The 57,184-nt window shown below is 65.9% G+C and carries 49 protein-coding genes (2 of these 49 only partly in view); 21 read left to right on the plus strand and 28 right to left on the minus strand.

The genetic code is table 11. The features are described 5' to 3' along the window. On the plus strand, positions 1-417 hold the end of the coding sequence (locus tag WAB17_RS07165; protein ID WP_435416674.1) for an alkaline phosphatase. 1,014 nt of this gene lie to the left of the window's left edge; only the last 417 of its 1,431 coding nucleotides appear in the window; its start codon lies beyond the left edge, outside the window; it ends in the stop codon at positions 415-417. A 319-nt stretch (positions 418-736) separates the two neighbouring features. Here WAB17_RS07165 and WAB17_RS07170 read toward each other — a convergent pair whose 3' ends face one another. From WAB17_RS07170 to pabB, 5 genes are all read right to left on the minus strand, one after another. Further along, the gene (locus WAB17_RS07170; protein ID WP_435419355.1) at positions 737-1,408 is read right to left on the minus strand and encodes a LolA family protein; all 672 of its coding nucleotides are present in this window, start codon (positions 1,406-1,408) and stop codon (positions 737-739) included. A 77-nt stretch (positions 1,409-1,485) separates the two neighbouring features. Next, entirely contained in the window at positions 1,486-1,653 is a 168-nt protein-coding gene (rpmG, locus tag WAB17_RS07175) for a 50S ribosomal protein L33 (RefSeq protein ID WP_010233410.1), read from the minus strand. Positions 1,654-1,789: 136 nt separating this feature from the next. Next, on the minus strand, positions 1,790-2,206 hold the full coding sequence (gene arfB / locus WAB17_RS07180) for an alternative ribosome rescue aminoacyl-tRNA hydrolase ArfB (RefSeq protein WP_435416675.1): 417 nt from the start codon (positions 2,204-2,206) through the stop codon (positions 1,790-1,792). Then, positions 2,199-2,861, minus strand: coding sequence for an RluA family pseudouridine synthase (locus WAB17_RS07185; protein ID WP_435416676.1), 663 nt, complete (start codon positions 2,859-2,861; stop codon positions 2,199-2,201). The genes arfB and WAB17_RS07185 overlap by 8 nt, the downstream gene beginning before the upstream one ends. After that, positions 2,858-4,693, minus strand: coding sequence for an aminodeoxychorismate synthase component I (gene pabB, locus WAB17_RS07190; RefSeq protein WP_435416677.1), 1,836 nt, complete (start codon positions 4,691-4,693; stop codon positions 2,858-2,860). The genes WAB17_RS07185 and pabB overlap by 4 nt, the downstream gene beginning before the upstream one ends. 108 nt (positions 4,694-4,801) lie before the next feature. Between pabB and WAB17_RS07195 the strand changes: the two genes are divergently transcribed. Next, the gene (locus WAB17_RS07195; RefSeq protein WP_435416678.1) at positions 4,802-6,328 is read left to right on the plus strand and encodes a helicase HerA-like domain-containing protein; all 1,527 of its coding nucleotides are present in this window, start codon (positions 4,802-4,804) and stop codon (positions 6,326-6,328) included. Here the strand turns inward: WAB17_RS07195 and WAB17_RS07200 are convergent, their stop codons facing one another. From WAB17_RS07200 to WAB17_RS07225, 6 genes are all read right to left on the minus strand, one after another. Beyond that, the gene (locus WAB17_RS07200) at positions 6,329-7,729 is read right to left on the minus strand and encodes a HAMP domain-containing sensor histidine kinase (RefSeq protein WP_435416679.1); all 1,401 of its coding nucleotides are present in this window, start codon (positions 7,727-7,729) and stop codon (positions 6,329-6,331) included. 4 nt (positions 7,730-7,733) lie between these two features. Then, the gene (locus WAB17_RS07205; RefSeq protein ID WP_435416680.1) at positions 7,734-8,489 is read right to left on the minus strand and encodes a response regulator; all 756 of its coding nucleotides are present in this window, start codon (positions 8,487-8,489) and stop codon (positions 7,734-7,736) included. Positions 8,490-8,504: 15 nt separating this feature from the next. After that, a complete protein-coding gene (locus tag WAB17_RS07210; protein ID WP_435416681.1) occupies positions 8,505-9,047 on the minus strand; it encodes an EF-hand domain-containing protein in 543 nt (180 codons plus the stop codon). Positions 9,048-9,214: 167 nt separating this feature from the next. Further along, positions 9,215-9,631 carry a cupin domain-containing protein gene (locus tag WAB17_RS07215; RefSeq protein ID WP_435416682.1) on the minus strand — a complete coding sequence of 139 codons (417 nt, stop codon included), beginning with the start codon at positions 9,629-9,631 and terminating at the stop codon, positions 9,215-9,217. A gap of 3 nt (positions 9,632-9,634) precedes the next feature. Beyond that, the gene (locus WAB17_RS07220) at positions 9,635-10,015 is read right to left on the minus strand and encodes a VOC family protein (RefSeq protein ID WP_435416683.1); all 381 of its coding nucleotides are present in this window, start codon (positions 10,013-10,015) and stop codon (positions 9,635-9,637) included. An 85-nt stretch (positions 10,016-10,100) separates the two neighbouring features. After that, positions 10,101-11,909 (minus strand): aminopeptidase P family protein, encoded by a 1,809-nt coding sequence (locus WAB17_RS07225; protein WP_435416684.1) that lies wholly within the window; start codon positions 11,907-11,909, stop codon positions 10,101-10,103. Positions 11,910-12,022: 113 nt separating this feature from the next. On the opposite strand from WAB17_RS07225, the gene WAB17_RS07230 reads away from it, so the two are divergent. Together WAB17_RS07230 and WAB17_RS07235 are read left to right on the plus strand one after the other, a co-directional pair. Then, positions 12,023-14,176 carry a S9 family peptidase gene (locus tag WAB17_RS07230; RefSeq protein WP_435416685.1) on the plus strand — a complete coding sequence of 718 codons (2,154 nt, stop codon included), beginning with the start codon at positions 12,023-12,025 and terminating at the stop codon, positions 14,174-14,176. Next, entirely contained in the window at positions 14,173-14,574 is a 402-nt protein-coding gene (locus tag WAB17_RS07235; protein ID WP_435416686.1) for an acyl-CoA thioesterase, read from the plus strand. Before WAB17_RS07230 ends, WAB17_RS07235 begins: the two co-directional genes overlap by 4 nt. Positions 14,575-14,577: 3 nt before the next feature. Here WAB17_RS07235 and WAB17_RS07240 read toward each other — a convergent pair whose 3' ends face one another. Continuing rightward, positions 14,578-16,284: a diguanylate cyclase domain-containing protein gene (locus WAB17_RS07240; protein WP_435416687.1), complete on the minus strand. Its 1,707-nt coding sequence runs from the start codon at positions 16,282-16,284 to the stop codon at positions 14,578-14,580. A gap of 100 nt (positions 16,285-16,384) precedes the next feature. Next, positions 16,385-17,500: an alanine dehydrogenase gene (gene ald, locus WAB17_RS07245; RefSeq protein WP_435416688.1), complete on the minus strand. Its 1,116-nt coding sequence runs from the start codon at positions 17,498-17,500 to the stop codon at positions 16,385-16,387. Between the two features lie 216 nt (positions 17,501-17,716). On the opposite strand from ald, the gene WAB17_RS07250 reads away from it, so the two are divergent. Beyond that, positions 17,717-19,057 carry a porin gene (locus tag WAB17_RS07250; protein ID WP_435416689.1) on the plus strand — a complete coding sequence of 447 codons (1,341 nt, stop codon included), beginning with the start codon at positions 17,717-17,719 and terminating at the stop codon, positions 19,055-19,057. An 82-nt stretch (positions 19,058-19,139) separates the two neighbouring features. Then, positions 19,140-20,195, plus strand: coding sequence for a substrate-binding domain-containing protein (locus WAB17_RS07255; RefSeq protein WP_435416690.1), 1,056 nt, complete (start codon positions 19,140-19,142; stop codon positions 20,193-20,195). Between the two features lie 76 nt (positions 20,196-20,271). Here the strand turns inward: WAB17_RS07255 and WAB17_RS07260 are convergent, their stop codons facing one another. Both WAB17_RS07260 and WAB17_RS07265 read right to left on the minus strand, forming a co-directional pair. Continuing rightward, the gene (locus WAB17_RS07260) at positions 20,272-21,816 is read right to left on the minus strand and encodes a DUF389 domain-containing protein (RefSeq protein WP_435416691.1); all 1,545 of its coding nucleotides are present in this window, start codon (positions 21,814-21,816) and stop codon (positions 20,272-20,274) included. Positions 21,817-21,936: 120 nt separating this feature from the next. Next, a complete protein-coding gene (locus tag WAB17_RS07265; protein ID WP_435416692.1) occupies positions 21,937-24,564 on the minus strand; it encodes a TonB-dependent receptor plug domain-containing protein in 2,628 nt (875 codons plus the stop codon). Positions 24,565-24,756: 192 nt separating this feature from the next. On the opposite strand from WAB17_RS07265, the gene WAB17_RS07270 reads away from it, so the two are divergent. Together WAB17_RS07270 and WAB17_RS07275 are read left to right on the plus strand one after the other, a co-directional pair. After that, entirely contained in the window at positions 24,757-25,911 is a 1,155-nt protein-coding gene (locus WAB17_RS07270; protein WP_435416693.1) for a DUF2157 domain-containing protein, read from the plus strand. Beyond that, positions 25,908-26,468: a GDYXXLXY domain-containing protein gene (locus WAB17_RS07275; RefSeq protein ID WP_435416694.1), complete on the plus strand. Its 561-nt coding sequence runs from the start codon at positions 25,908-25,910 to the stop codon at positions 26,466-26,468. Before WAB17_RS07270 ends, WAB17_RS07275 begins: the two co-directional genes overlap by 4 nt. On the opposite strand, the gene WAB17_RS07280 is transcribed toward WAB17_RS07275, so the two are convergent. Next, positions 26,465-28,807, minus strand: coding sequence for a DNA translocase FtsK 4TM domain-containing protein (locus tag WAB17_RS07280; protein ID WP_435416695.1), 2,343 nt, complete (start codon positions 28,805-28,807; stop codon positions 26,465-26,467). The genes WAB17_RS07275 and WAB17_RS07280 overlap by 4 nt on opposite strands. A 223-nt stretch (positions 28,808-29,030) precedes the next feature. Continuing rightward, the gene (locus WAB17_RS07285) at positions 29,031-29,591 is read right to left on the minus strand and encodes a thiamine phosphate synthase (RefSeq protein ID WP_435419356.1); all 561 of its coding nucleotides are present in this window, start codon (positions 29,589-29,591) and stop codon (positions 29,031-29,033) included. On the opposite strand from WAB17_RS07285, the gene WAB17_RS07290 reads away from it, so the two are divergent. The 3 genes from WAB17_RS07290 (at position 29,590) to WAB17_RS07300 (ending at position 31,339) form a co-directional block, all read left to right on the plus strand. Then, on the plus strand, positions 29,590-30,252 hold the full coding sequence (locus WAB17_RS07290) for a YggS family pyridoxal phosphate-dependent enzyme (protein ID WP_435416696.1): 663 nt from the start codon (positions 29,590-29,592) through the stop codon (positions 30,250-30,252). The genes WAB17_RS07285 and WAB17_RS07290 overlap by 2 nt on opposite strands. A 3-nt stretch (positions 30,253-30,255) precedes the next feature. Further along, positions 30,256-30,618 (plus strand): DUF7668 domain-containing protein, encoded by a 363-nt coding sequence (locus WAB17_RS07295; protein ID WP_435416697.1) that lies wholly within the window; start codon positions 30,256-30,258, stop codon positions 30,616-30,618. A 304-nt stretch (positions 30,619-30,922) separates the two neighbouring features. Then, positions 30,923-31,339: a hypothetical protein gene (locus tag WAB17_RS07300; RefSeq protein WP_435416698.1), complete on the plus strand. Its 417-nt coding sequence runs from the start codon at positions 30,923-30,925 to the stop codon at positions 31,337-31,339. Positions 31,340-31,414: 75 nt separating this feature from the next. Here the strand turns inward: WAB17_RS07300 and WAB17_RS07305 are convergent, their stop codons facing one another. Both WAB17_RS07305 and WAB17_RS07310 read right to left on the minus strand, forming a co-directional pair. Beyond that, positions 31,415-34,174 (minus strand): [protein-PII] uridylyltransferase, encoded by a 2,760-nt coding sequence (locus tag WAB17_RS07305; RefSeq protein WP_435416699.1) that lies wholly within the window; start codon positions 34,172-34,174, stop codon positions 31,415-31,417. A 25-nt stretch (positions 34,175-34,199) separates the two neighbouring features. Next, positions 34,200-35,903 (minus strand): class I adenylate-forming enzyme family protein, encoded by a 1,704-nt coding sequence (locus WAB17_RS07310; RefSeq protein ID WP_435416700.1) that lies wholly within the window; start codon positions 35,901-35,903, stop codon positions 34,200-34,202. A gap of 143 nt (positions 35,904-36,046) precedes the next feature. On the opposite strand from WAB17_RS07310, the gene lgt reads away from it, so the two are divergent. From lgt to WAB17_RS07325, 3 genes are read left to right on the plus strand one after another with little or no spacing between them, the layout of a single operon-like run. Continuing rightward, entirely contained in the window at positions 36,047-36,934 is an 888-nt protein-coding gene (lgt, locus tag WAB17_RS07315; RefSeq protein WP_435416701.1) for a prolipoprotein diacylglyceryl transferase, read from the plus strand. Between the two features lie 6 nt (positions 36,935-36,940). Then, positions 36,941-38,005 carry a class I SAM-dependent methyltransferase gene (locus tag WAB17_RS07320; protein WP_435416702.1) on the plus strand — a complete coding sequence of 355 codons (1,065 nt, stop codon included), beginning with the start codon at positions 36,941-36,943 and terminating at the stop codon, positions 38,003-38,005. Between the two features lie 54 nt (positions 38,006-38,059). Next, positions 38,060-38,497, plus strand: a complete 438-nt coding sequence (locus WAB17_RS07325) for a DUF2147 domain-containing protein (protein WP_435416703.1) — start codon at positions 38,060-38,062, stop codon at positions 38,495-38,497. Between the two features lies 1 nt (position 38,498). Here WAB17_RS07325 and WAB17_RS07330 read toward each other — a convergent pair whose 3' ends face one another. The 3 genes from WAB17_RS07330 to WAB17_RS07340 are packed head-to-tail and all read right to left on the minus strand — an operon-like array spanning position 38,499 to position 42,402. Then, positions 38,499-40,052 carry an ABC transporter permease/substrate-binding protein gene (locus WAB17_RS07330; protein ID WP_435416704.1) on the minus strand — a complete coding sequence of 518 codons (1,554 nt, stop codon included), beginning with the start codon at positions 40,050-40,052 and terminating at the stop codon, positions 38,499-38,501. Next, a complete protein-coding gene (locus WAB17_RS07335; RefSeq protein ID WP_435416705.1) occupies positions 40,049-40,831 on the minus strand; it encodes an ATP-binding cassette domain-containing protein in 783 nt (260 codons plus the stop codon). Before WAB17_RS07335 ends, WAB17_RS07330 begins: the two co-directional genes overlap by 4 nt. Before the next feature lie 59 nt (positions 40,832-40,890). Continuing rightward, positions 40,891-42,402, minus strand: coding sequence for a PAS domain-containing protein (locus tag WAB17_RS07340; protein ID WP_435416706.1), 1,512 nt, complete (start codon positions 42,400-42,402; stop codon positions 40,891-40,893). Between the two features lie 152 nt (positions 42,403-42,554). Here WAB17_RS07340 and WAB17_RS07345 point away from each other — a divergent pair, with 152 nt between their 5' ends. The 6 genes from WAB17_RS07345 to WAB17_RS07370 all read left to right on the plus strand — a co-directional run bounded on the left by WAB17_RS07345 (position 42,555) and on the right by WAB17_RS07370 (position 49,218). Then, a complete protein-coding gene (locus WAB17_RS07345; protein ID WP_435416707.1) occupies positions 42,555-43,721 on the plus strand; it encodes an isovaleryl-CoA dehydrogenase in 1,167 nt (388 codons plus the stop codon). Then, a complete protein-coding gene (locus WAB17_RS07350; RefSeq protein ID WP_435416708.1) occupies positions 43,718-45,364 on the plus strand; it encodes an AbgT family transporter in 1,647 nt (548 codons plus the stop codon). The genes WAB17_RS07345 and WAB17_RS07350 overlap by 4 nt, the downstream gene beginning before the upstream one ends. After that, on the plus strand, positions 45,361-46,968 hold the full coding sequence (locus WAB17_RS07355; RefSeq protein ID WP_435416709.1) for a carboxyl transferase domain-containing protein: 1,608 nt from the start codon (positions 45,361-45,363) through the stop codon (positions 46,966-46,968). Before WAB17_RS07350 ends, WAB17_RS07355 begins: the two co-directional genes overlap by 4 nt. 74 nt (positions 46,969-47,042) lie before the next feature. Beyond that, positions 47,043-47,693, plus strand: coding sequence for a 1-acyl-sn-glycerol-3-phosphate acyltransferase (locus tag WAB17_RS07360; RefSeq protein WP_435416710.1), 651 nt, complete (start codon positions 47,043-47,045; stop codon positions 47,691-47,693). Beyond that, positions 47,690-48,505: a DUF1295 domain-containing protein gene (locus WAB17_RS07365; protein ID WP_435416711.1), complete on the plus strand. Its 816-nt coding sequence runs from the start codon at positions 47,690-47,692 to the stop codon at positions 48,503-48,505. The genes WAB17_RS07360 and WAB17_RS07365 overlap by 4 nt, the downstream gene beginning before the upstream one ends. Before the next feature lie 83 nt (positions 48,506-48,588). Then, positions 48,589-49,218 (plus strand): hypothetical protein, encoded by a 630-nt coding sequence (locus WAB17_RS07370; RefSeq protein ID WP_435416712.1) that lies wholly within the window; start codon positions 48,589-48,591, stop codon positions 49,216-49,218. Here WAB17_RS07370 and WAB17_RS07375 read toward each other — a convergent pair. The 6 genes from WAB17_RS07375 to WAB17_RS07400 all read right to left on the minus strand — a co-directional run bounded on the left by WAB17_RS07375 (position 49,215) and on the right by WAB17_RS07400 (position 56,104). Further along, positions 49,215-50,393: an NAD(P)/FAD-dependent oxidoreductase gene (locus WAB17_RS07375; protein ID WP_435416713.1), complete on the minus strand. Its 1,179-nt coding sequence runs from the start codon at positions 50,391-50,393 to the stop codon at positions 49,215-49,217. The genes WAB17_RS07370 and WAB17_RS07375 overlap by 4 nt on opposite strands. Then, positions 50,390-51,478 carry an AI-2E family transporter gene (locus tag WAB17_RS07380; RefSeq protein ID WP_435416714.1) on the minus strand — a complete coding sequence of 363 codons (1,089 nt, stop codon included), beginning with the start codon at positions 51,476-51,478 and terminating at the stop codon, positions 50,390-50,392. Before WAB17_RS07380 ends, WAB17_RS07375 begins: the two co-directional genes overlap by 4 nt. 11 nt (positions 51,479-51,489) lie before the next feature. Beyond that, entirely contained in the window at positions 51,490-52,227 is a 738-nt protein-coding gene (locus WAB17_RS07385) for a M50 family metallopeptidase (protein WP_435416715.1), read from the minus strand. 24 nt (positions 52,228-52,251) lie between these two features. Beyond that, a complete protein-coding gene (locus WAB17_RS07390) occupies positions 52,252-52,638 on the minus strand; it encodes a hypothetical protein (RefSeq protein ID WP_435416716.1) in 387 nt (128 codons plus the stop codon). A gap of 58 nt (positions 52,639-52,696) precedes the next feature. Continuing rightward, entirely contained in the window at positions 52,697-55,249 is a 2,553-nt protein-coding gene (gene gyrB / locus WAB17_RS07395) for a DNA topoisomerase (ATP-hydrolyzing) subunit B (protein ID WP_435416717.1), read from the minus strand. A gap of 84 nt (positions 55,250-55,333) precedes the next feature. Then, complete coding sequence (locus WAB17_RS07400; protein ID WP_435416718.1) at positions 55,334-56,104, minus strand: PIG-L deacetylase family protein; 771 nt, start codon at positions 56,102-56,104, stop codon at positions 55,334-55,336. Between the two features lie 82 nt (positions 56,105-56,186). Between WAB17_RS07400 and WAB17_RS07405 the strand changes: the two genes are divergently transcribed. Then, positions 56,187-57,184: the 5' portion of an L-serine ammonia-lyase gene (locus tag WAB17_RS07405; protein ID WP_435416719.1), read on the plus strand. It continues 388 nt past the right edge of the window; only the first 998 of its 1,386 coding nucleotides appear in the window; the start codon lies at positions 56,187-56,189; its stop codon lies off the right edge, out of view.

Below are 57,184 nucleotides of genomic sequence, written 5' to 3' on the forward strand. Positions count from 1 at the left end.
AATACCGACCCGTCGGAAACGCTGATCCTCGTGACGGCCGACCACAGCCATGTGTTCTCGATCGCCGGCTATCCGCGTCGGGGCAACGACATCCTCGGCCTCGTCGTACCTCCCGACGGGGGCGGCGAAGACGGCGGCGACACTGCCGGCGGGCCGACCCTTGCCGCAGACGGCAAGCCCTATACGACCCTGTCCTATGCCAACGGGCCGGGCGCAGTGGCAACGGCGCCAGGACGGCCCACGCCGGAAACGGGGGTCAAGGCGCGGCAGCAGTCGCTCGTTCCGCTGGAAAGCGAGACGCACGGGGGCGAGGATGTCGCCCTCTATGCGACGGGGCCCGGCGCGGAGCGTGTCCGCGGCGTGATCGAGCAGAACCTGATCTATCGCATCATCGTAAAGGCACTGGGCTGGGAATGATTGGCCCATGCAGTGCGCACCGGGCGCCTGCCGGCACAAGGGTGCGCCAGCAGTCTGCCAGTCGCCGCGCGCTGACGGCTGGGTCCGACTTTATTGCATGGACAAAAAAACCCTCGTGCCGGGGGCAATTGGCACGAGGGTTCATATAAGCGTTCGTCACGCTGTTAACAAAGCGGGCTTCGCGGAAGATCGAGGCAACAGGGGGGAAACCCGTCTTCCATCCGCCTTGTGAAACAACATTACCGACCGGTGGCTTTCGCCGCAATGAACGGCCTGTCACGCTTTGTCGCAGCGGCCGCTCGTTGGGACGATGAAGCGTTCACCCCGGACGACGAGTCGTCCTGCGGGGGTCCTTGTAGGTGAACGTCGAGTCAGCGACCGCGAGTCCGTAGCGATGATTCGACAGGCGCACCGTGGTCCGGTTGTTCTGCGCATCCACGGCCACCCAGTTAGTCAACTGCCAGCCGCCCGGGGCATTGCCGTTGCGGGTGAAGATGAGCGTGATCACGCCGAATTCCGGCTTCTTGGGGTCGCGCACCTCGACGCTGAGCACGCCGTTGTTGCTCGACTTGAGCTTGCCGTATCGCTTCACGTCGCGATTGGGATCGAGCAGGGCACCCAGCGGCGAGTTGCCGATCGGCCAGCGCTGGACCTGGTTGACCTCGTAATCGATCAGCGTGAACGACTTGCCGTTGGACACCAGCAGCAGGGGCACGCCCTTCTGGTATTCGAAGCGGATCTTGCCCGGACGCTTCAGCGTCATGGTGCCGCCGACGGTCTGCCCCTTGCGGTCGGTCTGACTGAAGCTGGCTTTCATCGTGCTGATGCCGCGCAGGGCGGCGACGGCATCGTCGAGCGTGCCCGCCGACTGGGCAAGCGCGGGGGCGGGCAGCGCCACCATCGATGCGGGCAGGGCAGCCACGGCAAGCGTTGCAGCGAGCGCCGAGCCGGCCACCAGGCCGGTCGAGGCATTGCGAAGTTTTCTGATCATGGTGTTCATGCCTTCGTTCCTATTCACGAAGCGCTGAACTGTCACTGACGGATGGCGGTTCCAGCCGTTCAGGAAACTTACTTGATCTTGGCTTCCTTGAACTCGACGTGCTTGCGCACGACCGGGTCGTATTTGCGGAAGGTCATCTTCTCGGTGATGTTCCGCGGGTTCTTCTTGGTGACGTAGTAGAAGCCCGTGTCTGCGGTCGAGACGAGCTTGATCTTGACGGTTGCGGGCTTCGCCATGGTGCTTTCCTAAGAATCGTAAGGGGCCTTGTCGGCCAAAAAATACAGGCGGCGCGAGCCCGCACCGCCACATCGGGCGCGCAATTGGGCGATTCCCCTGTCAAAGTCAAGCCGGAAGCGCGGCTACCAGTACCGCCTACCAATCGCCGGGGCCAACCTTGCCGCGACCGGCCTTGACCGCGCCGCGCGCCTTCTTGGTCTTGAGCCGCTCGACCTTGCCGACGCGGTTGACCCGGCTCTTGGCGCGCGCCTTGGGCTGGCGATGGGCATCCTCGAGCAGCTTTTCCAGCTTCTCGCGCGCCAGTTGCCGGTTGGCATCCTGCGTCCGGTGTTCGCGCGCAGTGATAAGGAGATCGCCGGCAGCCGTCAGCTTGCTCCCTGCCAGCGTCCGCAGGCGGGCGAACACCGGCGGCGGCAGGCGCAGGCGGTAGATATTGACCCGAAGCTGGACTTCGGTCGCGACCTTGTTGGCGTTCTGCCCGCCCGGGCCGGACCCGGCGAGGAAGCTTTCCTCGGCCAGCGCATGGGCGCGGGCGATCAGGTCGCTATCCATTAACCGGCCCATCCCGCGCCCCGAGGGCCACGAAGTCGGCGGGCAGGGGAGCGATAGCGACAATCGGCGGCTTGCCCTCGCGCTCGACCGTCAGGCCGGCAGCGTGGAGCATGGTGCGCGGGCCGCTCTTGGGGTCGCCATAGACAGGGTCGCCCAGCAGCGGCAGGCCGAGGCCCGAAGCTGCATGGACGCGGATCTGGTGGGTGCGGCCCGTCTCGGGCAGGAATTCGATCAGCGTCCCGCGTTCGAGCCGCTGCAAGATCCGCCAGCGGGTCAGCGAAGGCTTACCCTTCTTCGCCGGGATCATCCGCCAGCCCTTCTCGGCGCTGCTGATCTTGCTCAGCGACAGGGCGATCTCGCCTTCCTCGGCCTCGGGCACGCCCGTAACGATGCCGAGATAGCGCTTGCCGACCTTGCGGTCCTCGAAGGCACGGCCGAGACGCGACAGGGCCTTGGGATTGCGCGCCAGCAGCAGGCAGCCACTGGTGTCGGTATCGATCCGATGGACCGGCACCGGCGGTCGCTGGAAACCGAGCTTGAGCGCATCGAGGTGGTTGGCGAGCGAGGGCCCACCCTTCCGCGGTGGCTCGATCGGCAGGCCGGCGGGCTTGTCGATCACCAGCGCTTCGCCATCCTCGAACAGGATTTCGATCATTTCAGAAGCTCCGCCTTCACCAGCCCGCGCACGGCATTGCCGAGGAAGAAGCCGTGTTCGAGATCCTCGATCCGCACTTCACCTTCCGTCGCCGCGCCCTCTGCCAGCAGCGAGGCCCGCAACACGCCCGGCAGCAAGCCGAGCGCGGCGGGCGGGGTCACCAGCACCCCGTCCTTCTCGACGAAGAGGTTGGTGATGCAGCCTTCGGTCAACAGCCCGTCGTCGCGCAGCAGCAGGCATTCACTCGCCCCCGCATCACGCGCCACCGCCAGCGCATCCTCGTAGAAACCCCGATCGCTGGTCTTGTGCCGCAGCCGCCAGTCGCCGCTATCGACCGGCAGCGGCAGGATCGCGCATTGCACGGGTTCCGCCCAGGGATCGCCCAGCGGCGCAGCCTCCAGCGTCGTCGCCCCGCTGCGGGCGCAGGTCAGTCGCAGACGCGCGGGCGCATCGAGGTCGAAGCACAGCGCCTGGATCGCATTGCGCGCGGCATGACGGTCGAAGGCAAAGCCCAACGCGCCCGCGCTCGCCTTCATCCGTTCCAGGTGCGCTTCGAGCAAGGCGATGCCCGCTTCAGGATCGAACTTCATGGTCTCGATCAGGTGGAACCCCGGCGCAGTGAGGCCGGGACCGCTCGAACGCGCAAAGCCTCCCTTGAGGATCGTCTCGCGCCACTCGGCCCCGGCATCGCTATCCGCGACGATGGCCGAGCCGACACCCAGCACGGCCTTGCCGCGATCATTCTCGATCGGGGTCAGCCGCAGTGTGCGGATAGCCACGTTGAACGCCGCATCGCCGCTCGCATCTATGCGCCCGATCGCGCCGCAATAGGGCCCGCGTGCATCGCGCTCCACCTGGTTGATCAGTTCCATCGCCCGGATCTTGGGCGCGCCGGTGATGGAACCGCAGGGGAACAGGGCGCGAATGATGTCGAGCGCGCCCTTGCCCGGCTGCAAGCGGGCGTGGACCGTGGTCACCATCTGGTGGACGGTGGGATAGGTTTCGACCGCGAAGGGCCTCTCGACCGCCACGCTCCCCGCCTCGGCCACCCGGCTGAGGTCGTTGCGCATCAGGTCGACGATCATCAGGTTCTCGGCCTTGTCTTTCGTGCTCTGCTGCAAGTCCTCGCGCAGGGCGGCGTCGGCGGCGGCATCGGCGGCGCGCGGGCGGGTGCCCTTCATCGGCTTGGTCCGCGCTTCGTCGCCCTTCATCGAAACGAACAGTTCGGGGCTGAGGCTGAGCAACCAGTGCGACCCGTCGAAGATCATTCCGCCGTATCCGGCCTGCGCCGCCGGGCGGAGCGCCGCGTAGAGCGCAACCGGATCGCCCGAGTAGGCTCCCGCGAGCGGCAGGGTCAGGTTGGCCTGGTAGATATCGCCGGCGCGGATGGCCTCCTGCAAGGTGGCGAAGGCCGCATCGTAGGCACCCTGCGACAGCTGCGGTTCGAGCGGGCCGAGCGATGCGCTGCCCCGGCTTCGCGCGGCAAGCCAGCCGGTAACCTCGCCCGGCTCCAGGACGGTTTCGTCCGCGAACAGGGCGAGCCAGACCAGCGGTCCGGCGGCACCGGTGCGCGCTGCGGCAAGCGGGGCGAGCTTCGGCTCGATGGCGAGGCCGGCCTCGTAGGCGATGTATCCTGCCAGCGTGCCGCCCCGTTCGGCCTGTGCCGCGCGCGCCGCCTCCAGCACCGGCTCGACCTGCTCGGCGCGGTGGGCAACGAACGTCGCGACGGCATCTTCGTACAGATGCGCCGGAGCCGCGCCTTCGGCGCGCGCATCATCGAGCAGCACGAAGGGAGCCAGGGTTTGCCCAATCTCTGCTAGTGCGTCGGCCATTTCACCCGCCATAGCCGAGGACGCGCGAAATGGAACCGTGCTTGACCATACCGCCCTCGACCCGCCACACAGCACGAAACGCATGAATCGCGGGGGTCTTACGTCAGAATGAGCCAGATTTTCCTCGGCCTCGCCGCCAATGGCGAGAAGCAGTATCTCGATCTCGGGCGCGCCAACCGCCATGGCCTGATTGCCGGGGCAACCGGGACCGGAAAGACCGTGACCTTGCAGGGTCTGGCGGAAAGCTTCTCGGCCGAAGGCGTGCCGGTGTTCCTTGCGGACGTGAAGGGCGACCTGTCGGGCATCTGCATGGCTGGATCGCCCCAGTTCAAGCACGCCGACAAGCTGGAAAGCCGGGCCAGGGAACTGGGCATTGACGACTATGCCTATTCGGACAATCCGGCCGTGTTCTGGGACCTCTATGGCGAGCAGGGCCATCCGATCCGCACCACAGTGTCGGAAATGGGGCCCCTGCTGCTCAGCCGTCTGCTCGACCTAAACGAGACGCAGGAAGGCGTGCTGCAGATCGTCTTCCGCCATGCCGACGAGAACGGGCTGCTGCTGCTCGACTTCGGCGATCTCCAGTCGGTCCTGGCTTGGGCGGCGGAGAACTCCAAGGAACTGTCTGGCAAATACGGCAATGTCACCAAGCCGACGGTGGGCACCATCCAGCGCCAGCTCCTGAGCTTCGAGGCGCAGGGGGCGGACAAGTTCTTCGGCGAACCGGCGCTCGAGATCGCCGATTTCCTGAAAGTCGATGACCAGGGCCGGGGGATGATCAACATCCTCGCCGCAGACCAGCTGATGCGCAGTCCCAAGCTTTACGCCACCTTCCTGCTGTGGCTGCTGGCGGAACTGTTCGAAAGCCTGCCCGAGGTGGGCGACCCGGAGAAGCCCAAGCTGGTGTTCTTCTTCGACGAGGCGCACCTGCTCTTCGACGATGCGCCTAAGGCGTTGCAGGACAAGATCGAGCAGGTCGTGCGCCTTATCCGCTCCAAGGGTGTGGGCGTCTATTTCGTGACCCAGAACCCGATAGACATCCCGGAGGAGGTCGCCGGGCAACTCGGCAACCGCGTGCAGCATGCCCTGCGGGCCTTCACCCCGCGCGACCAGCGGGCGATCAAGGCGGCGGCGGAAACCTTTCGCATCAACCCCGACCTCGACGTCGAGAGCGTCATCACCGAACTGAAAACCGGCGAGGCGCTGGTTTCGACGCTCGATGCCGAGGGTGCGCCGACGGTGGTGCAACGCACCCTGATCAAGCCGCCGCGCAGCCGCCTCGGGCCCGTTACGCCGAAGGAGCGGGCCATCGTCCAGTCGATCAGCCCGGTCGACGGCAAATACGATACCGCGGTGGACCGCGAGAGCGCCGAGGAAGTGCTCGCCGCCAAGGCCGCCGATGCAGCCGCGACCGCGCAGGAAGTGGCGGAAAAGGGCGTCGAAGAGGTGGCGAAGCGCGAACGCAAGACACCCTCGATGTGGTCAAAGGCCGGCAAGGCCGCGGCGACCGCTGCCGCAGGCTCGCTGACATCGATCGCGGTGGCGACCGTGCTGGGGAAGAAATCCAGCGCCAACCCGGTGCAGACCGGCATGTCCGCCTTCGTCCGCAACATCATCGGCGGGCTGATGCGCTGATCAGGTGGCGGGAAGCCTGATTTCCGCCCGCAGGCCGCCTTCGGAGCGGTTTTCCAGCACCAGTTCGCCGCCGTGCTGTTCGGCGATGGCGCGGGCGAGGGTGAGGCCCAGTCCGGCACCGCCCGTGGCACGGTTGCGGCTGGCCTCCCCGCGCTGGAAGGGTTCGAGCATGGTGGCGACCTGGTCGGGCGGGATGCCGGGGCCACTGTCGTCGACCCGCAGAACGACCCGGCCCCCCGCACGCAGCAGGCTGACCTCGGCGCTCCCGCCATAACGCAGGGCGTTGGAGATGAGGTTGCGGAGCGCTCGCCGCAGCCAGGTGACCTGCACCGGCAGGACGATCTTCTCGCCGGCCGACACGATAACGGGTTCGCCCATGTCCTCGAACTCCTCGACGACCGATTCGACCAGCGCACCGAGCTGCGCAGCCTCCGGCGGGGCCTTCGCGCGACCGATGCGGGCGAGCGAAAGGATATCGTCGAGCGAACGGGTAATGTCCTCGATCCCGGCCGCCATCTTCGCGCGCTGGGCTTCGTTCTCGACCGATTCGATCCGCACCCGCAGGGCCGTCAGCGGCGTCTTCAGGTCGTGGCCGATCGCGCCGAGCATCACGTCCTTCTCGTCGAGCAGCGCGGCGATCCGCTGTTCCATCGCATTGTGGGCGACCTGGAGTCGCTGGATGTCGTCGGGACCGCTGGGCGGCAACGGCTCGCCGGCGTTCTGGTCCCGCGCGAATCGCTCGGTCCGTTCGGTCAGCGCGGCCAGCGGCCGGGTGATGCGGCGCAGAAGGAAGTAAAGGACCAGCGAGAGGACCAGCACCAGGATCAGCGTTTGCAGCACCAGCGTCCCGATCACGCGGGGTTCACGGGCGGGAATGGGGACCCGGGCCACGGTCCACGGCGCCTGCGCAGAGGGCCTGTAAGCGGCGACGAGGATGCGCCGGTCCTGCCAGTCCGGCCAGCGGGCAAAGCGCGGATTTCCTGCGGCTCGCTCGATAAGAAGCGGATCCGCGCCAGCGCGCCGCCTGGTCACGAAGACGTCGCTGGCCTCGGTACCCTGACTTTGCAGGAGCTCTTTGAGATCGGCCGACAGGCGGGAGATGTTTTCTTCGCCTGGCAAAGTCGTCAGTTCCTGCGAGACTTCGCGGCGCAGGGGCCGCAGGCTGTCAGCATCGCCAAGAGCGCCCGCAGCTCGCCGCATCCGCCGGGCGACATCTCGCCGCGTACCGTCGCGCGGCGGCTCGACCAGCAGGCTGATGGCCGCGGCATTGAGGATTGCAGCCTCGCGTCGGCTCTCGGCGGCGCGGTAGAGCAGTATGGCGGAAATTGCCTGTGCAACCAGCAGGGCGGCAACGACCGCCAGCAGGGTCTGGCCGAGCAGGTTGCGGGGCACGAAGCGCATCGGGCTAGCCCTGCGCCTGGCGGGTGACATTGGCCGCGAAACGATAGCCGCCGCCGCGCACCGTCAGGATGAGTTGCGGATCGCGGCTGTCGGCCTCGACCTTACGCCTCAGCCGGCTGACCTGGTTGTCGACCGCCCGGTCGAACAGGTGCGCCTCGCGGCCCTGCACCATGTCGAGCAGACGGTCGCGGTCGAGCACGCTGCGGGGATGATCGAGAAAGGCGCGCAGCAGGCGGAACTCGGCGGTCGAGATCGGCACCACCGTGCCATCGGGATCGGTCAGCTTCTGCTTGAGCGGATCGAGCTGCCACCCTTCGAACCGGTAAATCCATTCATCCTGCGCGGTTGCATCTATGGCAGCGCCATTATGACGCGCCCCGCGACGCAGCACGGAACGGATACGGGCGACCAGTTCGCGCGGCTCGAAGGGCTTGGTGACGTAATCGTCGGCACCGATCTCCAGCCCGACGATGCGGTCGGTCGCCTCGCCTCGCGCGGTCAGAAGGATGACCGGCAGGCCCTGCGTTTCGGCGAGGAAACGCGTCAGCGAAAGGCCGTCTTCGCCCGGCATCATGATGTCGACCAGCGCGATGTCGGGCGCCTCGTTCAGCAGGACGCTGCGGGCGCCAGCGGCACTGGCAGCCTCCGACACGCGGAACCCCTGGCCGGTGAGATATTCGGCCAGGGGCTCGCGCAGGCTTTGCTCGTCATCGACCAGCAGGACATGGACCGGCGCGGTGAGTTCTGGTGTGCTCGTCATCCGCGCCGGACCCGTTTACTGGCCGCGCCGTTCGCCGCGCATGGCCTGGCGCGCAGCCTTGCGTTCCTCGGCGGAGATAGTGCCGTCGCCATTGGCGTCGGCACGGTCGAACCGGGCGAGGGCGGCAGACTGGAATTCGGCCTTGGTCACCTGGCCGTTGCTGTCGGCATCGGCGCGCTGCAGCATGCTTTCGGGTCCGCCGCGGCCGCCGCGCATCCCCATGCGTCCGCCGCCGCGCCGGTCTCCGCCGGCGGCCTGGCGCTCGTCACGCTTGTCGGCACGCGCTTCCCGGGCTGCCAGGAACTCCGCCTGGCTCAGCATGCCGTCGCCATTGGTGTCCATCCTGGCGAAATGTTCGGCGGCGCGGGCGGCCTTGTCCGCTTCGCTGAGGACGCCGTCGCCATTGGCGTCCATGCGTGCAAACATTGCTTCGGTGCGTTCCGCCACTGCGGCACGCGTGGCCGGCGGGCCATCGCCGCGCGGGGCTGCCGTCTGGGCGACGGCCGCGCCGGCTGCGACCAGCGAGCCGGTGGCGAGAATGAGGGCAATCTTCTTCATGGTTCACTCCATTATCCTGATCGGGCGGAGCTGCGAAGCGGGTAGAGGATGGGGGGAAGGACTGACCCGCCGCGCAGCTCACATTGCCTTTCTACCGGCGCCATGTCGCAGCAGTTTGCCCGTTTCGCGGAAATTTGTCGCGGCTTGTATCGGCTGCCCAGGCCTCGTCAATCCGAGGGGTACTCCGCCCGCGAACGGCCTTGCGTGCCCTCTCCGGCGGTGATGAAGATCGCGCTCGCCCGCTCCGCAATGTCGGCCGTGTGCCACACGCCCGGCGGGTTGATGGCGTATTCGCCAGCAGCGAGCGCCACCGTTTCGCGGCGACCATCGGGAAATTCCTGCGTCAGGACCATCGCTCCCTCGGTGCAGATGACCACTTCGGCGCCGCCGGGATGCATTTCCCAGCCGTCCCAGTCTGCCGTGAAGGTATGGAACGAAACGAGACGGCCTTCGGCACCGTCGGCGGCATGGCGCGCGCCATAGGCTTCGTACCACTGGAAGCCGTCGAAGGGCGGCTGGGGCACGGCGGTGGCGCCGAGCCCCAGGTGGATGAAGCTGTCGGTGAGCTTGCGTCCGCCGCCCATGGTTCAGCCCGCCTGCGTCATGCAGAAGGCGTTGAGCTTGTTGCCGTCGAGATCGCGGAAATAGGCGGCATAGAAGCCCTGATCCCCCCGGGGACCCGGCTCGCCTTCGCAGGTGCCGCCATTGGCCAGCGCAATGTCGTAGATTTCCCTGACCTTGTCGGGTGTCTCGACCTCGAGAGCGACCATCACTCCGTTGCCGACGCTCGCAGGATTGCCGTCGAACGGCTTGGTCAGCCCGATGCCTGCCGGTCCGCCCCACGATCCCCAGGCGATGAAGCCGTCGAATTCCATCATCCGCCCGACGCCCATCGCCTTGGCAATGGCATCGTAGAAGGGCGCGCCCTTGGCAAGGTCGTTGGTACCCAGTGTGACGTAGCCGATCATATCCCTGTCCTCCTCTTCGCCGGGTCGCGACTGCGACTCGGAACGTATAGAACATTACAGGAACAAACCGGCTGCGCCAAGGTCGTTAAAGCGGCTCGGTCTGCTCCATCAGCCACGCCAGCGGCTCGCCCTCCATCCGTGGGGCGAGGATGGCCCGCGTATCGGCGTGGTAACGGTCGAGCCAGGCGCGTTCGCTGACCGTCAGCAGCGACACTTCGATGAGCGTGCGGTCAATCGGCACCCAGGTGAGGTTCTCGAACCCGAACCAGCGGCCCTCATCCGCTCCTTCGATCGTGCGCTCCTCGGTCAGCACCAGGTTCTCGATCCTGATGCCGAACGATCCCGCCTTGTAATAGCCCGGCTCGTTGGAGAGGATCATGCCCGGCTGGATCGGCTCGAGCGTCCCGGCCTGCGCGCCATTGACCTTGCCGATCCGCTGCGGCCCTTCGTGGACCGAGAGAAAGCTGCCGACCCCGTGCCCGGTGCCATGGGCATAATCCGTCCCGGCCTGCCACAAGGCGTGCCGCGCGAGCGTATCGAGCTGGCCGCCGCAGGTCCCTTCGGGGAACACGGCCTCGGCGATGGCGATATGGCCCTTGAGCACGCGGGTGAAGCGGTCCTTCATCTCTGGTGTCGGTTCGCCCGGGCCGATCCAGACGGTGCGGGTGATGTCGGTCGTCCCGCACGGATACTGGCCGCCTGAATCGACGAGGTAGATGCTGCCCGGCGGGATCGGGATATTGCTGTCCTCGTCGACCTTGTAATGCGGCAGCGCGGCGTGGCCGGCGGCAGCGGAGATGGTGTCGAAGCTGGTATCGCGCAGGTCGCCATGCTGCTGGCGGAACTCGAGCAGCCTGGCCGCTGCGGCCAGTTCGTCCACTCCGCCCTTGGGCGCCTCGATGCCGAGCCAGTGGAGGAATTTGCTGACCGCCACGCCATCGACCGCCTGCGCATCGCGGTGGCCCTGCGCCTCGACCGCGTTCTTGCGCGCCTTGGGCAGCATGGTCGGGTCGCGCTGCATAACCACCGCCGCGCCTGCGCCTTCCAGCGCGAGGGCAATCCCGGCCACGGCATAGTCGGGATCGATCGCCACGCGCTTGCCCTTGAGCTCGGCGAGCGCCGGTTCGAACTCGCTGCGCTCGCGGATGGTCACGGCGTTGCCGAGGTGCTGGCGCAGTTCCGGCGTGACCTTTTCGCCGGCGATGAACAGTTCCGCGGTGCCGTCCTCATGCGCGACGACATAGGACAGCGCGACCGGCGTATGACTGACATCGGCCCCGCGAATGTTGAGCAGCCATGCCACCGAATCGAGCGCCGAGATCACCGCCGCATCGAGCTTCTTGTCTTTCAGCCACTGCGCCACTTCGCTGCGCTTCTCGGCATGGCTGCGCCCGGCGAGTTCATCGGTGTGGACGCTGGCCACCGCCGCCGAGGGTTCAGGCTGGTCCTGCCAGACGGCATCGATCGGGTTGCCGTTAACAGGCACCAGCTCCGCGCCGACCTCGGCCAGCATTTTCGCCGTCTGCTGCATCCAGCCGCGCGAGTGGAGCCACGGGTCGAACCCGATCCTCGCGCCTTCGCCGGCATTTTCGGCGAGCCATCTGGCGGGGCTGGTGGCGGGCACCGACTGGTAGTCGAACAACCGCCCGTCGACCTGATCGCGCACCTGCACGGTGTAGCGCCCGTCGACAAAGATCGCCGCGCGGTCGAGCAGTACCGCCGCGCTCCCGGCCGAACCGCCGAAGCCGGTCAGCCAGCCGAGGCGCTGGGCATAGGCGCCGACATATTCGCTCATATGCTCGTCGCTGATCGGCACGACGAACCCGTCGAACCCGCGCCGCTTCAGTTCCTCGCGCAGGGCGGCAAGGCGGGCTTCATGGGTTTGCATCAGCATGGGCTCGATCCTCGTGTGAATTCGTCGGCTGCGCTCTTGTGCGCCTTGTGCCTCTATCATAGGCGTAACCGCGCGGGCTTTCCACCCGACCCGTTCACCATCCGGATCCCCCGATGACCCTTCGCATCACCCCCCTGTTTGCCCTTGCCGCCGTCATGGCCGCTCCTGCCCTGGCGCAGACCACCACCGAGGAACCCACCAGCGTGACCGCACCGACTTCGCCGCCCAAGGCCGAAAAGCGCGCCTACAGCTACACCCGCCACGGGATCACTATCGAGGACCCCTATTTCTGGCTGAAGGACCAGTCCTATCCCACGGTCGATGACGCGGATGTGCTCGATTACGTCAAGGCGGAGAACGCCTGGTTCGAAGCCCAGATGGCAGGGCAGAAGCCGCTCGTCGAGGCGCTCTACGAGGAGATGAAGGGCCGGATAAAGGAAGACGATTCCACCGTCCCGCAAAAGGATGGCGACTATATCTACTGGTCGAAGTTCGACGAGGGGCAGGAATATCGCAAGCACTACCGCCGGCCGGTTGCGGGCGGGCCGGACCAGCTGATCCTCGACGAGAACGAGCTTGCCGAAGGGCAGGAATATTTCCGGCTGGGTGCAGCCTCGATCAGCCAGAACGGGCGCTATCTTGCCTATTCGACCGACACCAACGGGTCGGAACGCTACACCGCGCGGATCAAGGATCTCGAGACCGGCGAACTGCTGGCCGACGAGCTCACTAACCTGCGCGGCGGGCTGACCTGGGTCGCGGGCGACACGGCGCTGGTCTACGGCCCCTCGACCGAGGAATGGCGCACGCTCGAGGCCAGGCTGCATGTCATAGGCACGCCGGTCGAAAGCGATGTCACTCTCTACAAGGAGGAGGACCAGAGCTTCAACGTCGGGGCGGGCCTCACCGCGCAGGAAGACTGGCTGGTCATCGCCACTGGCGACAACGAGACGAGCGAAGTGCGCCTCGTGCGCGCTGATACGCCGACTGGGCCGCAGATACTGGTAAAGCCGCGCCGGAAGGGCGTGGAATACGATGTCGATGTGCGGGACGGGACGATCTACGTCCACACCAACGACGATCACGTCAATTTCCGCCTGGCGACGGCATCGCTCGATGCGCCGGGCGAGTGGACGACCCTGATCGCAGGCTCGGATGCGTTCTACCTCACGGGATTCGACCTGTTCAGGGACTTCTACGTCACCGAAGGGCGGCTCGACGGGTTGGACCAGATCCAGCTGCGCTCCTACGCCGACGCAGCAAAGGTCACGCCGATCGCCTTCCCCGAGGCGAGCTATTCGGCCGGGCTCGGCAACAACCCCGAATACGCCGTGACCAAGCTGCGTCTCGGCTACGAAAGCATGGTCACGCCTGATACGGTCTATGACTACGATGTGGAGAGCGGCGCGCTCGAACTGCTGAAGCAGCAGGAAATCCCCAGCGGCTACGACCCGTCGCTTTACCGGACGGAGCGGGTCACCATCACCGCCCGCGACGGGACGCAGGTGCCGGTCAGCATCCTGATGCGCAAGGACCGTCCGGCAGGGGCGGGTCCGCTGCATCTCTATGCTTACGGCGCCTACGGTTATGCCGTTCCGCCGGGCTTTTCGACCTCGCGCCTCAGCCTCGTCGATCGCGGCATGGCCTATGCCATCGCCCATATCCGCGGCGGCGACGACCTGGGGCGGCGCTGGTACCTGCAGGGCAAGCTCAACGAGCGCTGGAACACATTCAACGACTTCGTCGATGTCGCCAAGGGCCTGATCGACAAAGGCTATACCGAGAAGGGCCGGATCACGGCCAGCGGCGGCAGTGCTGGCGGCGAGCTGATGGGCGTCATCGTCAACACCGATCCCGGCCTCTGGGGCGCGGTGGTGGCGCATGTGCCCTTCGTCGATGTGCTCAACACCATGCAGGACGAAAGCCTGCCGCTGACCCCGGGCGAATGGCAGGAATGGGGCAACCCGATCACCAGCAAGCAGTCCTTCGCCTACATGCTGAGCTATTCGCCCTACGACCAGGTGGTGGCGCAGGACTATCCGCCGATGCTGGTCACCGCCGGCCTGAACGATCCGCGCGTGACCTATTGGGAACCGGCCAAGTGGGTGGCCAAGCTGCGCGAGCTGAAGACCGACGACAACGTGCTGCTGATGAAGACCAACATGGGTGCCGGGCACGGCGGCAAGTCGGGCCGCTTCGCCTCGCTCTACGAAACGGCGGAGGAGTACGCCTTCATCCTGTGGCAGCTGGGGCTGGTCGAGGAGTGACCGGCCTTTTCCGCCGGACCTTCACTGCTGAGCCCCGGCACATCGATGTGATGGGCCACGTCAACAATGCGGTGTGGGTCGAGTGGATACAGGACATGGCGACGGCGCACTGGGATGCGGTCGCCGCACGCGAGCACGCGGCCGCCTATGTCTGGCTCGTGGTCCGGCACGAAATCGATTATCGCGGCAATATCGGCGAAGGCGACAGCGTTACGGGCGAGACCTGGATTCCAGGCGAGCCCAGGGGCGCTACCTCGGCGCGGCGGGTCGACTTTCGCGACGATGCGGGCAAGGTAATCGTCTCGGCACTGACGACATGGGCGATGCTCGACCGGGAGACCCGCCGACCGGTGCGGGTGCGGCCCGAAGTGGTCGCACCGTTCAGACTGCGCGACTAGCCTCTAGGCAACGGCCCGCCTGTCCCCCGCACGATGACGGAACGCGCGCAAGCGTTCGCTGACCAGGCGGTTGCGCCCCGTTTCCTTCGCTTCGTAAAGCAAACGGTCGGCATGGCGGTAGATATCGGCAAAACCCGTCTTGGGCAGCGCGCCCCGCGGCACGACCACGAGACCGATGCTGGCCGTCACGACCTGGCCGAGGCCGGAAATCTCCTGGGCAACACGCGCCGGGATCGCGCGGCGCATCGCTTCTGCCCGTTCCTCCGTCCGGTCGCCCCGCATCAGCAGCAGGAATTCCTCGCCACCCAGCCGGAAGGCAAGCGAATCTTCGCATCGGTCGAGGACGGCCGCAACCTGCCTCAGGACCGCGTCGCCCGTATCGTGGCCATGACAGTCGTTGATCCGCTTGAAATGATCGAGATCGACGAGCCCGACCGTGTCGTAACCCTGTTTGCGCAATTCATCGAAGCGGGACTGGATGGCGCGCCGGTTTAGAAGGCCGGTCAGCGGATCGCTGTTCGACAGTTCGTCGAGTTCGTTCACCTCGGCGACGGCGACATCGCGTTCGCGCTTCAGCGTCATGAAACGGTCCCCCACGCCCATTGCGGTGGCGATCATTTCGCTCAGCATCCCGATGTAGAACGCAACGAGCATATCGTCCGGGCGTACGCCGGGAAGGAAGTTGGAAATTATCCCGCCCCAGCTCGATGTCATGAGCGGGATCCAGCCAATAAAGACGTAGAGGCCCGCGCGGCTGCGCCGCCATGCCGCCTGCAGGATCACGAACGTCAGCATCAAATAGGGCACCATCACCCCGACCATGTGCAGCGTCGTACTGACACCGCGCAGGGCAGGGATCGACAGGGCGTGCAAGCCGGTCAGGACAATGGAGCCGAGCGCGATCCAGGGTATCGCGCGCAGGGCCCAGCCCGACAGCTTGCCCGGTTCGATGAACGAGCGCATGAACATCATCGCCGAGCCCATTGCGGCGGTCAGCGCCATGATCAGCAGGAACCGCCATGTCTCGATACTGATATCGAAGAGGGCGTTGATGATGCCCGATCGCACCGACAGCAGCAACCCGAAGCTCGCGGCCATGGCCATGTGCCACACCAGGAAACGTTCGCGCAGGACGCGGAAAAAAGTGATGTCGAACACGATCGGGAGCAAGACCATGCCGAGCAGGATGGCGACGAGCAGGAGGCCATACTGGATATCGGGATCGTCCGACGGGTTTTCGGCCACGAGTTCGGCATTGAGGATGAGCGGCGCGTGGCTTGGCCGGTCGAACACCGCGACGAACTCCAGCACCGGGCCGTCGACGTGGGGAAGGGTCGCAATAATGTGCGGCTCGGTAGGCAGCCCTCTCACGCCTTCGGTCGTGTAGGTGCGCAGGACCCAGCCGTCCCGCTCCGTCCGCGAGGCCAGCGCCAGCTGTTCGAATTCGCCCAGCCGGGTGACGAAGTAGCGCGGTGCCGCAGCATCGGCAGGGACGACGAAGCGGGCGAGCACCCTGTCGCCTTCGCTATCCACGTCCAGCTGCTTGAGCAGGCCGGGCCTGTCGGTGCATTGCCATGCGACAGGCTGCGCCAGCACCGCTTGCACCGGCACACCGGCAGGCGCATCGGCCAGGCAGGACGGGTACAGCGGCGCATCCTGCGCCGAAGCCTGGCAAGCGGCTAGGAGCGTCGCCGCAAGCGCCGCCAACATTCGCCAGGAAATCGCCCACCCGGTCATGGCGGAGGGGCTTAGGGGAAAGGTCTTATCGACCCCTTAAGTCCATGCCTGGAAACGGGTTTTCGAGCCGAACCTATCGCAGCGCGTCAGCCACTGCGAGATAGTCGTAACCCAGTTCCTCGGCTACGGCACGATAGGTGACCTTGCCGCCATGGACATTGAGCCCTTCGGCGAGGTGCGGGTTGGACCGCAGCGCATCCTTCCACCCCATGTCGGCGATGCGCAGGGCATGGGGAAGTGTCACGTTGTTGAGCGCATAGGTGCTGGTGCGCGCCACCGCGCCGGGCATGTTGGCGACGCAATAATGGACGATATCGTCCACCACATAGGTCGGTTCGGCATGGGTGGTGGGCCGCGACGTCTCGAAACAGCCGCCCTGGTCGATGGCGACATCCACCAGCACGGCGCCGGGCTTCATCAGCTTCAGCATGTCGCGGGTGACCAGCTTGGGCGCGGCGGCGCCGGGAATCAGGACGGCACCGATGACAAGTTCCGCCTCCCCGATCATCTGCTCGATATTGGCGCTGTTGGAAAAGCGGGTCTTGGCGCGGCTTTCGAAATGGGTGCCGAGACGTTCGAGCACTTCGGGATCGCGGTCGAGAATGGTCACATCGGCACCCAGGCCGACCGCCATCTGCGCCGCGTTGAAGCCGACCACACCCCCGCCGATCACCATGACCCGGCCCGGCAGCACGCCGGGCACGCCGCCGAGAAGAACACCGCGACCGCCATGCGCCTTCTCCAGCGCGGTTGCGCCGGCCTGGATGCTCATGCGGCCCGCGACCTGGCTCATCGGCTTCAGTAGCGGTAGCGAATTGCCCGGTCCGGTCACGGTTTCGTAGGCGATTGCCGTTACGCCCGACTTGACGAGGTCGGCCGTCTGCTCAGGGTCGGGGGCGAGGTGCAGATAGGTATAGAGGATTTGCCCTTCGCGCAGCCTGGCGCGCTCGACCGGCTGCGGTTCCTTCACTTTCACCACCATTTCGCATTCCGCGAAAATGAGATCCGGTCCCTCGACGATCCGTGCACCGGCAGTGGTGTATTGTGCGTCGGTCGCCCCGATGCCTGCTCCGGCCCCGGTCTCGATCCAGACTTCGTGCCCGCGCAAGGTCAGCTCGCGCACGCTCTCGGGCGTGAGGCCGACGCGATATTCGTGATTTTTGATTTCCTTGGGGCAGCCGATGCGCATGGCGCGTCTCCTTGGGGGCAGGCGATGTGCGCGCTCGTTACAGATGAAACCAGATGGCCGCAACCGCCAGCACAGGAAAGCGGACCGGGGATTGTCACGAATCTGCAACCGACCGGTAGCGAAGCCGACGCAATTGCAACCTAACGGGCACGGCGAAGTCATAGTTGCCATCAAAAGGTAAAGCTTGTGAACCGTCTGATCCTTGCCTCCGTATCGGTGGCCACACTCTGTGTAGCCACGCCCGCATTGGCGCAGGACGCCGATACCGATGCAGTACTCCAGGAACTGGCGGAAATGCGCGCCAAGATGGATGCGATGAGTGCGCGTATCGAAACGCTGGAGAGCGAACTGAAGGTCGCGCGCGGGGAAGCGGCCGCTTCTGCCGAAGTCGCGACGCGCGCGGAAAAGACCGCTACCGAAACCGCTGCGAAAGCGGGAGCGACCGAGATCGCTTGGAAGGGCGCGCCCGAACTCAAGGCCAAGGGCGGCTGGAGCTTCAAGCCGCGCGGGCGCCTGCAACTCGATGCCGGTATCACCGCCGTGCCCGATTCGACCGGCCGCAGCGACGGGTTCGCAAGCGAGCTGCGTCGCGGTCGGCTCGGCGTGCAGGGGACGGTCCCGGGCGGCTTCGGCTACAAGTTCGAAGTCGATTTCGACGGCACCAATGTCGCGATCACCGATGCCTTCCTGACCTACCAGGATGGCGACCTCGAACTGCAGATAGGCCAGCACAACAACTTCCAGGGGCTGGAGGAACTGACCAGCAGCCTCTTCACCTCGCAGCTCGAACGCGCCGCCTTCACCGATGCTTTCGGCTTCCAGCGCCGCCTCGGCGCCTCGGCGATCTATTCCAGCGGCGACTTCATCGTCGAGGGGGGCGTGTTTACCGACGCCATTCCCGACCTGCCCAACGAAAACTGGGGCGCCTCGGGCCGCGTGGTCTATGCCCCCAAGCTCGGCGAGACGCAGCTGCACTTCGGCCTTTCGGGCCATTACGACGATCTCGGCCCGGGCAGCACGGTGCGCTACCGCCAGCGTCCGGCGGTCGCCTTCACCGACGAACGCTTCATCAACACAGGCTCCTTCGCCGCCGGCAGCGAAACCGGATACGGTGCCGAATTCGGCCTCGTGAACGGGCGGTTCCATGCCGCCGGCGAAGCCTTCTGGCAGGGCGCAAGCCGCCCGGGCGCGCTGGTGGATCCCACGTTCTTTGGTGGCTATGCCGAAATCGGCTATTTCCTTACGGCCGGCGACACGCGGGGTTACAAGGACGGCAAGTTCGACCGCGTCAAGCCGTCCAGGCCGGTCGGCAAGGGCGGCCCCGGCGCATGGCAGGTCAACCTGCGCTACGACCGGCTCGATCTCTCGGACGGGGGCATCGTCGGTGGCGCCCAAGACGGCCTGCTCGCCTCGCTGATCTGGACCCCGACCGACTATACCCGCTTCATGGTGGGCTATGCCCGCCTGCTCTATTCCGATGCGGTCTACGCAGCGGCCGGCGGTGACCGCGATTACGCGGTCGATTCGCTGGGCATGCGGGCCCAGATCGACTTCTGAACCAAGGCGACCCGCACTGTAATCGCACTGTCACGCATGAAACCTAATGGCCCTGCCATTGCTGAACCAAGGACCTGAGACAATGAAACTGATCAAGACCATCGTACTGGCGACCGCAGCCGGTCTCGCCCTGACCGCTTGCGGCGACACCGGCGGTGCCGGCGGCACCCGTGATGCCATCCGCGCGGTCGGCTCCTCGACCGTGTTTCCCTTTGCCAAGCTGGTCGCCGAGACCTTCGCCCGCAACAACAGCGGCTTCACCTCGCCGCTGATCGAATCGACCGGTACCGGCGGCGGCATCGAACTGTTCTGCTCGGGCGTCGGGGCGAATACGCCGGACATGGCCCATGCCTCGCGCCGGATGAAGACCGAGGAATTCGACACCTGCAATGCGAACGGCGTGACCGACATCGTCGAACTGCAGGTCGGCCTCGACGGCATCGCCTTCGGCAGCGCCAAGGGCGGAATCAACATGAACCTGACGCCGGACATCGTCTATCGCGCGATCGCCGCCAAGCCTTACGGCAAGGAACAGACCGCGCAGACCTGGAAGGATGTCGATCCCTCGCTGCCCGACCTGCCGATCCTCGTCTACGGCCCGCCTTCGACCTCCGGCACGCGCGACGCGCTGAAGGAACTGGTCATGGAGGCCGCGTGCAAGACCAATGACGAGATGAAGGCGCTGAAGGAAAAGGACGAAGACGCCTACAAGGCAACCTGCACCGACGTCCGTTCGGACGGCAAGTATGTCGACCAGGGCGAACAGGACAACCTCATCGTCCAGAAGATCGAAGGCAATCCGAACGCCGTCGGCATCTTCGGCTATTCCTACCTCGAAGAGAACCTGTCGAAGCTGCAGGGCCTGAAGATGAACGGCGTCGATCCGACCTACGAAAACATTTCGAGCTTCGAATACCCGGGTGCCCGCCCGTTGTTCGTCTATGTCAAGAAGGCCCACGTCGGCGCCATCCCGGGCCTCGCCGAATATCTCAAGCAGTGGACCATGCTGTGGGGCAAGGACGGCGAGCTGACCAAGATCGGTTTCGTCGCATCGCCCGAAGCGGAGCAGGCCGCCAACGCCAAGAAGGCGACCGAGCTTGCCCCCCTGCTGACCAAGGCCGACCTCGAAAAGAAGTAAGCCCGGACAGATCCGGCCGGTAATCGGAGGGCCGGGGCCCCTGCCACATGCGGCAGCGGCTCCGGCCCTTTCCTTGTCAGCGCCCGGCGTCTGGCAGGTCCTGCCAGCGGGCGGAGATGTTGCCCGGTGCGTCCGCCGGCCGGACCTCGACCGCCACCCCCGCCTGGCGCAATCGCGCGGCAAGCTGCCCGGCGGGCTGGGCGGGTCCGGACAGGACTACGGCCAGCCCGGTGCGGCTTGCGGCCCACTCCATCAGCCCCGCGGCGAGCTGGCCCTCCTCGCCGATTTCGCCCGCAACCAGCGTCACGGACGGCAGCGCTGCCGGGGGCGGGCGCAGCCGCACCTCCCATCCCTCCATCCCGCGCGCGGCGCGCTGCTCGAGCAGGCGATAGCCCTCCAGCCCCAGCCCGGGCAAAGGGCGGGCGTCGGCGAGAACCCGGCGGTTGTTGCGGTCCACGGTTATCTCGTCCTGCGGCACGCCAGCGACGGCGGAGAGGCGTTCGGTCAGGGCGGCGACCTGCTGCGTATTGCGGCGCGATTCCTCTTCTTCGCGAGCTGTCGCGAGCTGGGCCTGTTCGGCTGCCCGCGGGTTGTTGCGGACAAGGAACTGGTCGAGTTCCACATCGACCTGGCGGTCCAGTATTCGCGCCAGCCTCGAACCGATCGCATCGTCCGCTCCGACCGCGAAGCGCGGGGTAAGGACCGACCCCTCGACACGCAACGGTTCGGCATCGAAGCGGATATCGAGCTGGTCGATGCGGGCGTCCTCGACGAAGGCGTCATCTACAGCGGTGCGGATCTGGCGCGATGCATTCGCCTCCCAGGCGATGGTGCGCAGCGACAATGCCAGCGGCACCGCCATCAGCACGAATCCGGCGATGATTATCAGGTCCTGCACCCGGTTCTGCCGCTCGGTGAAACGGGACCGGAAACCGTACAGGCGTGCCATGATCGCCGCAGTGAAGGCGATCGTCATCAGGTTGGTCGCAAACAGCATCAGCGCGCCGCCGAAAACGGTCCAGTTGACCGTGGCGAGACCGAAGCCGATCACGGCGAGCGGAGGCATCAGCGCGGTCGCAATCGCCACGCCGACGATGGTGCCCATCTTGCCCCTGATGGTGGCATAGGTACCGGCAAGAGCCGAAAACAGCGCGACCAGCAGGTCGAACAAATTGGGCCGGGTCCGTCCCGCGATCTCGGTGGTCACGGTCTGGAGCGGCGACAGCAGCACGATCAGTGCGCAAAATGCGATTGCCAGCATGGACCCGACGGCCAGGGCCCGCAGGCATCGCTTGAGCCAGGCTATGTCGCCCGTCGCCATGGCGAACCCCGTGCCGACGATCGGGCTCATGAGGGGCGACAGCAACATGGCCCCGATGACGACCGCAGGCGAACTGAGCAGCAGGCCCAGCACCGCGATGCCCGCCGACATGGTGATCATGAAGATATAATGCGACGTCAGCATCGTTTCGTCGCGGATGCCTTCGATGACGGCGTCCTGGTCGACGTCCTCGACGACCGCTTCCCGCCACCAGCTGCGCAAGTGCACGAGCGCCCGCAACAAGGTGTAATTGGTGGTCCTGCCTTTCGGCGCTTCGTCGATTTCTTCGCTCGCGTTCATGCGGGGCGGTGTGGCCCAGATAGGGCCATCATGGCAACTTCGCTGTTGTAACCCGCACGACGAATAACCCCGGGCCGTGCGTGGCACGACCCGGGGCATCCTTTGTTCCGGAGCACCTGATCAGAAGTCGACCGAAACGCGTCCGTACAGGAACCGCCCGCTGAAGCCGAACGGCGACTGCGACGAATAGGGCAGGAAGCTGTTATTGACGCCGAAGTTCACCCCCTTGACGACGCCGAAGGGCAGACGGTCGGGGTATTCGTCGAGCAGGTTGTTGGCGCCTACCGCCAGTTGCAGGTTCTCGAGCGGGTTGACCCGCAGCTCGAGGTCGACGACCCACTTCGGCGACAGGGTAATATCGCCCGGCGCATCGCCCTTGCCGATGCGGATATCGTCGCGCACCGCCGGATTGGTCAGCGAGACCGCCTGGCCATTGGCGGCGACCGACGTCACCCCGTCGGGCAGGAACACGCTGCCGAAGCGGTTGGCGTTGAGCGACAGACCGAAGGGACCGTTGTCCCAGGTCAGGCCGGCGTTGAACTTGTTGCTCGGCTGGCCATCCGTCAGGCGGAAACTTTCCTGGCGGGCAAACAGGCGCTGCACGTCGAAGGCAGAGAACGACCGGCGATCGGTGATCTCGGTGTTGTTGACGTTGAAGCCGAAGTTCACCCGGAGGTCGCCGATCCCGAAGTCGGGCAGGCGATAGCTGGCCACTACGTCGAGACCTTCCGTTTTCGTGTCGATGCCGTTGATGAAGAAGCGGGCCGACGAGCCGGCGACCCCGGCCGCCTGCAACAGCGCCACGACGTCGGCACCCTGCAGGTTTTCGGTGAGGACGATCCGGTCCTTGATCTTGATGTTGTAGTAATCGACCGTGAGGTTGAGCCCGTCGAGCAGGGTCAGCACCACGCCGCCGCCGAAATTCAGCGACTTTTCCGCCTCCAGCGGCTGCGCACCCAAGGCGACCGCGATGGGCGAGCCGACCGGGAAGGTGCCGATCTCGATCAGCTGGCCGCCGACATTGTTGGTGGAGGTGGTGGAGAAGAACTGCTGCGCCATGCCCGGTGCGCGGAACCCGGTCGCCACCGATCCGCGGACGGCAAAGCCGTCGAACGGTTCGAACCGCGCCGCGGCCTTGCCGTTTACCGTGCTGCCGAAGTCGGAGAAATGTTCGAACCGGCCCGCGATCTGGATGTTGAACATGTCCGACAGGTCGGTGTCGAGTTCGGCATATCCGGCAAAGCTGTCACGCGAACGATCGATCGCGGTCGTGGGCGAGAAGCCGGGGAACACCTGCGAGCCGGGCGCTGCGCCGTTGCTGAAGAAGAACGGGCCGGCAACGTAGCTCGCCAGTTCGCCGGCGATGATCTTGTAGTTCTCGTTGCGCCATTCCGCCCCGACCGCCAGCGAGGTGTCGCCGATGCCGAGATTGAGTTCGCGCTGCGCGTCGAAATTCACCGCCATCTGGCCCGAACGAAGCCCGCCCGCATCGAAATTGCGCGGGCTGGTCGCGCTGCCGAGCGAAACGTTCCAGCTGTTCGATACGCCGTAATCGAGCGCGTTGGTGCCGTAGGTCAGCGACAGGTCCAGGTTCCAGCCCGAGGTTTCCCCGCGCACGCCGACAGCGGCCGAGATATCCTCGATCGTGCTGTTGATCTGGGGCAGGAAGCCGTCGGGATAGAACGGCACGAAAGTCGTTGTCGATGCCGCCCAGTCGCGGTTACGGGCATCGTTGGAACGGCGATAGAACCCCGTCCCGTTGGCATCGCGGATGCCGTAGCTGCCGAAGCCGTAGAATTCGAACGCCGTGCCGAGATCGACGCCGGCATTGAGGAAGAAGTTGAAATCTTTCGATTCCCCGTCGCCGAAGCGGTGGCTGTAGCGGTCGAAGGTTACTTCGCGCGGATCGCCAGCAGCGAAATACTGCCGCCGCAGGTCTGCGCCCGAACGGTTGGTGGGGGACCGGTCCTTGTATTCCGCGGTCCAGTTAAAATAGCCGCTGTCGCCCACCGGCAGGCCGATGTTGGTGGCGATGGTCCAGGTATCCCCGTCGCGCCGCTTGCGTTCGCCGCCGGTGAAGGTGATGACGGGGTTCTCGGACTGGGTCGCCGTCAGCGTCGGGGACACGGTGTCCACCACGGCAACATCTTCCATCGTCGTGATGTACTTGCCGAAGGTAGCCTGGGCGCGGCCGCCTTCGCGTTTCTTCAGCTGCACATTGATGACGCCGGCAATGGCGTCGGAACCGTATTGCGAAGACGCCCCGTCGCGCAGCACTTCGATCCGTTCGATCGCCAGCGGCGGGATGGTGTTCATGTCGACGCCGGCCGAGCCGCGCCCGACCGAGCCGTTGAGGTTGAGCAGCGAGGACAGGTGGCGCCGCTTGCCATTGACGAGCACCAGCACCTGGTCGGGCGCGAGGCCGCGCAGCGTGGCCGGGCGCAGCGAGTCCGTGCCGTCCGTCAGCGAAGGCTGCGGGAAGTTGAACGAGGGGACGAGATTGTTGAGCAGCCGGTTGGTCTCCGTCGTGCCCTGGTTGAGCAGCGCATCGGACGACAGCACGTCGATCGGCACCGTGCTGTCGGCAACGGTGCGATCGGTACGGCGCGTGCCGGTGACGATGATCACGTCGCTTTCGCTTTCCGCAGTCGCGGCCGCTTCGTCCTGTGCCGATGCCGCGGCGGGCAAGGCTGCGAAAGCGATGACGGAAAAGGCGCTGCCCAGCAGCCAGTTGCGACGATTGCTCATGGTATTTTTCCCCTATGATGCGTGACGTGGGGGCAGATTAGGGGGCTGGGTAACTTTCGCGCAACGAAACTCGCCGATGCGACCATTATGGTTGCCGATTGTCGCATTGCTGCAACATTCCAATACCCTGCATCGCTGATGCAAGCATGGCTTCGCTGGCCCCGAACGACAATCGGCGCTAGCACTCCGCCGATGTTGACCCGCAAGCTCGAAGCATGGCTCGCCGCCGGCCTGATCGATGAGGCGACGCAGTCGCGTATCGTCGCCTATGAGGCGGAGCATGCCAGGCCGCTGGCCCTTTGGGCGGTGATCGGCATCGGCGTGCTGGCGCTGGCCCTGGGGATCCTTTCGGTCGTCGCTGCCAACTGGGAGGATGTTCCCGGCCGCATCCGCCTTGCCATCCATCTCGGGTTGATCGCGACTGTGGCGACGACCCTGATGCTGCGGGGCGAGCGGCTTGAGCGCGAGCATCCCTGGGCCCTTGAAGCCGCGCTGTTCGTTCTCGGCGTATTGGGCCTCACCTTCTTCGGCCATCTCGGACAGGTCTACCAGACCGACTCCCCGCTGTGGCGACCCCTTGCCGCGTGGCTGGTGCTGTTCGCTCCCGTCCTGCTGCTACGCGGACAGAGCTGGATCGTCGCGCTGGGGCTGATGGCGGCCGCCATCGGCACGGTGTGGGAGTATTCCTCGACCCTGGCGCAATGGACCCCGATGGGCGAGCCCGATGCACCGTGGCTCTGGATGTCGCTGGTCACGGCGCTGCCGGTACTGATCGCGCCTTGCGCCGCGTGGATGCGGCGACATAGCGCCCGCGATGCGTTCTGGACACGGATGGAGCAGCTCGCGATCGCCTATGCGATGGTCGGTGCCTCGCTGCTGTGCATCGTCGCATCGATCGGCGAGGTCGAGCGCGGAATGCTGGCGATCGGCTCGCAGGCGCTCCGGGCAGCCATCGCCCTGGTCGCGGCCGGGCTGGTGGCGCTGTTGCACCGCTCCCGGTCGGGCTCGGCGGCAGGCGCGGTTCTGGCGGCATGCGGGGTGACGGCGGTGCTCGCCTACCTGTTCAACGATCGCGATATCATGGCCGGGCTGCTGTTCATGGCGCTATGGGCCGCAGTAGGGGCGGCGGCGCTCTATGCCGGGTGGCGAGGGGTGTTCCAGCTTGCGGTGGCGGCGGTGGCGCTGCGCCTCATCGTGCTGAGCTTCGAACTGGCGAGCGACCTCCTCACCAGCGGCTTCGGCCTCATCGTCGCCGGTCTGATGATCCTTGGGGTCGCATGGGGCGCGGTGAAAGTTTCCCGAACCTTCGCACCGCCGAAGCGGGATGGCGGGGAGGGCGCGGCATGAAGAGGGGCGCCACCCTTGCCGCGCTGGCATTGCCGCTGGCCGGACTTGCCGGGCTGTGGGCCTGGACGGAGAGCTGGACCCGTGAGGGCACCGACTGGGAGGTCCCGGTGCAAGGCTACGACCCTCGCGATCTGCTGCGCGGGCACTACATCCAGTTCGAATACGACTGGCCGGGTGAAACCGTGACGGACGAGAACCGCTGGTTCCTCGGCGCCTTCTGTATCGAGGGGAAAGCGCCGACCATCGAACGGATCGTGGTGCGCGACGATGTCGGGGGCTGTGCCCACTTTGCCAAGGCCGAGCCCGCCTCCATCTACGGCGGCGAGGGGCTGCGGCGCGGGCGGCTCTACGTGCCCCAGACGCGCGCCGGCGAACTGGAGCAGAAGCTCGCCAATCCGGACCTGCGCGGTATCGTCACCGTGCGCCAGCGGACCGATGGCCGTATCCTGCCGCAGAGCATTCGCTTCCGCCCGCTGACTGCCGGCGAACGGGCCGAGCGCGAGGCCGGGCGGGAGGACGACACGCCCCCGCCGCCGGCCATCATGCCGAGCCGCTAGAGCGGATTGCCGTCCTTGTCGCGGTAGATCTCCCGTCGCCCGACGTGGTTGGCCGGGCCGACGAGGCCGTCCGTTTCCATCCGCTCGATCCACTTGGCCGCGGTGTTGTAGCCGACGCCCATCTGGCGCTGGAGCCACGATCCGCTCGCCTTCTGGTTCTCGATCACGATCTGGCAGGCCTGGCGGTACTTGCGCTCCTCGGGGTTGTCGCTGCCGGTGAAGTCGTCTTCGAAGCTCATGCCGAAGCCTTCCTCCGGCTCTTCGGTCACGGCGTCGACATATTCGGGAGCGCCCTGTGCGCGCCAGTGGTCGGCGACGGCCTCGACTTCCTCGTCGCTCACGAAGGGGCCATGCACGCGGATCATTGCCCCGGTGTTGGGCTTGTAGAGCATGTCGCCCTTGCCCAGCAGCTGTTCGGAGCCTTGCTCGCCCAGGATGGTGCGGCTGTCGATACGGCTCGTCACCTTGAAGCTGATGCGGGTCGGCAAATTGGCCTTGATGACGCCGGTAATGACATCGACCGAGGGGCGCTGCGTCGCCATGATCAGGTGGATACCGGCCGCGCGGCTCTTCTGGCTGAGGCGCTGGATCAGCACTTCGATTTCCTTGCCGACGGTGACCATCAGGTCGGCCAGCTCGTCCACGATCAGCACGATCTGAGGCAGCGGCTGGTAATCGAGCTGCTCTTCCTCGTAGATCTCCTCGCCCGTATCGGGGTCGAAACCGGTCTGGACCCGGCGGCCCAGCGGCTTGCCCTTGGCGGCGGCGGCGCGGACCTTCTCGTTGAACCCGGCGATATTGCGCGAGTTGATCGAGGACATCATGCGATAACGCCGCTCCATCTCCTCGACCGCCCACTTGAGCGCGCGGACCGACTTCGCAGGTTCCGTCACCACGGGGCTGAGCAGGTGCGGGATATCGTCGTAGGTCTTGAGTTCGAGCACCTTGGGATCGATCAGGATCAGGCGGCATTCTTCCGGCGTGAAACGGTAGAGCAGCGAAAGCAGGATCGCGTTGAGGCCGACCGACTTGCCCGAACCGGTGGTGCCCGCAACCAGCAGGTGGGGCATGGCGGCAAGGTCGGCGACGATCGGCTCGCCGGCGATATCCTTGCCCAGGATCATCGGCAGCGCGCCTTTGGCCTCGGCGAAGGCGGCGCAGCTGGCCAGTTCCTTGAAGTTGACCGTCTGGCGGTGCTGGTTGGGCAGCTCGATGCCCATCACCGTCTTGCCCGGAATCGGGCTGACGCGGGCGCTGATCGCGCTCATGTTGCGGGCGATGTCTTCGGCGAGGCCGATGATCCGGCTGGCCTTGATACCGGGGGCCGGTTCCAGCTCGTACATGGTCACCACCGGGCCGGTGCGCACCGCGGTGATCTCGCCCTTGACGTTGAAATCGTCGAGCACGGTTTCGAGCAGGCGGGCGTTACGCTCCAGCGCCAGCTTGTCGAGCTTGGGCGCAGGTTCGCCCACCGCATCGGCCAACAGGTCGAGGCTCGGCAGTTCGTAATCGGCGAACATGTCGCGCTGCTTGGCCTTGGCGATAGCGGCCTTTTTCGGCGGGGCGGTGGGGTCGGAGATTTCGGGAGCGCGCCGTTCGGCCGGCTGGACGATGTCGTCGGCCAAGACCTTCGCCTTGTCGTCCGGCTTGGCGCGCGGCCGGATGATGTCAGGCTTGGGCAGCGCGACTTCGGGCACCAGCGGCATGTGGCGCAGGAACCGCGGCAAGGTCAGCAGGGCGCGCCAGTCGAGGGCGAAGACGCGGGTGACCAGCGCCAGCCCGCCGCCCAGCGCCAGTAACGCCAGAGTGAGGATGATCCAGCCCGAGGCGCTTTCTCCGAAGCGGCCCGCCACCGCCTCGATCGCGCCTGCCCCGAGCAGCCCGGATATGCCCCCCATGGAAGCCGGCAGGCTGCCGCCGGGCTTGTCGAACACCAGCGCGAGAACGCTGGAAAGCAGCGCCATCGCCAGCAGCAGCATCAGCACCGGCTGCCACCAGCGGGTATCGGTATCGACGTCTTCCTCCTCGACATCGCGCCACAGCTTGCGGGCGATGACATAGAGCAGCGGGAGCAGCAGCACCGCGGTCCAGCCGAACAGGAACAGCACGCGCTCAGCCGCCCAGGCGCCCGATGCGCCCATCCAGTTGGCGATGTCGGTGCCCGATGCGGCGGTCGAGGGGCTGGGATCGGTCTGGGTATAGCTGGCGAGCGCAAGACCGAGGAAGACAGTGCTGCCGAACAGGACGACAGCACCGGTCATCTGCGCGGCACGGCGCAGCGAACGCCGGAACGCGGCGCGCCAGTCGGCCTGCGGTTTGCTCATCGCACGTGTCGCCATGGGGCTTCCCTTCCTGTCGGAACACACCATGAATCTTCGGGGATTCCCGGTCAAGCGAAAGGCGGCGAGGCGTTCGGTTTCGGGCAAAAGGTCACACTAAGTTCACACCTAAACCCAACAGCGCCGGAACGCGCATTGGCCTACGGGGGATCACGATTTGAAAGAGCCGGTGCGAGGCTGGCAATAGCAAGGCGCTTTAGGAAAATGGTTTCCTGCCGGCCTCTTAACTCAGCCCATCGATGGCGGCCCAGCGCGGCCAGTCGAGGCGGTTCGCAGTCCTGGCGTTCATGCCCCCCAGCGCGATCACCGGGAATCGAGCATGGCGCGCGAGGTGGCGGAAGCGGGCGGGGCCGAGCGTGGGCGCGCCGGGGTGCGAATTGGTGGGGAATACGGGCGAGAGCATCACCGCATCGGCGCGGGCACGGTTGGCCCGGGCGATCTCGGCCATGTCATGCGCGGTCGCCACGGTGACCATGTCGCCCCGTGTCGGATAGAGGCTGCGGGCCGCGCCATAGACCCCGTCTGCGCCCCATTCGCGCGCGGTCAAAGTGCTGTCGGCGAGGATGACGAGATGGCCTCGCGCCCGGGCAATGCGTCGCAGCGCCATGAAGCGGGCAATGCGCTCCTGCGGCGCGAGGTGGTAGTGGCGATAGACGAAGCCCGATCCCGGCGGCAGCGCCCGCAGCCGATCCTCCAGCACCGCGTCGTTGCGCGCATCGCTCAGGAGCCACAGGAGCGGGGGGGACTGGAACTGTGCCACGCCCCCGCTATAGCGCGCCAGCATGAGTGATCCAGCCACGCCCCTCGAAGAAATCCGCGCCCGCATCGCCCGCGCCTGCAAGATCGCGCAGCGCCCGGAAGCGGACGTCACGCTGATCGCGGTCAGCAAGACCCATCCGGCCGAGGCGATCACGCCGCTGCTGGAACAGGGCCAGCGCGTCTTCGGCGAGAACCGCGTGCAGGAGGCGCAGGGCAAATGGCCCGCGCTGCGCGAAGCTTACCCGGACGTGGAACTGCATCTCATCGGCCAGCTGCAATCGAACAAGGCCGAGGAAGCGGTGGCGCTGTTCGACTGCATCCATTCGCTCGACCGCCCGAGCCTCGTCACCGCGCTGGGCAGGGCGATGGCCAAGGAGGGGCGGCAGGTGCCGTGCTTCGTCCAGGTCAACATCGGCGCCGAGGAGCAGAAGGGCGGCTGTCCGATCGCCGAAGTTCCCGCGCTGCTAACGCAGGCGCGCGAGGCGGGCATCCCGGTGACGGGCCTGATGTGCATCCCGCCCTTCGACATCGAACCCGCACCCTTCTTCGCCCTGCTCGACAAGCTGGCGCGCGACAACGGGCTGGAGGGCCGCAGCATGGGCATGAGCGGCGATTTCGAAACCGCGATCATGCTCGGCGCGACCCATGTACGGGTGGGCACGGCGCTGTTCGGGGAGCGGGGGTAGTCCATGCTATCGAAGGAAGAGGGCGAGCACCCGATCCCTGAAGAATGGAGGCCAAAGTTTCGCGCCATCGCGAATGCTTTTGCCGACGATGACTATCGACTTGCGCGCCACAACATCCAAGGCGTCCGGCCAATCGACGAGGAAACAGCAAGCTACTTCGAAGACAACGTTGATGCCTACGGAGACGAACTTGCCCCCTTGGACGATGCCACTTGGGAGCGTTCAATTTCCGTCTGGATGAACGGTTACTGGGACGTGCTTGTGGACCTGACGACTTCGAACGAGCCGGTCAGCGATCTGACTCTGCACGCGAGGATTTATGAATGTGACGGTAGCATCGAGATCTGGTCGGTTCATGTTCCTTGATGCCGAACCACGATCTCTCCCCTTGCGGGAGAGATACGGAGACTTGCGGGCTTGCCCGCTAGTCGCAGTTGAGAGGGGGTAGCGACGGCGCCGGTCGGAGCTGCGCTCGAACCCCTCTCCCAACCCTCTCCCGCAAGGGGAGAGGGCTTCTTTCCCTGCCTCCCTCGTCACCCCGGCCCCCGGGTCAAGCCCGGGGTGACGTAATTGCGGGCGAGGACGGCGTCGTTCGGGGAGCGGGATAGAGTCCGCCATCGATCCCCTTGTCGATTGCCACGCCTGATGCAAGGACGCTAATATGCGGCCTATGATTCTCATTTTCTCGGCATTTTCTCTGGCGAGTTGCGCCTCGGATCAAACGGATATTCAAGGCTACCTCATGGATGAGATCGAGAGTTCCATAGACTTACCACCTGGGGCTAAGCCGCTAGGAAACTATGCCCGCTATTACACTGAGTATGATGGGCTGGTGCACGGAGCCTACACGATTGAGGTCGAAACGCCTCGTCCACTCGAATATGGTTGCGAAGAAGCTCGATCAGATGGACGCAGTATGACGACCACCTGTTCCTCGCCCGCTGATGCTAAGCCCGGCGAACGAAGGTGGGTCAAATTCGAGGACTATCCTGCAGTATCTGGTGAAGACTGCACCGCAATTCAGTTGCAATACGACCCTCGGACGAAGAGATTCACCTATCTTGAATGCGCTCATCCGGACTACTGACGCAAGTGGCCCACCATTCGACCTTACGGCCCTATCCTCGAACGTTCACTTCCAAATAGTTAGACGAGACGCCGCTCAAGCCACCTCCAGCTTGGCCTGCCGCTCGTCACTCGCCGCCTCGATCAGCGCCTTGCGGATGTTCTCCATCCGCGCCGCGTCGGTCACTTTCGAGCCGGTCAGGTCGGTGACGTAGAAGGTATCCGCCGCACGTTCGCCGTATGCGGTGATGTGCGCGGAGTGGACCATCAGCTGGCATTCGAACAGCGCCCGGCCGAGCCGGTTGAGCAGCGCGGGTCGGTCGCGCGCGTTGACTTCGACCACGGTGAAGCGGCTCGAGGCGTCGTTGTCGAATTCCACCCGGGGGCGCACGTCGAAGGCGTCGGCGCGGGCGCGGGGCAGGGGGCGCTTGGCCAGCTTGGGCACCAGCTCGCCGCGGTTGGCGATGGCATCGGTGATGGCCTGCTTGATCCGCTCGAGCTGCCGCGCTTCGGCAAAGCTCTTGCCCAGCGGGTCCTGCACCAGGAAATTGTCGACCGCCCAGCCGTTGCGGGTGGTGTGGATGCGCGCGTCGATGATGTTGCCGCCCGCTAGGTGGATGCCGCCGGCGATGCGGTAGAACAGGCCGGGGTGGTCGGGCGCGATCACCGTCACCAGCGTCGCCCCGCGCTCGGCATTGTATTCGCAGTGGATCGAAAGCTGTTCGTCGAGCCGCTTCGCCGCATCGTACTGGACGATGTTGCGCGCGATCACGTCGTCGGGCTCGGCAATCCAGTAGGCGTCGTTGAACAGCTTGCCGTGTTTCGCCAGCAGGCCCGCCTGCGCACCCAGCGCCGCGCCGACCGCCTCCTTACGCGCCGCCACACGCTCGTTGCGGTGATGCGGGATATGCCCCAGCCGCAGCCGCTCATGCGCCGCATCATAGAGTTCGCCCAGCAGCTGGCCCTTCCAGCTGTTCCAGGTGCCGGGGCCGACCGCGCGGATATCGACCGCCGTCAGGATCATCAGGTGGCGCAGGCGCTCGAGGCTCTGCACCTCATTGATGAAGGTCTCGATCGTCTTCGGATCGGTCAGGTCGCGCTTGAAGGCGGTGTCGCTCATCAGCAGGTGCTGCAGCACCAGCCAGGCGACAAGGTCGGTCTCGGCATCGCTCATGCAGAAGCGCGGGCAAAGTTCGCGGGCGACGTCTGACCCCAGCACCGAATGGTCGCCGCCGCGCCCCTTGGCGATATCGTGCAGCAGCGCCGCGACATAGGCGACGCGGCGGCTTTCGACCTGATGGATCAGCTTGGTCGATCGCGGATGGTCCTGCGCCAGCTGGCCCTTCTCGATCTGGTTGAGGAAGCCGACGGCGCGCAGCGTGTGCTCGTCCACCGTGTAGTGGTGGTACATGTTGAACTGCATCTGCGCGTTGACGCGGCCGAAATCGGGCACGAAGCGGCCCATGACGCCGGCCTCGTTCATCCACCGGAGCACGGTTTCCGGGTCGTTCCGGCCGCAAAGCAGCTCGAGGAAAATCGCATTGGCGCGTCGGTCGTTGCGCGTCTCGTCGCGGATCAGCACGCTGTCGCGGTCGGCCTGGCGCATGGTGCTGGGTTCGATTTCGAGGCCATTGGCCTCGGCGATCTGGAAGATCTCGACCAGCCGCACCGGGTCCTGCCGGAACCAGTCGTCGGACGGCGCGGCGATCCGCCCGCCGAACACGCGGTAGCCCTTGAGCATGCGCGGCTTGGCATTGAACCCGGCGAAGAAGCCGGTCCGCGCGCGCTTCTTATCGAACTGCTGGTCGAGCTGGGCAAGGAACACGCCCGTCAGCGAGCCGACCCGCTTGGCCTGCAGGAAATAGAATTGCATGAAGCGTTCGACCGCGCTCTTGCCTTCGCGGTCGCGGAACCGCATCCGCTCGGCAATCTGCTTCTGGAAATCGAAGGTCAGCCGGTCCTCGGGCCGCCGGGTCAGCTCGTGGAGATGGCACCGCACCGCCAGCAGGAAGCCGTCGGCGCGGCGGAAGCTGTGGTATTCGGCCGGGGTCAGCAGCCCCGCATCGACCAGCTCGGCCGCGTTGCGGACGCGGTGGATATACTTGCCGATCCAGTAGAGCGTCTGCAGGTCGCGCAGGCCGCCCTTGCCCTCCTTGACATTGGGTTCGACGACATAGCGCGTGCCACCCGCCTTCTCGTGCCTTGCGTCGCGTTCGGCGAGTTTTTCCGTCACGAACTGGCGCTCGCTTCCCGCGACGACCTCGGCCCAGAAGCGCCGCCGCGCCTCGTCGTAGAGCTCGCGGTCGCCCCAGAGGTAGCGCGCCTCGAGCAGCGCGGTGCGGATCGTCAGATCCTCGCGCGCCATGCGCACCATCTCGTCCGGCGTGCGGCTGGACTGCCCGACCTTGAGGCCCAGGTCCCACAAGAAATAGAGCATCGCCTCGGTCACCTGCTCGCACCACGGCGTTCGCTTGGCGGGGTGGAGGAAGGCGATGTCGACGTCCGATTGCGGCGCCATCTCGGCCCGCCCGTAGCCGCCGACCGCGAGGATCGCGAGCCGTTCGGAGGCCGAGCGGTTGGCGACCGGATAGACATGGGCGGTGACGTGATCGAACAGCAGTCGCACGACCTGGTCGATCAGGAAGGCGTGCCCGGCGGTGATCTCGTGCCCGGCGCTGGGCTTTTCTATCAGCCGCGCCGACAGCTCCGCGCGCCCGGCCGCCAGCGCCTCGCGCAGCAGCGCGAGGACTTCGGGGCGGGCCTTGTCCTTCCTCTCCGCCACCAGCGCCTCGATCGCCGCAGCGATGCTGCGACGGTCGATGATGGCGCGCTGGCGGGGGACGTTCTTGCTTTGCAAAGGCTGCTAGCCTCTGACCTCGCGGCTAGGCCGCATCGATCATGTCGGCATATTCCTTGGTGTATTTCTCGCGCAGGGACCGCTTGTCGACCTTCTGTGTGCCGAGGCGCGGCAGGGTCTCGTCGGCCTGCCAGTAGACCACCGGCTGCTTGAAGCTGGCGAGGCGGTCCTTGAGGAAATCGCGCAATTCCGCTTCGCCCAGTTCCCTGCCCGGCTTGGCCAGGAACACTGCGCCGACGATTTCGCCATATCGTTCGTCCGGCAGGCCGAAGACGGAACACTCGGCGATGGCATCATGGGCGTAGATCGCTTCCTCGACCTCGAGGCAGGTCACGTTCTCGCCGCCGCGGATGATGATGTCCTTCTTGCGGTCGACGATGTAGAGATAGCCGTCCTCGTCCACCCGCCCGAGGTCGCCGGTGCGGAAATACATGTCTTCGGTGAAGGCGGCATGGGTCGCGTCCTCGTTGTTCCAGTAGCCGAGGAAGTTGCAGACCGACCGGATGCAGACCTCGCCGACCTGGCCCTGCGGCACGGGCTCGCCGGCATCGTCGAGAATGCCGAGGTCGACCAGCGGGCGGCTGGGCTTGCCGGTGCTCGACGGCTTGGCGAGGTAGTTCTCGTTGAAATTGCCGCAGCCGACGCCGTTGGTTTCGGTGAGGCCATAGCCGAGCAGCGGATTGCCGGTCGGGAAGGCGTCCTTGATCTTGGCGACATGTTCCACCGGGCGCGGCGCGCCGCCGGCAGCCCAGCCCGAACAGCTCGACACATCGTATTTGTCGCGGTTGGGATGAGTCGCCATCTCGTAGGTCATCAGCGGCACGCCGGCGAAATAGCTGACCTTCTCGTCCTGGATCAGCCGCAGCGCCTCTTCCGCGTCCCACTTCGGCATCAGCACGATCTTGCGCCCGAGCGCGTAGCTCTGCAGCAGCAGCGGCACTTCGCCGGTGACATGGAACAGCGGCACGGCGAGCAGGGCGCAGGCCTGCGTCGTCGGCGCGTCGCCCGAACTGTCGAGATAGGTGAACGCCATCAGCGATTGCAGGGCATAGCTCATCGCCCCGTGAACCACGCCGCGATGGTCGGAATAGGCGCCCTTCGACCGCCCGGTGGAACCCGAAGTGTAGAGCACGGTACACAGATCGTCGGGGCCAACATCGAGCGGGTTGACCTTGGAGGGATCGCCCCATGTCTCCTTCAGCCCGTCGGCGACGTCGCAATCGTGGTCGAACAGCACCAGCTTCGCGCCATGTTCGATGCCCTTGAGGCGGGCGGCGCGGCCGAGGTCGGCGAACACCAGCTTGCATTCGACGAGGTCGATGGCATCGGCCAGTTCCTCGCCATTGGAAAAACCGTTGAGCAGCGTGGCGCAGCCGCCTCCCATGATGATGCCCATGTAGAGCACGATCCAGTTGGCCGAATTGCGCGCCGCGATGCCGACGCGGTCGCCCTTCTGCATCCCGTGGATGTGCTTGAGACCCGCGGCCACTGCCAAAGCCGCGGCCCAGGTCTCGCCGAAGGTCATCCGGCAGCCGCCATCGACGAGGAAGGTCGCATCCTTGTGCTGGTTGCAATAGTGGGCGAAATAATGGGCCAGGCTCGGCGGGGCGTTCTTGAGCGCCGGGATGTCCGTGCCATTGCGGTTGAACATGACCGTCTCTGCCGGCGCGCCGGGCGCGACGAGTTTGTCCATGATGGCATCGAGCGTAAGGTCGAGCTGGCTGGGCATTTTTCTGTCTCTCTCTCCGTCTGTGCGCGGCCCGTTGTGTCTCCTTCGGGGTTCCACAGGAACCCGGCCTGTGCCAAAGCCTGCCCGAAATGAAGAGGGACCGCGTCTTTCCCGTCTGCGGACCCATGTAAGAGGGATTTCCGGTGCTGTCACTATTGGCCGAAGCGGCGTCGCAGCCGATCCAGTTTTCCGAACTCGGGCTGGCGAAGGGTATCGACCTCGGCTTCTTCTACCTGCGGTTCTACTCCCTCGCCTACATCCTCGGCCTGTTCTTCGCCTACTGGCACCTGTCGAAGATGATCAAGGCACCGGGCGCGCCGATGGCGCAGAACCATGTCGACGACCTGTTCTTCTATTGCACGCTGGGCGTCATCCTCGGCGGGCGGCTCGGCTATGCCGCCTTCTATACCGGCGGGGACAGTTCCCAGCCGAGCATGTTCACCAATTTCACGCCCGGCGAGACCGTCAGCTGGGACCTGCTGCGGCTGTGGGACGGCGGCATGAGCTTCCACGGGGGCGTGATCGGCGTGGTCGCGGCAATCCTCTGGGTATCGTGGCGGAACAAGCTCAACTGGCTGAGGGTGTGCGATTACATCGCCGTGACCTATCCGCTGGGTCACCTGCTCGGGCGGCTGGCGAACTTCGTCAACGGCGAGCTTTACGGGCGCGCCACCGATGTCTCGTGGGCGATGGTCTTCCCGACCGACCCGCTGCAGGTCGGCCGGCATCCGAGCCAGCTCTACCAGGCCGGGCTCGAAGGTCTGATCCCGTTCATCCTGCTGACGTGGATGTTCTGGAAAACCCGCGCACGCTGGAAGCCCGGCCTGCTGGTGGGCACGTTCACGGTGCTGATGGGGGCGGCGCGCTTCATCAACGAATTCTTCCGCGAACCCGATGCACAGCTAGCGCAGCGGGTCACCGATACCGGCCTCAGCCAGGGGCAATGGCTGTCGATCCCGATGATCCTCGTCGGGCTCGGCGTCATCCTCTACGCGCTGATGCGCAAGCCTGCGCCGGCCACCGCCGGCTAGCGCCAGATGCAGGACGCGCAGGGCGATGATCTGGGCGAGATCTTCCGCCGCCTGATCCGCAACACCGGGCCGATCTCGCTCACCCAGTTCATGGGCGAGTGCAATGCGCGCTACTACGACAGCCGCGATCCGCTGGGGCAGCAGGGTGACTTCGTCACCGCCCCGGAAATCAGCCAGATGTTCGGCGAACTCATCGGCCTGTGGCTGGCCGATATGTGGATCAAGGCCGGGCGCGAGGAAGAGGTCGCCTATGTCGAGCTGGGGCCGGGGCGCGGGACACTGGCGAAAGATGCGCTTCGGGCGGCGGCGAAGTACGGATTCGATCCCGAAGTGCACTTCGTCGAAGCGTCCCATGCCTTGCGCGAAGTGCAGGGCCGGGCGGTGCCGCAGGCGCGCTTCCATCACGACCTGTCGACCCTGCCGATGGATATCCCTCTGCTGCTTGTCGCCAATGAATTCCTCGACGCCCTGCCGGTGCGCCAGCTGGTGCGGGCCGAAATCGGCTGGCGCGAACGGCGCGTCGGTCTCGACGGGGACAGGTTCGTCTTCGTCGCCGGGGGGCAGCCGATGGATTCAGTCATCCCGCCGGACTGGAAGGAGGCCGCGCCCGGCACCATCCTCGAAACCTGTCCTGCCGCTGCCGCGATCGTTTACGAGATCGCCGGGCGGCTGGCTGAACAGGGAGGCGCGGCGCTGTTCTTCGACTATGGGCACATGGCACTGCAGGCCGGATCGACCTTCCAGGCGGTGAAGGCGCACCGCAAAATCGATCCGTTCGATGCCCCCGGCACGGCGGACCTGACGGCGCTGGTCGAGTTCGAAACGCTGGCCCGCGTGGCCCAGTCGCGCGAGGTCCGGCACATCGGCACCACCACGCAGGGCGCGTGGCTGCGCGCGCTCGGGATCGAGGCGCGCGCACAGGCGCTGATGGACAAGGCGCCGCATTATTCGGCGGAAATCCACGAGGCGATGGTGCGCCTGACCGCCCCCGACCAGATGGGCGATCTGTTCAAGGTGATGGGACTGGCCGGGCAGGGCTGGCGCGGCGGGGCCGGCTTCACACGGGATTAATCGACAGCTTGCGAAGACCGGCCGTGCCGATGCCGGCGACAAGGGGAGAAAACGATGAAACGACAAGGGGTTGCATTTGCCGGAAGCCTGCTGGTGCTGGCCTGCGCCGCCGCGCCGGCACTGGCCTGGTTCGCGCCGGAGCCCATCGCCGGTCGCTGGATGACGCGGGAAAAGGACGCCGTCGTCACCATCGCGCCGTGCGGGGCCAGCTATTGCGGAAAACTCAGCCAGTATCTCGTGACGCCGCCGGGCGGCGCCGACCAGAAAGACGTCAACAATCCCGATCCCAAGCTGCGCGGTCGCAAGCTGCTCGGGATCAACCTCCTGTCGGGCTTCAAGGCGGATGGCGATGTGTGGCGCGGCACGATCTACGACCCGCGCAACGGCAAGAGCTATCGATCGGTGCTGAAGCGCAAGAGCACCAGCGCGCTGGAAGTGAAGGGCTGCATCGGCCCGTTCTGCCAGGCGCAGACCTGGACCCGGGCGAAATAGCCTAGGGTTCCAGCCCGATTCGGGCGGCGATCATCGCTGCGGCTTGTTCGGGCGTCATCTTGCGCGCGTCGGTCCGGTCCACGGCCAGATTGGCTTCGCGCATCAGTTCGACGTCGATCCTGCCGAGCAGCGGTGCGATCGCCGCCTTCAGGTCGGCATCCGCGGCGCGGGCCGGTGCCAGCATGAGAAGCGCATCATAGCTTGGCAGCGCGCCCTTGGGGTCGTCGAGGATAACGAGGTCGTCCGCCACGATCCGCCCGTCCGAGGTATAGGCGCTGATGACATCCGCCTCGCCCGATTTGAGCGCATTGTACATGAAGGTCGGGGCGAAATTGCGCTGGCGGGCGAAGCGCAGCCCATAGGCGTCGCGGACCGCCGCCCACTCGGGCCGCTCGAACCATTCGGGATCGCCCCCGGTCACGAGTTGCGGCGCCACCGCGGCCAGGTCCGCAATGCTGCGCACCCCGAGCTCCCTTGCGCGGTCGGCGCGCATGCCCAGCGCATAGGCGTTCTCGAACCCGAGCCGTCCCAGCACGAGCGTGCCGGTCTGCTCGGCTTCCCAGGCCTTGATGATCCGGTACATTGCCTCTCGCCCGGGATTGTCGGTCCGGCCGAGATTGTTGGTCCAGATCGTGCCGGTATAGTCGATCGAGATATCGATGGCGTTGGTGCTGACGGCGCTGTGCACCACGGCCGAGCCGAGGCCGTCCCTGTATTCGACCGCGTAACCTGCCTTTTCCAGTTGCGAACCGATCAGCCGGGCGAGGATGTACTGCTCGGAAAAACTCTTTGCAGCGATGACGATGGTATCGCCCGGTCGCTCGCGCGCAGGGCCGTAAAGCGTCCAGGCCGAGGCGAGGATGCCCAACGCCGCGACCGCCGCGCCGCCCCACACCCAGCCGCGCCTGCGCACGGCAAAGCCATGTTCGATGCTGCCGAGCAGCGCGTCGGCCACCAGCGCCAGCGCCGCCGAGGCGAGGCATCCCGCCAGCACCAGCGACCAGTTCTGGGTCTGCAATCCGGCGAAGATCGGATCGCCCAGGCTCGGCGCGCCGATGGTGGTCGAAAGCGTCGCCGCGCCGATGGTCCAGACCGCCGCCGTGCGGATGCCCGCCATGACATAGGGCGCGGCCAGCGGGGCCTCGACCAGCCGCAGTTTTTGCCATTGCGTCATGCCGACGCCCTCGGCGGCCTCGAGCACGCCCGGCTCCATGTTCTCGCGCGCGGTCACCGCGTTGCGAAGCATCGGCAGCAAGGCATAGAGTGTCAGCGCCAAGAGCGCGGGCAGGAAGCCCAATGTCGGCAGCCCCTCGCCGAACACGGCCCGCAAGCTCAGCAGGATCGGGAAGAACAGCGCCAGCAGCGCCAGGGCGGGCATGGTCTGGACCAGGCTTGCAAGCGCCAGTGCGACACGGCGGACAGCAGGGTTGCGGCCCGCCCAGACGGCCAGCGGCAGGGCGATCAGGATCGCCAGCCCGATCGCGCTTGCCGCCAGCAGCACATGGGCTGCGGCTTTGTCGCCGAGCTCGGCCAGGGTGGTCCAGATATCGTTCACCGCCCCGGCTCCGCCCGTTCGAGCCTTGCCAGCGCCTCGGCCTGTGCGCGGGGCACGGCGACCAGCCCCTGCGCAACTTCGCCGCCGGCCCCGGCGAGCAGCGCCCGCGGGGTTTCGTCGGCGACGATCCTGCCCCTGTCCATCACCAGCACCCGGTCCGCCAGCAGCAGTGCCTCGGCCATGTCATGGGTGACGAGGACGGTGGTCAGCGCCAGCCTGTCGTGCAGCGCGCGGACCCGTCGCCCCAGCGCATCGCGGGTGACGGGGTCGAGCGCACCGAAGGGCTCGTCCATCAGCAGCAGGTGCGGTCCGCCGGCCAGTGCCCGCGCGACGCCGACGCGCTGCCGCTGCCCGCCGGAAAGTTCGTGCGGCATCCGCCGGGCATGGCCCGCGTCGAGCTCGACCAGTTCGAGCAGTTCGGCAATCCGCCCGGCTGCCAGCCTCTCGCCCGCCAGCCGCGGTCCGATGGCGATGTTCTCCGCCACGCTCATGTGCGGAAACAGGCCGATCGACTGGAACACGTAGCCGACCCGCCGCCGCAGCGCGGGCAGGGGCAGGGCGGTAACATCCTGCCCCGCGAACTGGACGCGGCCCGTTGTCGGCTCGGTCAGCCGGTTCACCATCCGCAGCAAGGTCGACTTGCCCGAACCCGATTGCCCCACAAGCGCCACGAACGACCCTGCGGCTATTTCCAGCGACACCTCCGCGACGGCCGTCACCGTGCCGAATGCCCGGCTCACACCGTCGAAGCGCAGGGCAGGCGTTGGAGCTTGGGGCATTCTCGCTCCCTAGGCGGCAATATGCGGGTGCGAAAGGGCAGGGTGCGAAAGGGGCGTTATCAGTCGCGCAGTGCGGAAAGCGGCACGACCACGGCGACTTCCAGCCCGTCGGGGTGCCAGCGATGCTCGATCGAACCGTTGAGCTGCGATTGCACGCTCATCTTGAGCAGGCGCGAGCCGAAGCCGGAATCCGCCGGCGCCGACACGGCCGGGCCGCCGCTTTCGCGCCAGCGGATGTGCACGCTGTCGCCCACCGTGGCATACTCGACCGCGACCCTGCCTTCCGCCGACGACAGGGCTCCGTATTTGGCGGAATTGGTCGCCAGTTCGTGAATTACCAAGGCCATCGGGGTGGCCGCCCGCGTGCCGACTTCCACGCCGGTCCCCGATATCGCGACCTGCTGCGCATCGCCCGTGCCATACGGCGCCGTGAGGATAGCGAGCAGTCCGTCGAGGCTGCCGCCCTTTCCGGCTCGCAGCGGCATCACGTAATCCTGCGCCCGGCCCAGCGCGCGCACGGTTTCGGAAAGCTCCTCCGCCAGCTGGCCCGCCTCGGGATGCTTGCGGCTGCGCAGGGAAATGAGGCCGCCGACGACCGCGAAGATGTTCTTGATCCGGTGCGCGAGCTCGTTCGCAAGCAGTTCCCGCCGTTCCGCTTCGCGATAGGTATCATCGATGTCGGTGATGGTTCCGAACCAGTGGGCCGTGGCCGGATCATTGCCTGATGGCGCCGCGCGCGAGAGCACCCAGCGCCAGGTGCCGTCCGCCTGGCGCAAGCGCCACTGGTCCTCGAAATGCGACGCACCGGCGACGGCGGCGCCGAATTTCTCGATCGACGCGTCCCAATCGTCTGGATGTACGAACTGGCGCCATTCCTCAACGGTGCGCGGCGGCTTGCTGCCGGTCACTTCCTCCCAGCGCGCGTTGAAACGGTTGAAGACCTGGTCGGGGGTCGCGCCCCAGGCGATGGCCGGCACGCTGTCGAGCATGAAGCGCAGCTGCGCCTCGGTCGTCTCGCGCGTCTTCGCGCCGCGCAGCGCGGTCCGCTGGGCCTCCAGCCGCCGCATCACGGCGGAAGCGAGCGCGGTCAGCCCCTCGAGCTGCAGGCTGTCGAGCCCTTCCGGCCTCGGCTGCCAGTCGATCACGCAAAGCGAGCCGAGCGGTGCCCCCTCGGACGAGATCAGCGGCGCCCCGGCGTAGAAACGGACGTTCGGTTCGCCGGTGACGAGTGGGTTGGTTGCGAACAGCGGATGGTTTGCGGCATCGGGCACGATCATCGGCGCATCGCCGAGCATGGCGTGGGCGCAGAAGCTGTATTCGCGCGGCGTTTCCGCCACCCCCAGCCCGAGTTCGGCGAGGAAGCGCTGCCGCTGTTCCTCGACGATGGAGACGAGTGCGACCGGGGCGTTGCAGAGCTTGGCGGCAAAGCCTGCGAGCCGCGCCAGCTCGGCATCGCCTTCCAGCGAATCGAGCGAGAAGCTGGCGAGCACCTGCAGGCGCGCGTCGTCGCTGCACATGGCCGCATCGGGCCGGGCCCCTTCGGGCCATAAAGGCGCGTTCAATGTAGCCATTTAGGACCGGTGGGCGCAGGTGCCATAATCCAGCTTGTTACACAAATGTTTGTTTTGATTGGGGCCTTCCGGCTAGCGAAACATTTCACCTGCAACCGGTTTGCGACGGCCACCGGGCTTGCTATGCGCTTGCGGCAAGGAGAGCCTACCCGATGCGTGCCACCCCCAATTTCGATTTCCAGCTGGGCGAAAGCGCCGAGATGATCCGCGAGACCGTTGGCCGTTTTGCCGACGAGCAGATCATGCCGATTGCCGACAAGGTCGACCGCGAGGACTGGTTCCCGCGCGCGCTGTGGACGCAGATGGGCGAACTCGGCCTGCACGGGCTGACGGTGGACGAGGCGGACGGGGGGCTGGGCCTTGGCTATCTCGAACACGTCATTGCGGTCGAGGAAGTGAGCCGCGCCAGCGCCTCGGTCGGCCTCAGCTACGGCGCGCATTCCAACCTCTGCATCAACCAGATCCGCCGCTGGGGCAACGAGGAGCAGAAGGCCAAGTATTTGCCGGGTCTGATCAGCGGCGAGCATGTCGGTTCGCTTGCCATGTCGGAAGCCGGCGCGGGCAGCGACGTGGTCTCGATGAAGCTCAAGGCGGATGCTGTGCAGGGCGGCTATGTCCTCAACGGCACCAAGTTCTGGATCACCAACGCGCCCGAGGCCGATACGCTGGTGGTCTATGCCAAGACCGATGGCCAGGCCGGGTCGCGCGGCATCACCGCCTTCCTGGTCGAGAAGGGCGACGAGGGGTTCTCCATCGGCCAGAAGATCGAGAAGGTCGGCATGCGCGGCAGCCCCACTGCCGAGCTGGTGTTCGACGACTGCCACATCCCAGAGGACCGCATCATGGGGCCATTGAACGGCGGCGTGGGCGTGCTGATGAGCGGGCTCGACTACGAGCGAGTCGTGCTCGCCGGATTGCAATTGGGCGTGATGCAGGCCTGCCTCGATGTCGTCATTCCCTACCTGCGCGAACGCAAGCAGTTCGGCAAACCCATCGGCAGCTTCCAGCTGATGCAGGCCAAGGTGGCGGACATGTATGTCGCGCTGCAATCGGCCCGCGCCTATACCTACGCCGTCGCCCGGGCCTGCGACGCCGACCAGACCACCCGTTTCGACGCCGCCGGCTGCATCCTGCTGGCCAGCGAAAACGCCTTCCGCGTGGCGGCGGAAAGCGTCCAGGCGTTGGGCGGGGCGGGCTATACGCTCGATTGGCCGGTCGAACGCTACATGCGCGACGCCAAGCTGCTCGATATCGGCGCGGGAACCAATGAGATCAGGCGAATGCTGATCGGGCGCGAACTGATAGGAGCAGCAGGATGAGCGGCGCTGAAAACACGGTGCCGCCGGTCGAAGCCGGTTCGGCAAGCCTCCTTCCGCCCGAGCGGCAGCGCGGGTTCTTGGGCGCAATCGAGCGGGTCGGCAACCTGCTGCCCGATCCTACCATCATCTTCATCTACCTGATTGTCGTGTTGATGATCGTTTCGGCCATCGGCGCTGCGCTCGGCTGGTCGGCTTCTTTGCCTTATCCGGGGGAGAAGGCGCCGGAATTCGCCACGCTCGATAACGGCGTGCTGACCTACACCGCCTCCAGCCTGTTCTCCGAAGCCAATATCAGCCGGCTGTTCACCGAAATGCCCAAGACCTTTGCCGGTTTCGCGCCGCTGGGACTGGTGCTGACCATCATGATGGGCGCGGCGGTGGCCGAGCGTTCGGGCATGTTCTCGGCGCTGATCCGGCTCTCGCTGCGCAATGCGCACAAGAGCCTGTTGACGCCGATCGTCGCGATCATCGGCATGGTTTCGCACCATGCCTCCGATGCGGCTTACGTAGTTTTCATCCCGCTCGCGGCGATCATCTTCGCGGTCGCGGGGCGGCATCCGCTGGCGGGGCTGGCGGCAGCTTTCGCGGCGGTTTCGGGCGGCTATGCCGGCAATGTCATGCCCGGGCAGATCGACGTGCTGCTGTTCGGCTTCACGCAGGAAGCGGCGCGGATCATCGACCCGGCCTGGACGATGAACCCGCTCGGCAACTGGTATTTCATCGCCGCCATCGTGCTGCTGTTTACCCCGGTGATCTGGTTCATCACCGACAAGGTGGTGGAGCCGCGGCTGGGCACGTGGAACGGCATCGTCGACGAGGAACTGCGCGCCGACCTCGACAAGAGCGAAGTGACGCCAGACGAGCGCCGCGGCCTGCGCCATGCCGGGCTGGTCGCGCTGCTGCTGGTCGCAGGGTTCGCCGCCCTGGCGCTGTGGCCCGGCTATACGCCCTTCATCAACGAGGAAGCCCAGGGCACCGCCGCATTGCAGCCGCTCTACGCCTCGCTGATCGCCTTCTTCTTCCTGCTGTTCCTGCTGACCGGGGCCGCTTTCGGCCGCGCAACGGGAAGCGTGAAGGGCGCACCCGACGTGATGGCGATGATGCAGCACGGCGTTCGCACCATGGCGCCCTATCTGGTGTTCGTGTTCTTCGCCGCGCATTTCGTCGCCATGTTCAACTGGTCGGGCATCGGCCCGATCATCGCCATCAACGGGGCGGAAAGCCTGCAAGCGATGGCGCTGCCCGCCCCGGTGCTGCTGGTCAGCGTGCTGCTGCTGTCCTCGGTACTCGACCTGTTCATCGGCTCGGCCAGCGCCAAGTGGAGCGCGCTGTCGCCCGTGGTCGTGCCGATGTTCATGCTGCTCGGCATCAGCCCGGAAATGACCACCGCCGCCTACCGGATGGGGGACAGCTACACCAACATCATGACCCCGCTGATGAGCTATTTCCCGCTGATCCTCGCCTTCAGCCAGCGCTGGGACCGGACCATGGGCGTAGGCTCGCTGCTGGCGCTGATGCTGCCCTATGCACTGACCTTTATGGTGGTGGGTATCGCCATGACGGTCGGGTGGGTCGCCCTCGACCTGCCGCTGGGGCCGGGGGCGCAGGTCTATCTGGAAACGCCCGTAGGTGCCGCACGATGACCGCACCCGTATTGACGAGCAAGCTCGACCGTGAGAGCCCCGAGACCAAGGCGCGGTTCGCGCATAACAAGGCCCTTGCCGAAGAGCTGCGCGCCCGCGTCGCCGAGGCGGCGCTGGGCGGACCGGCAAAGCACCGTGAGCGGCATGTGTCGCGCGGCAAGCTGTTGCCCCGCGATCGCGTCGAGCGATTGCTCGATCCGGGTTCGCCTTTCCTCGAGGTGGGCCAGCTCGCCGCCAACGGTATGTACGAGGGCGACGTCAGCGGGGCCTCGATGATCTGCGGCATCGGGCGGGTCAGCGGCCGGCAGGTGATGATCGTCGCCAACGATCCCACGGTGAAGGGCGGCTCCTACTACCCGATGACGGTCAAGAAGCACCTGCGCGCGCAGGAAATCGCGCAGGAGAACCGCCTGCCCTGCGTCTACCTCGTCGACAGCGGCGGGGCGAACCTGCCCTACCAGGCCGAGGTCTTCCCCGACCGCGAGCATTTCGGGCGCATCTTCTTCAACCAGGCGAACATGAGCGCGCTCGGCATCCCGCAGATCGCCTGCGTCATGGGCAGCTGCACTGCGGGCGGGGCCTACGTGCCCGCAATGTCGGACGAAACGGTGATCGTACGCGAACAGGGCACGATCTTCCTGGCCGGCCCGCCTTTGGTGAAGGCCGCGACGGGCGAAGAGATTTCGGCGGAGGACCTTGGCGGCGGCGACCTCCATGCGAGGAAGTCCGGCGTGGTCGATCACCTCGCCGAGAACGACGAGCATGCGCTTACCATAGTGCGCGACATCGTCAGTCATCTTGGCGTGAACCACGCGGCGGCGAAGGACATGGCGCTGAAGGAGCCGCGCCCGCCGAAGTTCGACGCAGACGATCTCTACGCCCTCATCCCCGACGACGTCCGCGCGCCTTACGACGTCCACGAGGTGATTGCGCGCATCGTCGACGGCAGCGAATTCCACGAGTTCAAACCGCTTTACGGCAGCACGCTCGTATGCGGCTTCGCGCATATCTGGGGCATGCCGGTCGCGATCCTCGCCAACAATGGCGTGCTGTTTTCCGAAAGCGCCCAGAAGGGCGCGCATTTCATCGAGCTCGCCTGCCAGCGGCGCATTCCGCTGCTGTTCCTGCAGAACATTTCCGGCTTCATGGTCGGCGGTAAGTACGAGGCCGAAGGGATCGCCAAGCACGGCGCGAAGCTGGTCACTGCTGTGGCGACCGCCACCGTGCCCAAGGTCACCGTCGTCATCGGCGGCAGCTTCGGCGCGGGCAATTACGGCATGTGCGGGCGCGCCTATTCCCCACGCTTCCTGTTCACCTGGCCCAACGCGCGCATTTCGGTGATGGGCGGCGAGCAGGCGGCTTCGGTGCTGGCGACGGTCCACCGCGATGCCGACAGCTGGACGCCGGAGGAAGCCGAAGCCTTCAAGGCCCCGATCCGCCAGAAATACGAGGACGAAGGTAACCCCTACTACGCCACCGCGCGGCTGTGGGACGACGGCGTGATCGATCCCGTCCAGACCCGTGACGTCCTCGGCCTCGCCTTTGCGGCGACACTTGAAGCACCGATCGCCGAGCGACCCGCGTTTGGCGTGTTCCGGATGTAACCGGGGTTACCGCCTTTTAGCCCCATGCCAATCCGGTCCATTGCTGCTAGTCCTTAGCCCCAAGGGGAGAGAACATGTCGCAAAAGCCGTCCGAGCGCTCGGGCAACAAGCGCTCCATCCTGTCGCGGATCGTGCGGCGGATCATCCTGGTCATCTGGTCCCTCAAGGGCTGGAAGATCGACGGTGGCCTGCCGAAGGGCCTGCAGAAATATGTCATCGCAGGTGCGCCGCACAGTTCGAACTGGGATTTCGTCTTCTTCACCGGTGCGACCGCGGTGGAAGGGATCGAGCCGGCCTTCATGGGCAAGCACACGCTGTTCCAGGGTATCATGAAGAACTTCATGTACGACATGGGCGGGGTGCCGGTGGACCGTTCCAAGCGGTCCAACTATGTCGAGCAGGTGGCCGAGGAATACGCCCGGCGCGACCATATGGCGCTGGTTATCGCGGCGGAGGGGACGCGCAGCTCCAATGGCGAGTGGAAATCGGGTTTCTACAACATCGCCCGCGCCGCCAATGTGCCGATTGTCGCGGCCTGGGTCGATAACGACACCAACACACTGGGCTTCAGCGATCCTATCTGGCCGACCCAGAGCTATGCCGAGACCTTGACCCGTATTGCCGCCTTCATGCGCTCCAAGCTACCCGACCTCGATCGTTACAAGGTGCTCGAGGCGCAGGCCGCACGCCTGCTGGCCGAAGAAAAGGGGGAGACGACCGCATGATCGAGGCGCTGCTGACCAACGCGGCCGTCCTGCTCGCCGCAACGCTGGTGATGTGGGCCATCGCGGTGAAGATCCACGATGCCTCGATCGTCGATTCCTACTGGGGCGGCGGGATGGCGCTGATGGCGGCGGTGAGCTGGTTCCAGCTCTCGGAGCCTGGACTGGCCGCAAACGCGCTCGCCGCCATGGCGATCGTCTGGGGCGTGCGGCTCGCGCTGCATATCCTCACGCGATGGCTGAAGGAGGGCGAGGACCAGCGCTACAAGCGGATCATGAAGAAGGCGCGGGAGAACAATACCTTCGCCTTTACCGCGCTGACCAAGGTGTTCCTGGGGCAGGCGGTGTTGCTGTTCGCGGTCTGCAGCCCTGCGCAGGTTGGCATCCTCGCCAGCGAGGCGCCCGCGCCTCTCGGCGCACTGGCCTATTTCGGGATAGCGCTGTGGGCCTTCGGCATGTTCTTCGAGACAGTCGGCGACCTGCAATTGCGCGCCTTCAAGAACGATCCCGCCAACGAGGGCAAGATCCTCGACACCGGGCTGTGGCGCTATACCCGGCACCCCAACTATTTCGGCGATGCCTGCGCCTGGTGGGGCATCTGGCTGGTGACCGCCTCGATCGGCTGGGACCTCGCGCTCTATACGCTGATCGGGCCGGTGTTCCTGACCTTCACCCTTACCAAGTGGTCGGGCGCAGCGCTGACCGAACACGGCATGAAGAAGAAGCGCGGCGATGCCTATGCCGACTACATCGCCCGGACCAGCGCCTTCGTCCCGTGGCCGCCCAAGAGTTCACCTGGGCCCAAATCTTCTTGAGCCGTCCTCCGCTTGTCGCTTTTGGGGTTTAACCTCGCCAGTGCGCGCCTACATGGGGCGGTGATCGCTTAGGGAGGCGAACGGTGAGTGAGAAGGACATCCTCGAGGAACGCCGCCGCATGGTGCGGTTCGCCATGGAGGTGATGGAACGGCGCGGCGAGGAAGTCGACCGCAGCAAGCTCGCGACCGAACTGGGCGTTGCGCGCGCCCGCGTCGAGGCGATCTTTCCCGAGGAAGACGACCTGCGTGAAGCGATAACCGGCGAATGGTTCGCGCCCAAGCTGGCGGTGATGGACGAAGTCATGGCGAGCGAACTGCCGCCGCGCCGCAAGATGTACGAATTCTTCGCCCGCCGCTTCGTCCTGCTGCGCCAGCAGTATCGCGACGATCCGGCCACCTTCAATTTCTACATCGAGCTGGGCGAACGCTATTTCGAATATGCCCGGTCCTACATCGACCTTGCCGACCATTACCTGTGCGAGCTGGTGGCCGAGGCCCAGGCCGACGGGCATTTCGAAGGCCTGTCGATCAACGAGACCATGTCGCTGATCAACCAGACGGTCGTCTGCTATATCCAGCCCTACATGATCGCGATGATCACCGACCGGTTGAGCGAGGAAAAGCTCGCCCGCATCATCGATACGCTGTTCGACGGGCTTTCGGCCAAGGACCGCGGCGCTATGGGTATCGCGGGCCTCCGCGCCGCCAGCTAAAGCCGCTGGGCCGCAGCGAAGCCGCTCGCCCAGGCCCACTGGAAGTTATAGCCGCCGAGCCAGCCGGTGACGTCGACCGCTTCGCCGATGGTATAGAGGCCGGGCACCTTGGTCGCCTCCATCGTCTGGCTGGAAAGCTCGGCCGTGCTGATCCCGCCGGCAGTCACTTCGGCCTTGGCGAAACCTTCGCTGCCATTGGGGCGGAACTCCCACCGTGCCAGCCTCTCCTGCGCCCGGCGGAGCGCCTTGTCGGCAATCCCCTGCAGTGGGCCGGACAGTCCCAAACGCTCTGCCAGCACGCCGGCCAGCCGCTCGGGCATGTATTCGCGCAGGATCGCGGTCGCGGTCGCGTTGGGCGTCGCCGCCTTTCGTGCGACCAGCCAGTCGCCCTTCTCGCCTGGGCAGAAATCGAGCCAAACGGCGTCGCCCGGCTTCCAGTAGCTCGAGACTTGCAGGATCGCCGGACCCGACAATCCGCGGTGCGTCAGCAATGCCGCCTCGGCAAAACTCGCCTTGCCAGCCCGTGCGATCACGTCGCTGGCGACACCGGACAGTTCGCGGAACAGAACATCCTCGCCGCCCAGCGTCAGCGGCACCAGAGCCGGGCGCGGCTCGACCACCTTGAGCCCGAACTGCCGCGCCAGCCTATAGGCGTAATCGCTTGCCCCCATCTTGGGGATCGAAGGGCCACCGGTCGCGATGACGAGTTTGTCGGTAGTGTAGGCCCTGCCCGACGCCATCACCGCGAAGCGTCCTCCATCGTGGACGACTTCGGTCACATCCTGCCCGGTCAGGATGGTGACGCCGCCCTTTGCGCATTCTTCGGCCAGCATTTCGACGATCTGCTTCGACGAGCCGTCGCAGAACAGTTGGCCCAGCGTTTTTTCGTGCCAGGCGATGCCATGGCTCTCGACAAGGCTCAGGAAATCGCGCGGCGTGTAGCGTCGCAAGGCCGACTTGGCGAAATGCGGATTGGCCGAAAGATAGTTCTCCGGCCCCGCGCCGATATTGGTGAAATTGCACCGTCCCCCGCCGGAAATGAGGATCTTCTTCCCCACCGCCTCAGCCCGTTCCAACACCAGCACCCGCCGGCCGCGCTGTCCGGCCATGGCCGCGCAAAACAATCCTGCCGCCCCGCCGCCGAGGACGATGGCGTCAAAGCCGTTCGTGCTCATGCTTCGGGGACGGCTTCCGCGCGCTGTTCGGACAGGATCGACCAGCCGGCCATGAACAGGCCTGCCACCAGCGGGCCGACGACGATGCCCGACATACCGACAGTCGCGATCCCGCCCAGCGTCGTCACGAGCACCACCCAGTCCGGGATCCCGGTATCGCGGCCCACCAGGATCGGCCGCAGGGCATTGTCGACCATCCCGATGACGGCGACGCCCGACACGATCACGACGATCCCTTGCCAGATCGCACCGGTCGCCAGCAGCCAGATCGCGGCCGGAACCCATACGATGGCAGGGCCGACGGCAGGCAGCAGCGAGAAGATCCCCATGAGCACGCCGAACAGCGCGACGGAGGGCATCCCGGCAATCCAGAAAGTGATCGCCCCGAGCACGCCCTGCACCAGCGCCACCATCCCCGATCCCTTGATCGTGGCGCGCACGATGGCGAGGAACCGCTCTGCCAGCCGGTCGGCGATGGACCGTTCCAGCGGCAGCGCGCGAACCACCGCCCTGCCGATCGTCCTGCCGTCGCGCAGCAGGAAGAAAGTGACATACAGCCCGACGCCGAAGGCGAGGAACCAACTGAGGGCGCTGCCGCCGATGGCGACGGCGCGGCTGGCGATCAGGCCGGCGCTTTCTGTGACGAGGTCCTGCAGTCGGTCCTGCACCATGGCGAAATTGCCGAGGCCCTGTGTTCGCAACATGCCCTGGAGCCGCGCCGGCAAGGCCTCGATGACCTGCGCGAACCAGGCGGCAACGTCGATCTGCCCTTCCTGGAAGGCGAGGAATATCAGCGCGGCCTGCTCGACCACGATGGCACCGATCCACAAGGCTGGCACGAGGATGGCAAAGGTGATCACCAGCAGGGCGGCCAGCGCGCTCTGGTTGGGGCTGTCCGGCCGCCTGATCTTGAACCAGTTGTAGAGAGGCTGGAACATGATGGCCGCCAGTGTCGCCCACAGCAGCGGGGCGACAAACGGCCATGCCACCAACACGAGGCTCCACGAAACCAGGCCGAGGAACAGGAGGAAGCCGAGCCGCTCGATATCGCTGCCCAAAGGCGTATTCTGCGGCGTCGTCTGCATTGCGAGGTCCTTCACCAGCGCGGCGGAATGCGCTTCTCGGACAGCGAATAGCGCAGCGAAGCGCCCAGCATCAATGCGGCAACGGCAATTATCAGACTCGCCCAGATCCAGTGCGGCAACAGCAGGTATTGCTCGATCGCACCGGTGTCGGACAGTTGCGGGCGCCCGCCGATCATGGCCCCTTCGGTCAACAGGTAATCCCACTGCTGGAACATGCTGAGCGCGGCTTGCAGGCCGAGGAACTGCAAGGCGAACCGTTCCATCCACGGTCTGCCGCGCGTCGCGATCAGGACCAGCAGAAGCGAAATCCCCGGCAGGACGATCCAGCCGACGGTCGAGCGGACCCAGACGACGGTCGAGAGCGCGATACATGCCGCGAGACCCAGCAGGACCGGCTTCCACAGGCGTTCGTGCGGGGAAGCGAGGATCAGGCCCGATCCGACGATCGCAGGACCGATCGGCCCGGCCGCAGCGATCGTCGCATGGGCCAGCCGGCCGCTATCGGGGGGGAAGAAATACTCGGCATATCCCGATCCGTTGGGCAGCAGCACCAGTCGCTGGAAGTCGAAGCCCATCAGCAGGGCGGCAAGCCCGTGGCCCATCTCGTGGAACCACGTGCCGAGGATCATGAAGGGATAGAGCAGGTAAGCGCCGAAAGGCACGTGCGGCAGCACCAGCAGGGCGCCCGCTGCCAGGCCGAGATAGCGGATGTGCTCCTGCCGCGAATGGATGGCGAGCGCGCTGTTCATGGGCTGCGGGTCTCCTTCGTCACCTTACCAGGTGATATAGGCAAGCAATACAGCCAATGCCAGAGTAGGCAGCGCCAGCAGGCGATAGGCCACCAGCGGGATACGCTCAGACCACCACACCGCATAATCGTTGTGCCAGCGCATCGGCACCAGCAGGATCAGGATCGAGGTGGCGACGAGGAACCAGCCACCAACCTCGACCACCGCTGGCGCTTTGGACAAGGGTGCGCGCAAGATCATGGCCAGCCCGACGATGGCGCGCGGGATATGCTCGCCCAGTTGCCAGCGCCAATTGCTGCCCATGGAGGCGAGGGCCTGTCGTGCCCGCTCAGGGCGGAACAGGCAGACCAGCGAGACGAAAGCGAGCCACGCCGCGCCTGCCAGCACTACCAGCATAGCAGCGTCGGTCACTGTCGATCAGGCGTCGAGGTTTGCGACGTTGAGAGCCCCAAAACGGGCCTCGATGTCGTCAGACATCGAGATTCGCGACGTTGAGAGCATTGTCCTGGATGAACTCGCGGCGCGGTTCGACCACGTCTCCCATCAGACGGGTGAAGATCTCGTCGGTCACATCGGCGTCTTCGACCTTGACCTGCAGCAGCACGCGCGCCTCGGGGTCGAGCGTGGTCTCCCACAGTTGCTCGGCGTTCATTTCGCCCAGGCCCTTGTAGCGGGCGATCGACAGGCCCTTGCGGCCTGCGGCCAGGATCTGGTCGAGCAGCTGGGTCGGACGGCTGATTGCGCCATCGCCGCTGGCGATGACGACCTCGGGTTCCTCGCCGTCTGCCCCTTCGACGGAATCTGTTTCGGGTTCGGCTTCCGCACTTCCGCGCACGAGGCGCGAGGGGTGGACATAGGCTTCGGCCTGCTCGCTCGCCAGCTTGTGCAGCTTGCGTGCCTCGGCGCTGTGGAGGAACTTGGCCTCGATCTCGTGGACGTCGGTCACGCCGCGCCACAGCCGGTCGAAGCGGACCGTTCCGTCCTCGCGCAGCTGGCCTGTCCACCGCGCATCTTCGTCGCCGGCTTCGAGGCGCTGGGCGGCAAGCTGGAGCGCCTGCTGGCGAGTGGCAGCATCGAGTTCCGGATCGAGCGCGCCCGACAGTGCCATCTGTTCGATGATGCCGGTGTCGTATTTGCGCGGCACGAAGGCCATCAAATTGCGGAAGCGCAGCGCGTGTTCGACCAGCACCCGCAAATCGCCGTCGGCGCGCGAGCCGCCGGTCGTCTCCAGCATACGGCCCTGCAAGCCGGCATCTACCAGGTAACGGTCCAGCGCCGCCTGGTCCTTCAGATAGACCTCGCTGCGGCCCTTGCTGACCTTGAACAGCGGCGGCTGGGCGATGAACAGGTGCCCGGCCTTGACGATCTCGGGCATCTGACGGTGGAAGAAGGTCAGCAGCAGCGTGCGGATATGTGCCCCGTCGACGTCGGCGTCGGTCATGATCACGATCTTGTGGTAGCGCAGCTTCTCGAGGTTGAACTCGTCGCGCAGACCCGTGCCCATCGCCTGGATAAGCGTGCCGACTTCCTTGGAACTTATGATCCGGTCGAACCGGGCGCGCTCGACGTTGAGGATCTTGCCCTTCAGCGGCAGGATCGCCTGCGTCTTGCGGTCGCGGCCCTGCTTGGCGCTGCCGCCTGCGGAATCGCCCTCGACCAGGAACAGTTCGGACTTGGCGGGATCGCGTTCCTGGCAATCGGCCAGCTTGCCGGGCAGGCTGGCGACGCTCATCGCGCCCTTGCGGCTCATTTCGCGCGCCTTGCGCGCGGCTTCGCGGGCGGCGGCGGCGTCGATGATCTTCTGGATGATCGCCTTGGCGTCGGCCGGGTTTTCCTCCAGCCACTCGGTCATCTTCTCGCCCATCAGGCTTTCGAGCGGCTGGCGCACTTCGGAGCTGACCAGCTTGTCCTTGGTCTGGCTGGAGAACTTGGGATCAGGCAGCTTGACCGAGACGATCGCGGTCAGCCCTTCGCGCATGTCCTCGCCGCTGAGGCTGACCTTCTCCTTCTTCATCAGGCCCGAGGAGGTGGCGTAATTGTTGAGTGTGCGGGTCAGTGCGGCGCGGAACGCGGCGAGATGCGTGCCGCCGTCGCGCTGCGGGATGTTGTTGGTGAAGGTGAGGACGTTCTCGTAATAGCTGTCGTTCCATTGCAGCGCGACGTCGATGCCGATGCCGTCCTTCTCCGCCGACACGGCGATGGGATCGCCGATCAGCGGCTGCTTGTTGCGGTCGAGCCATTTGACGAAGGCCGCGATCCCGCCTTCGTAGAACAGGTCGTGCTCCAGCACGTCCTCGTGCCGCTTGTCGCGCAGCTTGATGCGGACGCCGGAGTTGAGGAAGGCGAGCTCGCGATAGCGGTGCTCCAGCTTCTCGAAATCGAACTCGATGACGTTCTTGAACGTTTCTTCCGAGGCCTTGAAGGTCACGCGGGTGCCCTTCTTGAAGCCGTTCTCGTCCGAATTGCCCTCGACCTTCGGCGCATCGCCGACGACCCGCAGGCTTTCGACCGCATCGCCATGCTCGAAGCGCATCCAGTGTTCCTGCCCGTTGCGCCAGATCACCAGTTCGAGCCATTCGCTGAGCGCGTTGACCACCGAAACGCCCACACCGTGGAGGCCGCCTGAGACCTTGTAGGCGTTGTCGTCAGACGTGTTCTCGAACTTCCCGCCGGCGTGAAGCTGGGTCATGATGACCTCGGCCGCCGAAACGCCTTCTTCCTTGTGCATGTCGACCGGGATGCCGCGACCGTTGTCCTCGACCGAAACCGAGCCATCGGGGTTGAGTTCGATCAGAACGAGATCGCAATGGCCCGCCAGCGCTTCGTCGATCGCGTTGTCCGAAACCTCGAACACCATGTGGTGCAGGCCGCTGCCGTCGTCGGTGTCGCCGATGTACATGCCGGGCCGCTTGCGCACCGCGTCGAGGCCCTTGAGGACCTTGATCGAATCGGCGCCGTATTCGCCCATCTGGCGCGGCTTGTCGTTGGCTGGTTCAGTGCTTTCGGGAGTGGTATCGCTCATGCCGATTATATAGGCGCGAGAAGGCGGATTCCCAAACCCTGGCGGGTCCGAAGAGCCTTGTTTTCCACCGGGCCGGACAGTGGTTCACAACCCCTTGCGAAAACCTACCACCCCGCGCCAGATCGCCTGGTCGAACAGCGGCACCAGCCCGGCACGCTGGGCGTCGTCGAACTGGGTCTTGTGGCACTGTGTGGCGGCGACGGCCCTGGCCAGATCGTCGCGATTGTAGGTGTAGCGTTCGGTCAACAGCGCAGCATCGGTTTCGGCCCACCCCCTCAGCTCGGGCATGTCGGGGACATTGCCTGTGGGGATGCCGGGATAGAGCAATTCCGGGCGCAGGCCTGCGGGCATGGCCTGCACCACCTGCGACACAATGGCGCTGACCATCCGGTGATCGCCATTGCTATAGCCGCCGTCGGGGCCCCAGGTGATGACGAGGTCGGGCCGCTCGGCGGACAAGGCGCGTTCCAGCGCTTGCTTCAGCCGTAGCGCCGCACTGTTCGCATCCTGCGGCCGATCGGTCAGCCTGCCGTCGCCGAAATCGAAGAACATCGGCATGTCGAGCCCGAGCGCGCCGCTGGCGCATAGCGCCTCTGCCAACCGCGTCCGGCCGAGCTTCGCGCCCTTTTCCATGCCGCTGACGCCCGGGCCGGCCTCGCCCTGCGTTGCATAGGCGATGCTGACGCGGGCACCCTGTCGTGCCTCCATGGCGAGGGCGGGGGCGAAGAACAGCTCGTTGTCGGGGTGGGCCACGACGACCAGGACTCGCCGTTCCCGATCCTCTGCCATACCGCGTTCCGCCGGGAATGCAGCCGCGACGGCAGCAAGGGTCAGCCTGGCCCATGATGTCCTCATTCCCACTCCCCTCTGGCAAAATTCCCGCTTGCATCCTAGGCGGCTGGTCACGGCTTGCAAGCAGGAGGGGCCCAGGCACGCCATGCTCTCAGTGCTCGATATCTTCCGGATCGGGATCGGTCCTTCCTCATCGCATACGGTAGGACCGATGCGTATAGCTGGGATGTTCACCCGGTCGCTGGCCAAGGCGGGGAAGCTCGACCGGACAGATCGCGTCGCCGTGGAACTGCAGGGCTCGCTGGCGCTCACCGGCGTCGGTCACGGGACGGTCGACGCAACCATGCTGGGGCTGATGGGTTTCCAGCCGGAAACGACCGACCCGGACACGGCGGCAGCGGCCATCGCCGCGCTGCGCGAAAGCAAGCAGATGGCGCTGGGCGGGCACCACGGCATCGCCTTCGACCCTGTAAGCGATATCGACCTTGCCGGGCATGTCATTCCCGAGCTGCATCCCAACGGCATGCGACTGGCGGCGCTCGATGCGGCGGGCGACATCCTTCTCCAGCGGACCTACTATTCCACCGGCGGCGGCTTCGTAGCCTCGGAAGCGCAACTCAGGCGCAAGCCCAAGGACGACCGGATTTCGACCGGTGCCAGCGTGCCGCACGACTTCGCCTCGGCGGCGGAGTTGCTCGCGACTTGCGAGGCGCAGGGGCGTTCCATCGCTTCCATCGTCCTCGCCAACGAGGATGCCATGCGCCCGCGCGCCAAGACCGAGGCCGGCCTCGACACGATCGCGCAAGCCATGGCGCAGTGCATCGAACGCGGGCTGGTCCGGCGCGGCACGCTGCCCGGCGGGCTCAAGGTCCAGCGCCGTGCGCCCGACCTGTGGGACAAGCTCAGCGCCAACCCGCAGTCGAACGAGCGCGAGCAATTGTTCGACTGGCTCAATTGCTACGCCATGGCGGTGAACGAGGAAAACGCCGCCGGCGGGCGCGTGGTGACCGCGCCGACCAATGGCGCGGCGGGCATCATCCCGGCGGTGATCCGGTTCTACTGCAACGATCCCGCCGAGCAGCCGTGCCGCGACAAGACCCGCGAGTTCCTGCTCACCGCGGGCGCCATCGGCCTTTTGTACAA

Source organism: Parerythrobacter aurantius, from assembly GCF_045291475.1.
GTDB classification, from domain to species: Bacteria; Pseudomonadota; Alphaproteobacteria; order Sphingomonadales; family Sphingomonadaceae; genus Parerythrobacter; species Parerythrobacter aurantius.

Bases quoted from the DNA above. Each gene is read 5' to 3' on its own strand.
- WAB17_RS07170 (WP_435419355.1), bottom strand. From the start codon at position 1,408: ATGATCAGAAAACTTCGCAATGCCTCGACCGGCCTGGTGGCCGGCTCG.
- rpmG (WP_010233410.1), bottom strand. From the start codon at position 1,653: ATGGCGAAGCCCGCAACCGTCAAGATCAAGCTCGTCTCGACCGCAGAC.
- arfB (WP_435416675.1), bottom strand. From the start codon at position 2,206: ATGGATAGCGACCTGATCGCCCGCGCCCATGCGCTGGCCGAGGAAAGC.
- WAB17_RS07185 (WP_435416676.1), bottom strand. From the start codon at position 2,861: ATGATCGAAATCCTGTTCGAGGATGGCGAAGCGCTGGTGATCGACAAG.
- pabB (WP_435416677.1), bottom strand. From the start codon at position 4,693: ATGGCCGACGCACTAGCAGAGATTGGGCAAACCCTGGCTCCCTTCGTG.
- WAB17_RS07195 (WP_435416678.1), top strand. From the start codon at position 4,802: ATGAGCCAGATTTTCCTCGGCCTCGCCGCCAATGGCGAGAAGCAGTAT.
- WAB17_RS07200 (WP_435416679.1), bottom strand. From the start codon at position 7,729: ATGCGCTTCGTGCCCCGCAACCTGCTCGGCCAGACCCTGCTGGCGGTC.
- WAB17_RS07205 (WP_435416680.1), bottom strand. From the start codon at position 8,489: ATGACGAGCACACCAGAACTCACCGCGCCGGTCCATGTCCTGCTGGTC.
- WAB17_RS07210 (WP_435416681.1), bottom strand. From the start codon at position 9,047: ATGAAGAAGATTGCCCTCATTCTCGCCACCGGCTCGCTGGTCGCAGCC.
- WAB17_RS07215 (WP_435416682.1), bottom strand. From the start codon at position 9,631: ATGGGCGGCGGACGCAAGCTCACCGACAGCTTCATCCACCTGGGGCTC.
- WAB17_RS07220 (WP_435416683.1), bottom strand. From the start codon at position 10,015: ATGATCGGCTACGTCACACTGGGTACCAACGACCTTGCCAAGGGCGCG.
- WAB17_RS07225 (WP_435416684.1), bottom strand. From the start codon at position 11,909: ATGCTGATGCAAACCCATGAAGCCCGCCTTGCCGCCCTGCGCGAGGAA.
- WAB17_RS07230 (WP_435416685.1), top strand. From the start codon at position 12,023: ATGACCCTTCGCATCACCCCCCTGTTTGCCCTTGCCGCCGTCATGGCC.
- WAB17_RS07240 (WP_435416687.1), bottom strand. From the start codon at position 16,284: ATGTTGGCGGCGCTTGCGGCGACGCTCCTAGCCGCTTGCCAGGCTTCG.
- ald (WP_435416688.1), bottom strand. From the start codon at position 17,500: ATGCGCATCGGCTGCCCCAAGGAAATCAAAAATCACGAATATCGCGTC.
- WAB17_RS07255 (WP_435416690.1), top strand. From the start codon at position 19,140: ATGAAACTGATCAAGACCATCGTACTGGCGACCGCAGCCGGTCTCGCC.
- WAB17_RS07260 (WP_435416691.1), bottom strand. From the start codon at position 21,816: ATGAACGCGAGCGAAGAAATCGACGAAGCGCCGAAAGGCAGGACCACC.
- WAB17_RS07265 (WP_435416692.1), bottom strand. From the start codon at position 24,564: ATGAGCAATCGTCGCAACTGGCTGCTGGGCAGCGCCTTTTCCGTCATC.
- WAB17_RS07270 (WP_435416693.1), top strand. From the start codon at position 24,757: ATGTTGACCCGCAAGCTCGAAGCATGGCTCGCCGCCGGCCTGATCGAT.
- WAB17_RS07275 (WP_435416694.1), top strand. From the start codon at position 25,908: ATGAAGAGGGGCGCCACCCTTGCCGCGCTGGCATTGCCGCTGGCCGGA.
- WAB17_RS07280 (WP_435416695.1), bottom strand. From the start codon at position 28,807: ATGGCGACACGTGCGATGAGCAAACCGCAGGCCGACTGGCGCGCCGCG.
- WAB17_RS07290 (WP_435416696.1), top strand. From the start codon at position 29,590: ATGAGTGATCCAGCCACGCCCCTCGAAGAAATCCGCGCCCGCATCGCC.
- WAB17_RS07285 (WP_435419356.1), bottom strand. From the start codon at position 29,591: ATGCTGGCGCGCTATAGCGGGGGCGTGGCACAGTTCCAGTCCCCCCCG.
- WAB17_RS07295 (WP_435416697.1), top strand. From the start codon at position 30,256: ATGCTATCGAAGGAAGAGGGCGAGCACCCGATCCCTGAAGAATGGAGG.
- WAB17_RS07300 (WP_435416698.1), top strand. From the start codon at position 30,923: ATGATTCTCATTTTCTCGGCATTTTCTCTGGCGAGTTGCGCCTCGGAT.
- WAB17_RS07310 (WP_435416700.1), bottom strand. From the start codon at position 35,903: ATGCCCAGCCAGCTCGACCTTACGCTCGATGCCATCATGGACAAACTC.
- WAB17_RS07320 (WP_435416702.1), top strand. From the start codon at position 36,941: ATGCAGGACGCGCAGGGCGATGATCTGGGCGAGATCTTCCGCCGCCTG.
- WAB17_RS07325 (WP_435416703.1), top strand. From the start codon at position 38,060: ATGAAACGACAAGGGGTTGCATTTGCCGGAAGCCTGCTGGTGCTGGCC.
- WAB17_RS07335 (WP_435416705.1), bottom strand. From the start codon at position 40,831: ATGCCCCAAGCTCCAACGCCTGCCCTGCGCTTCGACGGTGTGAGCCGG.
- WAB17_RS07340 (WP_435416706.1), bottom strand. From the start codon at position 42,402: ATGGCTACATTGAACGCGCCTTTATGGCCCGAAGGGGCCCGGCCCGAT.
- WAB17_RS07345 (WP_435416707.1), top strand. From the start codon at position 42,555: ATGCGTGCCACCCCCAATTTCGATTTCCAGCTGGGCGAAAGCGCCGAG.
- WAB17_RS07350 (WP_435416708.1), top strand. From the start codon at position 43,718: ATGAGCGGCGCTGAAAACACGGTGCCGCCGGTCGAAGCCGGTTCGGCA.
- WAB17_RS07355 (WP_435416709.1), top strand. From the start codon at position 45,361: ATGACCGCACCCGTATTGACGAGCAAGCTCGACCGTGAGAGCCCCGAG.
- WAB17_RS07360 (WP_435416710.1), top strand. From the start codon at position 47,043: ATGTCGCAAAAGCCGTCCGAGCGCTCGGGCAACAAGCGCTCCATCCTG.
- WAB17_RS07365 (WP_435416711.1), top strand. From the start codon at position 47,690: ATGATCGAGGCGCTGCTGACCAACGCGGCCGTCCTGCTCGCCGCAACG.
- WAB17_RS07375 (WP_435416713.1), bottom strand. From the start codon at position 50,393: ATGAGCACGAACGGCTTTGACGCCATCGTCCTCGGCGGCGGGGCGGCA.
- WAB17_RS07380 (WP_435416714.1), bottom strand. From the start codon at position 51,478: ATGCAGACGACGCCGCAGAATACGCCTTTGGGCAGCGATATCGAGCGG.
- WAB17_RS07385 (WP_435416715.1), bottom strand. From the start codon at position 52,227: ATGAACAGCGCGCTCGCCATCCATTCGCGGCAGGAGCACATCCGCTAT.
- gyrB (WP_435416717.1), bottom strand. From the start codon at position 55,249: ATGAGCGATACCACTCCCGAAAGCACTGAACCAGCCAACGACAAGCCG.
- WAB17_RS07400 (WP_435416718.1), bottom strand. From the start codon at position 56,104: ATGAGGACATCATGGGCCAGGCTGACCCTTGCTGCCGTCGCGGCTGCA.